This is a genomic window from Thalassotalea montiporae (assembly GCF_053485855.1).
Window position 1 is genome coordinate 1 of the sequence record NZ_JBQRUO010000009.1, and the last position, 57,671, is coordinate 57,671.

Sequence of the window (57,671 nt, forward strand, 5' to 3'; positions counted from 1 at the left end):
CCGCCCTTTCACGGCGGTAACAGGGGTTCGAATCCCCTACGGGATGCCACATTCTGGGAGCTGCCTTCTAGGTCAGGCAGTTGACCAAGTGAGCATTAAACTAATTTAAATTAGAGTAATGCAAACTAAAAAGTTTCTAAGCGGTTGCTATTGAAAGAGAAGGGTACTTTTCTTGAAAGGTAAATAGCAACAAGCGCTGAATTAACAAAGTGTGTTAACACAATTTGTTAAGCGATTTCAGTGTCCCGTTCGTCTAGAGGCCTAGGACACCGCCCTTTCACGGCGGTAACAGGGGTTCGAATCCCCTACGGGATGCCACAAATTAAAAAAACCGACGCAAGTCGGTTTTTTTATATCCAAAATTTGATTCATATCGCTTTATAAATGACATTAGTTAACTGATGTCTTTCTATTATTCTCTTCTTAATAATTTCTCTGATTTTCGTTTAGCGTTTACCAAGTTTTTACCAGAGCAGCCGAGCCTAAAATAACGACCAACTCACCAAAACATAATCGATAAATGTAATTTCTGTCGCCGATTTCCAAATCTGCAGTGAATTCTAACCACATATCGGCCTGTTAACTTTCTAGAAATGGTCAACAAGGCAAACATCACCATGATCATATTTTCTTAACAAAATCTCTATAATGTATTCCATAACTTTGTTAGGGTAAATAAAAAAGGGAATAGGTCTGGGCGAAAATAAATCACTTGTCGGTAATTTTTAAGATCGTTAACGTTAGAAGGGTAATTAATAGAGTAAATACTCTCTTGGGGTGTATGACACGATTTTTACTTTATAGAAGACGTCTCATTAGGTGCTGCTATGAAGGTTGAGATATTTCATAAATTCAATAAGTTAAGCAAAGGAAGGTAGTATGGTTAGTAAAAAAATTCCACGTAATTCAGAAAATGATTACACAGATGAAATGGCGCAAGTTCGTCGTGACTTTATCCATCAAGAAACCGGTGCAGTTATGGAGCACACAGGAAACTACAGTATTAGTACAGATGTGTTACCTGGCAACATTGAGAATTTTATAGGGGTTGTGCAAATGCCTGTTGGTGTTGCTGGCCCAGTGCAAATTGATGGTGAGCACGCACAAGGCGAATTCTTCATTCCACTCGCGACAACTGAAGGAACTTTAGTGGCGAGCTATAGCCGTGGTATGCGTTTGCTTAACGAATGTGGTGGTGTCAAAACCACCGTGGTTGAAGGCTTTATGCAACGAGCACCAGCATTTATTTTTGAAAGTGCACGCGAAGCTCGTGACTTTGGTCAATGGGTTGATGATCACTTTCTAAGTATCAAGGAAGTGGCCGAAACAACAACTTCTGTTGGTAAGCTTGAAAAAATTCAACAATGGTCAATTTCTCGATTCCGTTACTTACGCTTTAATTTCACAACAGGTGACGCTGCAGGCCAAAACATGGTGGGTAAAGCAACCCTAGCTGCTTGTGAATGGATCATTGCTAATGCACCTTTCTCTTGCCGCTACTTATTGTCTGGCAACATGGATACCGATAAAAAGCACTCTCACTTAAATATGCTCCATTCGCGCGGTAAACGAGTTATTGCCGAAATCATGATTAAAGATGAAGTGCTGCAAAAAATTATGAAAGTTAGTACTAAGCAGTTCGCTGATGGCTGTGTCATGGCAAACACTGGCGCAATGATGGCAAATGCAGCATACAATGGCCCACATTCCGCAAATGGTATTGCGTCGTTGTTTATTGCAACGGGTCAGGACGAAGCTAATGTAGTTGAATCACATGCTGGCTTGTTATCACACCAGTTAATGGAAAATGGTGACTTGTATTTATCAGTGACGTTACCTTCGTTAATTGTTGCGACTTTCGGTGGTGGTACTGGCTTACCAACGCAAAACGAATGTTTACAAATGCTTGGCTGTGTGGGCAAAGGTAAGGCAAATAAGTTTGCTGAGATTGTTGCTGCGACAGTACTTGCAGGTGATATTTCACTGAAATCTGCGGTGATTTCTGGTCACTGGGTAAGTAGCCATGATCAGTTAGGTCGCAACCGTTAAATTCTAACAAAATGATTACTTGTTAGAGCTTTTAGCAGCCAATCAGAATACTGAAGAGAAAAGCGGATAGTGATGATTAGTCACTATCCGCTTTTTTTATAAGGACGTTTTTGTATGACGTTTTGATATGGCGTTAGGGCTTTAACCTGACTATTATTATCGCTATATTCTGTTTAGCTTAAGCGATTATCGGCTCAGACTGGCTGTGGCACTTTTACCATTGCTAAACTTTCTTCTGCGAAACCGACACCAGCTTCATTGTAGAAGTTAAACACTTTATCAATACCTAGTGCTTGCAACTCCTCTCGTTCATCATCAAAACGGGCAATGGCAGCAATTTGACCACGGTAGTTAACAGCCTTTAATTGGGTAGTGATGTTAATCACATCTTGCACAGAAGGCACGGCAATCATTACTAGCTCTAGTTGATTCAAATCTAAAGTTTCCCAAAAATCACGAGATTCAGCGTCACCATAGAAGGCTTGTGCGCCTGTCGATTTTAACCAATCAATTTTTCCTCGATCTGCATCTAATCCCCAAACTTTATTGCCCACTTGTTGATCAAGTGCTTGGTATGCACCCATGCCGACACGCCCCATACCTACGACAACAATAGGTGAGTCGCAAGGTTGATCAAATATATCTTCAGGCAATCGCTTAGTGCGCTCTAGTTGAGTTAACGTGGCTTTGTGCTTGGCAAATAAGCGTTCCGAGAATCGGTAGACGACATTGGTTAAGACAAAGGAAATTGAAACAGCGAGTGCTAAAATAACTAACCATTCCTTGCTTAGCCAGCCATTATCAACACTCAACGCCGCAACAATTAAGCCGAATTCACTAAAGTTGGTCAGAAGCATGGCTGATAAAAATGCAGGTCTTGCTTTTAACTTTAAGCTACTAAGCAACACATAGAAGAGTGCAAATTTGATTGGCAACATTATACAAATAAGCAACGCAATGCCGAGCATTTCCCATGTGGGTAGGGCAGTAAAGCCGATCATTAAGAAAAAGCCAATCAAGAATAAATCTTTAAAATTCAATAGGGCTTTATTGATCTCACTAGCTTTCGGGTGGCTTGCTAACAGCATGCCGACAATGAGTGCGCCCAAATCACCTTTAATGCTCACAGCTTCAAATAATTCATAGCTGCCTAGAGCGAGGAAAAACCCTGTTAGCGGAATCAGCTCGCCATGGCCAACCGCGGTGATAATTCGGTTCATGATAGGCTTGATAAGGAACAATGCGACTAAGCCAAGTGCCCATATACTTGGCGTTTTGCCCGTTGCTACCACTAAAAATGCCACAGCGACAACGTCCTGCATCACCAAGATACCAACCGCAAGCTTGCCGTGGCGGGTACGCATTTCCCCTTGTTCTTCAAGTAATTTAACAATGCATACCGTGCTGCTAAAGCTCAGCGCAAATGCTATTAATAGCGCAATTTCCAGTTCCAGTGCGGCGAAGTAGGTAAGGCCGGCAAAGGCGACCAGCTTTATCATCACAACTGTGCTTACTAACCAAAGCGCGGTATGAGAAAGGGCGCCTCCCCAGACTTCGAGTTTGAGAAGATCCTTCACATTAAGTTTTAGACCAATGGTGAATAGCATCAATGTAATGCCTAAATCGGCCAGTGTAGTCAGGTAGTCATCGGCTTCAAAACCCATAAAATGGAGCACAAAGCCAGCCAGCAAGTAGCCAATTGACGGGGGTAGCGAAATTAACTTAGCGCCAAGGCCACAGAAAAAGGCAAATAAAACCCAGATAAATTCCATTAGTTGCTGGCCTTAGTCGTAATGATCTCAGCCAATTGGTTTGCCATTACCTCAACGATTTTGGGCTGGGCTTCAACGTTGGGGTGAATACCGTCGTTTTGCATCAGTTCAGGGTGAACCGCTATCGTATTTAAAAAGAAAGGCAGCAATGGCACATTGGCGTGCTCAGCAACGTCGACAAATACTTGGCCAAACATTTTGTTATAGCGTGGTCCATAATTGGGTGGGATCTTGACGTTCATTAGAAAAACCGTGATGTTTTTTTGCTTTGCCAAGTCGATAATTTGTAACAAATTATTCTTAATTAACTTAGGTGGAAAGCCGCGCAGGCCATCATTGCCGCCCAGTTCTATCAGCAAATAATCGACTTCTTGTTTCGATAGAATTCCCGGTAGGCGAGATAAACCGCCTGCTGTGGTCTCGCCGCTTATGCTAGCATTGATGATCTGGTAGGGAGCATTATTCGTTTTTAGTTGTTGATTTAGCAAATAAACCCAGCCTTGGTTTTGTTTCATTCCGTAACTTGCACTAAGGCTATCACCGAGTAATAAAATACGAGCATTAGCAAGCACACTGAAACTTTGACATAGTAACAGTGACATCATTAATACTTTAAAAGCGCGTTTAAACATGAAGTTAGAATCCGACATTATTTTAAAGGTCAGTGACTTAGCAAAGTCAGTGACATTGGAAAATCATATTTTAGACTTATTATCCGACATAAATCTAGCGGTTAGCGCGGGTGAAACCTTAGCCATCGTTGGTGCGTCAGGCTCAGGTAAAACCACATTACTGTCTTTACTTGCCGGTTTAGACTTACCCAGCAGCGGTCGTATTGAGTTGATGGGCAACACCTTGCATAACATGGACGAAGAAGCGCGCAGCGCAGTAAGGGCGAAGCACGTTGGTTTTATTTTTCAACAGTTTTTGCTGGTTAACAGTTTAACAGCACTTGAAAATGTGATGCTGCCCGCTGAACTAGCGAACTTACCTAACGCTGAGCAACGGGCAAAAGAGTTGCTCGCACAGGTTGATTTAGCTGATCGCGTTAATCACTTTCCTTCACAAATGTCTGGTGGGGAGCAGCAGCGCGTTGCCATCGCTCGTGCTTTCATTACCCAACCAGAAGTTTTATTTGCCGATGAACCAACCGGTAATCTCGACAGTAAAACCGGCCTGCACATCACCGAGTTGCTGTTTGATTTGAATAAACAAAATGGCACCACGTTAATTTTAGTGACACACGATGAGAAGCTTGCTAATCGTTGTCATCGTAAAGTGATTGTTGATAGCGGCCTTATTGTTGAAGACACATTGACCGAAAGCGCCAACAGCTCGGCAACAGAGGCTGTTACTGCCATTGATGAAAACGTAAAGAGAACCGTCAATGAGTAGCGCTAAAACTTGGGTTAACCAATCGCTGCGCTTGCTCAAGCATGAATTAAGACGCGGTGAATTGACGATTATCTTCTTGGCGATAGTGCTTGCGGTGGCGACAGTTTTTTCGCTGTCGGGTTTTTCACATCAAATCCAAGCGGCTATTATCAACAAAAGTTCGACCTTTATTGCTGCTGATCGTGTACTGCAATCTCCTAGACCAATTGCCGAAGATATCTTTGTTAAAAGTAATGAGCTTGGTCTGCGCTCGGCGCTCAAGCTTGAAATGGGTTCTATGGTATTTGCCAATGACACCTTGCAACTCGCCGAAATAGAAGCCGTTGGTGAAGCCTACCCACTCAAAGGTGAGCTGCTAGTACGAGATGCTCAAGGCAAAGTAAATGCGCAGCAAGGGCCGGCAGTAGGCGAAGTTTGGGCAGAGCAAAAGCTGCTGAACGTGTTAGGTGTTGAAATTGGTGACACGATTGAAGTCGGTTTAGCTGAGCTTAAAATTGCTGGCGTTGCCACGCAAATTCCAGATGCTTCTTTTAGTGTTTTTACCTCTGGCCCTGTCGTGCTGATGAATGTTGCTGACATGGCAAAAACAGAGTTAATCCAGCCAGGCAGCCGTTTAACCTACAAAGTGCTATTTGCTGGCACACCAGCGCAAATTGATGATTTTGCAGATTGGATCAAGCCACAAGTGAATGAAACCATGCGCTGGTATGGTATTCAGTCAAGTCGCTCAGCGTTATCGTCATCACTTACTCGTGCTGAGCAATACCTGTCACTCGCTAGCATGCTAGGCATAGTTTTAGCAGCTGTTGCTGTCGCGGTCGCCAGTCGTCGATACGGCCAGCGTCATCAACCTATGGTTGCGGTATTTAAGGCCATGGGCGCTAGCCAAAACCATATTACCAAACTTTACTGCTTGCATTGGGGGTTGCTAAGTGCTTTATCTATTGCCGTTGGCTTAGCAATTGGCTATGGCTTACAGCAAGTTGGCCTAAATGCTATGAAAGGTTATTTGGAAGTGGAAGTAGAGGTCTCTATGTTGCGACCTCTATTTATCGCTATTGCAACAGGACTACTGTGTGCGATTGCTTTCGCCATTGCGCCACTGATGCAACTTGTGTCGGTGAAGCCTTTAGCGGTTATTCGCGGCTTCAAGCATAACACTTTCCACTGGGTTCAATTAGTACCAGCCATTGTTGCTTTGTATTTACTGCTTTACTTGTTTAGTCAAAATGCACTGATGAGCATAGTTTTGCTCGCTGGTGGCGTTGTTGTCTCTATTGTTTTACTGCTGATGGGGCAAGTGCTGGTTAACCTTGGCCGCAGTGCGGGCAGCAAATCAGGTAAAGCGCTACATTTAGCCTTTGCTAATTTAAAGCGTCGTGCAAAAGAAAACAGTGTGCAGTTGGTGAGTTTTACCATTGCGATTAAATTGTTATTACTTATCGTTGTGGTGCGCACCGATCTTATTAACGAGTGGCAGGCGCAACTTCCTAACGATACCGCAAACCGCTTTTTGGTGAATATCAGCCAGCCGCAAGTGGATCTTGTTAATCAGTTTATGGCGGAGCAACAAATTCCTGGCAGTGGTTTATATCCTGTTGTCCGTGGCAGATTAACAGCCATTAACGAAGACTCGGTGACTAAACAAGTTACCAAGGAAGATGATCCTGATGCTGAGCAGCAACGTCGCGGCGTGGGTAGAGAGCTTAATTTAACTTGGCGAATTGAATTGCCGCCCAGCAATGTGTTGATTGACGGTCAATGGTTTAGTCCTGATGATAAAAAGCCACAAGTATCGATTGAGCAGGGCGTAGCAGAGCGCCTAGATGTTAAAGTTGGTGACACCTTAACGTTCCAATTGGGCAGCGAAGAATTTAGCGCTGAAGTCACCAGTGTGCGTGAGGTAGACTGGCAATCACTGCAACCTAACTTCTTTATGATTTTTAATCAGTATGTGTTGCAAGACTTCCCAGCGACGTATATTTCTTCTCACTATGTTGCCCCTGAACAGGAGCAGGCTTTTAATCGTTTCTTAGCAGACTACCCAACGATTTCTATGATAGACGTTGGCGCACTGATCAAACAGTTGCGCACTGTGATTGATCAGGTATCGATTGCAGTTGAGTTTATTTTAGTCATGGTGGTGATTGCGGGCTCGCTTGTGTTGGTTGCACAAGTACAAGCCAGTATGGAAGAGCGTGAGCGAGAAATTGCCATTCTGAGAACTTTAGGGGCAAAAGGTAGCTTGCTGCGAAACAGTGTTTTGCTTGAATTTGTCTGCTTGGGTGTGGTTGCTGGTTTAATGGCCGGAATTGCAATGGAAGCCGCCGTTTATGTGATTCAAACTCAAGTGTTTGATATGTCGCCGAGCTTTCACTTTAGCTACTGGGGTGTTGGCATCACCGCAGGGGCCGCGTTTGTTGGGGCGGTTGGCATGTTAAGCTGTTGGCGCTTGCTCAATATGTCGAGTGTTACCTTGATACGCCGCACTATGTAGCCGGTACGCTGTTATATCCGCAGGCCAAGCACTGGTGCATTAGTAGTTAAAAACCTTATTCCGTGCGTTGTCACTAGTAAAAGTGAACCATTATGGAATAAGGTTTTTTAATGCCTGCGATAATTGCGGAAACTCAAATGTATAGCCTGCTTCGAGTAGCTTTTTCGGAACAACATGTTGTCCGTAAATGAGCAATTCTGCGACTTCACCAAACATTAAGTTCACCACAAAAGCAGGCATACACATAACTCTAGGTCTGTGATAAGCCGAAGCTAATTCATCACTGAATATTTTATTACTGGCGGGATTTGGTGCTGTAAAATTCACCTCGCCTTCAATTGAGGAAGCTGTCAGTAAAAAGTTCATTGCCTTGGTCATATCATCAATATGAATCCATGACATGACTTGTTCCCCATTACCGATGACCGCACCTAAGCCAAACTTAAATGGAGGTGCCATTTGCGCAAGTGCTCCACCTTCAGGGCTTAATACAATGCCAGTGCGTAACAAGCATACTCTAGCCTTGGTATTTGCTTTTGATGCTGCACTTTCCCAACTTTGACAAAGCTGGTGGCTAAATTCATCATACGGAGTGGCAAATGATTCATCAATATCTAGCTCAGTTTGTCTGCCGTAATAGCCTATGGCTGAACCAGAAAGCAACGTACTAGGCGGGTTTTGGCTTTTATTAATTAAGCTAACTAGCTGCTGAGTCACTTGAACTCGACTTTGGATAAGTTGCTGTTTCTGGTAAGAATTCCAGCGTTTACCAAAAATAGGCTCTCCTTGCAGATTAATAACGGCATCAAATTCATCTAAATTTTCAAAACCGTCGAGCGTACCAATATAGATTACATTTTTGATAGGCGAACCCTTATCGGGGTGTCGTGTTAGCACGGTAAAGCTGTGTTCGTTAACAAAGCGCTTGATAAATGCTTTCCCGATTAAGCCTGTGCCACCGGTGATTAATATTTTCATAATGACTCTAGTTGATTTATATCTACTAAAACTTATCTATATATGTAGTTACGTGATGGCTAGTTGTCGAGTTCTGCTAAACAAATAAAATCATTGCTTTTTATCTGGCTAACTTACAATATGTTCGCCATAAAGAGTAGACTTCTGAGAGCAATATGGGAATAAGTGAAACCTCAACAGGGATCTTAAAAGGGTTAGTGGTCATTGCGACAGTATTTATCGTGCTTGCTGGCTTAAAAACCGCCACCAATATACTCGTACCTTTTCTATTGTCAGTTTTTATTGCGGTTATCTGTAACCCTCTGATTGCCAAAGCGAGTGAGTACAAGATTCCGAAAGCGCTGTCAGTCACTTTGGTTATTGTGCTGTTTCTTGCTATCGCGTTGTCAATTGCAGGACTGGTGGGTAACTCACTGAATGAATTGTCACAACAGTTGCCCCAGTATCGTACTCAACTAAATGAAGAATTTGCTTGGGTGACAAATAAGCTAGCCGAGTACAATATTGCGATATCATCCGCTGTATTAATTGAGTATTTTGATCCCGCAGCAGCAATGGGCTTAGCGGCAGATATGCTGAGCGGCCTAGGTGGCGTAATGGCGAATTTATTTTTGATCATTATCACTGTTGTGTTTATGTTGTTTGAAGCGTCCTCTTTACCGAAAAAGCTGCATTACGCATTGGATGACCCAGAGATGCGCTTAAGTCAAATTGACCGCTTTTTACAATCGGTCAATCATTATTTAGCGATTAAAACGGTGGTTAGTATTGGAACTGGTGTTGCGGTATCACTGATGCTTTGGGTTATCGGCTTAGACTTTTTCTTACTGTGGGGCGTGTTAGCCTTTTTGCTAAACTACATTCCTAATATCGGTTCTATTATTGCGGCAGTTCCTGCAATGTCATTGGCGATATTGCAACTAGGGCCAGCGGCTGCTGGCGGTATAGGGCTAGGTTATATGGTAATTAATACCGTGATGGGCAATATGATTGAACCACGTTTTATGGGACGCGGCCTCGGGCTTTCAACCTTAGTGGTGTTTTTGTCGTTAATTTTCTGGGGCTGGCTATTTGGTACTGTTGGCATGCTACTTTCGGTACCGTTGACCATGGTTATCAAGATTGGCTTGGAAAGCTCCGAAGAAGGTCGCTGGTTTGCCATTATGCTCTCTAGCGATGATGATGTAGAGAAGTATCATACAGCGAAATAGCTACTTTTAGTTTAAAGGTTAAATAAAAAAGCGCATTTCAGAATAGCTGAAATGCGCTTTTTTTGTTTAGTAAACAGAAAGTTATTTTTCAGTATTTAATTGACTAAGATCGGCAATGCGAGAGCGGCTTAATCGGATATAGCATTCTTTGTATGCGCTACCTGCTGTTGTTGCAGGGGAAATTGCCAGGTATTGCCAGCGACAATTGTTTTCTCGGTACTTGATAAAATCACTATTCGCACGTTTAAACATGTTTAGCGCAGACTTACGCCCGGTTTTTGCTGCAATGTCTTCAAGGATAAATATTTGGTTGTTTATCCACGTCTGTAATTCACGATCAACGGCTGATTTTACTCTATCTAAACATCGAGAATAATCAATATTGTCGGCCTTGGAGGCGTCACAATCGCTAATAGACTTAGCATGCGTCACTGACATCATCCCTGTTGATACTGCCAGAAAAATAGCAAAAAACGCTTTCTTCATGGGATTTTTCTTAACCTTCTGACTAATTATTTATCAGTAATACCTTTAGAATAAGCTTAGGCTGGTAGTACTTTTTTATAGGGTTTTACAACAACTTTGGCATAAACACCGGCGTCAATATAAGGGTCAGCATCTGCCCATGTTTGTGCGTCAGTTAGCGAGTTGAACTTAGCAACAACCAGTGAGCCCGTAAAACCCGCTTCACCAGGGTCTTCACTGTCGATGGCTGGGCAAGGACCTGCGACCAGCAGGCGACCTTCGTCTTGTAAGGTTTTTAAACGCTCTAAATGAGCGCCTCTTACTGGCATGCGAAGTGGTAGGCTATCAGCGACATCTTCGCTGTAGATCATGTAGTACATCATAAATATAATTACTCTTTTTCTTTCGCCGTTGAATCGGCGTCATCTTGGGGAAGGTGTTTGTGAACGGCAATAATAGTGCCGATGGCAAATGCAAAGGTAAGCCCCATCAAACCAAATACTTTGAAATTAACCCAAACCTCTTGGCTGAAGTTAAACGCTACATACGCATTTAACGCACCGCAAAATGCGAAGAATCCAGCCCAGCTCAGATTCAGCTTGGCCCAAATTTTCTCAGGCAACTCAAGCGCTTCTGCCATTAATTGTTTAATTAGGTTCTTCTTAAACACATAGTTGCTGATTAGCAATGCGATCGCGAAAAAGCCATTAATGATAGTAACTTTCCATTTGAGAAAAGTGTCATCCTGTAAAAAGATAGTCAATCCACCAAAGCCGGCAATTAAGCCAAAGATAATCCAGTTTTTGGCTGGAACTTTTTGTTTTGTCAGAATGAAATACATAATGTGCAGCAAAGCACCAACGATAAGAACCCCTGTTGCTGCATAAATGTCGTAAAACTTATAAACAACAAAGAACAGAATTAAAGGAACATATTCAAACAAAGCTTGCATATTAAAAAGCTATTAACATAATTTGCCATCATTCTACCTAAAGCAAAATCCTTAGCCAATGAATTCTCTGATTGGTGATATGCTTTTTCGATACAAGACTACTGCTGGCGTTATATCTGTACTAATTGCTCGATAGTCGTTCTAGGTGCTAGCGTTGTTAGGTCTTATCGCTTCTCGGCACCAGCTACCTCAATCACTCATCCCAAGTACCTAGATGCTACTCAGGCGTAATTAATGTTAATTTAGCGTCGCTACCGTCAGCCAATACCGCGATATCCCCCTTGCTTGTGACAAAAACATCTCTTAATCGTCCTGTGATATCAGGAAATACGTGAGTTTGGGTAAAGTCTCCATTCGCTAAATTAACAGCATAGAGTTTTTTATCGACTAAGGTGGTGATCAAAGCGTGTCGTTGCAGTGAAGTAAAACTGCTATGTTGTGAGCCATAATAGGCCATACCTGAAGGGGCGATGGAAGGCGTCCAGTCCACACTTGGCAGTTTCATGCCGGGGTATTTTGTAAAAGGGGAAATACGAGCTTGTGAATAGTCTTTGCCATAGGTTATCACTGGCCAGCCATAATTTTCCCCAGCCGTTAAATAATTGAGTTCATCTCCGCCTGCTGGGCCATGTTCGTGACTAACAATCTGTTGACTGTCGTAATCATAAATCAAGCCGTGTGTATTGCGATGCCCTAGGGTATACACCGCGTGTGCTTTATTATTCTCGTGTTGGCTAAATGGATTATCATCAGGAATACTACCGTCAAGCTTTATACGCAGCACTTTGCCAAGTTGACTAGTTTTTACTTGGGCTTGTTCTCGGTAGTCGAAACCGTCGCCGCTCGAAAATAGCAGTGTGTTGTCAGGCAATATTAGTGCTCGACCCGCATAATGTTGCGGCGTACCTTTGTCTGTTGCCACCTGATAAATAATAGTCGGCGTTGAAAATTGCTCACCATCAAATTTTGCTTTGGCAATAACCAGTCGGTTTGCATTTAATTTACCTTGCGCATAGGTGAATAGTACTTCTTTCGATACGCTAAAGTCAGGTGCAAGCACAACATCAAGCAGGCCACCTTGACCTGCAACGTACAAACCGTCGAGGGCTAATTTTACTCTAGATTGCTGCCCATTTTTGGCGATAACAACATGACCATCGCGCTCAGTGATTAGCCAAGTTTTGTTGGGTAACTGAACCATACTCCAAGGCGATTTTAAGTCGCTAGCAATGGTAGTGACTTTGTAGTCGTCAGGCATTATTAGGTTTACAGAAGGCGCGTTAAGTTCAGTATTTGCAAGCAGCGAAAATGAAGTAAGCAAGGAGGCAGAGCTTAACAGCAATTGTTTAGTGCTTAAGCCTTTGGTAGGGTAAGAAAAAAAACGTGCCTGATGTGACGCTTTACGTCGAATTAGTCGAGCTAGCCGAGATTGAGATGCCCATGCAATTTTTAACACGAGTTCTACCTTCCTTTTTAGTTTCTTGGTTACTTACGTTTTCTCTTGCTAGCTTGTTTCATAGCCAATATGTTGTCAATCAATTAGTTAACATTGGGATAGAGGTAAAATTTGCCGATCGCTTACAGTTAACACAGGAAGATTGGTTAGGGCTATTGCCAACGTATGGTGCGATTATCGCCATCGCCTTTTTAATTGCCTTTCCGGTAACTGCTTGGCTCGCCAGAAAATGGGACAAATTTCGAACTCAGTTATATATAGCTGGTGGTATTACCGCTTTTTTTATCGTTCTGGTCGCTATTGAATCGATAATGAATATCAACATTATCGCAGGTGCTAGAGGTTGGGGCTTTTATGCACAGTTATTGGCGGGCGCTATTGGCGGCTGGACTTTCGCAAAAATTAGCCCTGTGCTGAGCACTTCAAAAATTAACCTCTAAAGGTTTGATGCTTTGTACACCTGCTTTTTATTCTGGCATTTTTACAATGCTTAGATGGCAAGTTTCATATGCTAGCTCTACACAACCGCACAGCTAGCTAGGCTAGTCTTTTTCTTTGTTGGTTAGCGTGGATTAAAATACCGAGCTAACTCTAATTATTTGAATAATTGGGTTTAAAGTTGCGGGGTTGAGAGCACTTGGCTGTATTAAAAGAACCAATTAGTTTAGCACACTAAACAGGGCTAAATACGTTAGGCGTTGCCAATTAAAGTAGAAGCTTCAATATATAGCTCTGGATCTGATTCTTGGAAATACTCAACCCGTTTAATTGCTTGTGGCAGTCCTAGATCAGCGGCACTGATGAGCCAAGCTAAACCAAGCGTCTGGTCTTCATCAACGCCTTCCGCTAAGAAGTAAGCTCTGCCGATAGCGCCACGCGATTTAACGCATCCAAATTTCGCGGCTTCCTTAAATAAAGCGATAGCTTGCTCAAATTCTTGGTTGTCACGGTTAGCCATTGCTTCGTTGTAGAGCTTATCGGCAAGTGCTTCATCAGGCTCTGCTGACTCGACAAGTTCAATGGGCTCTCGGTCATCAAGCATATGATCTGGTTCAAGAACGTTAGTTGATAATGCTTCCTGATGCTCACTGTTTGTTTCTTCGGTTATTACATTGGCAGAGTTATCGAGCAAAGAATCCGGTGATTCATTAGTAAAGTCATCAGCTATTTCATCAGTAGTGTTAGCGGATAGCTTGACTGGCTCTATCGCCGAGCTAGGCTGTTGTTCAGGCTCAAATTCAGCTGTTGGTTGGGCTTGTTGGATAGCTTCTCTTGGACGCTGAACATTTGTATGACGTTGAGCTTCTAATGAAGAAGTCAACTCGATTGGCGCTTCTTCTTCATCGTTGTCAAAAATCGCTTTAATGTCGATATCGCGTTTTTTCTGCTCCAAAAAGGTTGTCATTACCGCGTCGTACCTAGCATTGAGCTGCTCAATGGTATGTTGCTGTTGAGAAACCTGTTGCTTAAAGTAATTTACGTCGGCCTGAAGTTGAGCAATTGTTGCTTGGCTTTGAATTTGTTGCTCTTTGTGCAGATGTTTTAAGCTCTCAAGATGATCTTGATGGTTGGCATCAATTCTTTCCTGTTGCTTTTCATTATAAGCTTCAAATTTATTTAACACCGAGTTGACGGTATGTTCGTAATTCGCTTTCATTTTTTCGAACCAGCGAAACACTTGGCTAGGTGCTTTGAAGTTATCAGACATAAATAGTTATTAGGTTATGCAATGACGTTATAGCTACCTTAATGATTTGTATTTTTGAAATCAATTTACCAGCCTAAAATAGCGAAGATTATTGTCCTTTAGCACATTCTTTAAACATAAATTGCAAAAATGCTTAAAAAACAATAAGGCTTTTCTTTTTGCTATTTTTGCCGCCTAGTTTTAACGGTTAAATGGCTGATAAAAATCAAGTTTGAAAGGCAATTGGCTTGATTGTGCCATTTCTTGGCCTATATTTTTAACGAGAAGGCTGTACTTATCTGTATGTAGGCGCTTTTAAGATAAGTAGTGGCGCTATTATGAGCAAAGGAATGCGAGATTACGATTTATCCTTTGTTTTTGCTGATTTATTAAAAAAAACGCTATATGATGCGCAACGCGAATATTTGTGTTGCTATGTGCAAACCAAGTAAACAAGGTTTATGGTCGAAAGATAAATAAACGCTAGTTGTAGTCTTTACTTAATCAAGGAAACACATGTTCAAATTACCTGCTGAATTAACCATAGCCAAAGCAGAAGAATTTAAACAACTGCTAATGGAATATGCCGAAAACCACGACGACATCGTAATTGATGATTCCGCAGTGGAAAAAATTGACACCATTGGCGTTCAGCTTATTCTATCTATGGTGACCTACTTAACCTCTATTCACAAAAGCATCGAATGGCAGTGCACGGCGTCTGTCATCAAAGAAAGTATTGAAAAGCTGGGCATTAAAGACTCCATTTTACTTCAATACGTTAATGCTTAATGCCCCGATAAATAAAAAGGAAAGAAGAACATGGCCAAAGTGCTAGTAGTAGATGATTCTAATTCAATTCGTGACATGGTGAGTTTTACGTTAAAAGCGGCGGGATATGAAACAGTAGAAGCAGCAAACGGTCAAGAAGGTCTGACGAAAGCGCAATCTGCAAACATTGATTTAGTGATCACTGACGTTAATATGCCGATTATGGACGGCATTACTTTATGCCAAGAATTAAGAAAATTACCTGCGTTTAAATTCACACCAATTTTAATGTTAACCACCGAAAGTTCAGTTGACATGAAACAACGCGGTAAAGCTGCGGGTGCAACTGGTTGGTTAGTTAAACCATTTAACCCTGAAAAATTATTAGCAACCATTAAACGCGTCATTCGGTAACGTGATATGAGCTTAGATCTCTCGCAATTCATTCCAACTTTCTTAGAAGAAAGTTTCGAAGGTTTGGAGTTAATGGAATCAAGCCTGCTTAATCTAGAGCACGGTGACGATGAAACCATTAACTCTATTTTCCGTGCTGCTCACTCAATTAAAGGTGGCGCAGGCACATTCGGCTTTGGTCACGTAACGGATTTTACTCACTTAGTTGAAACTTTGTTGGATGAGATGCGCGATGGTCGACGCGAAATAAATAACGAAGAAGTTGAAGTACTGCTAGCGTCTGTTGATTGTATTCGACTGATGATTGAAGCAATTCAAAATGATGACGACTACGACCCTTCATCAATCGAAGAAACCTCAGAACGATTGTCATTTTTGCTTGCCAATGGCGAAGATACTGACGGTAGTGGTAATAGCGTTGCTGCTGACGAGCCAATGTTACTTGGCAAAATTTGGCAGATCACCTTTATTCCGGAGCATCATTTAGTTCAGACGGGTAACGACCCATTACTGCTGTTTAATGCGCTAGAAGACTTAGGTGAGCTGATTGTTTTAGCAAAAACAGAACAATTACCTTCAATCACCGAAATTGATGTTGAAGAACTCTATATTCACTGGCAACTCACGCTAATGTCAGATAATGCAAGCGAAGCGGATATTCGCGAAGTATTTGAGTGGGTAGAAGATGAGTGTGAGCTGGACATCAACTTACTTTCCGACGATACACCTACGCCGTCAGCATCAGTTGACGAGCAGCCAGCTAATAAAGCACCAAATATTAATATTAGTGCTGAAGACAGTGAAACCCTCGATGAGCTATCTCCGCACTTGAATGATGCGGATGCTGCGTTAGAACAAGCGGCAACTAAAGCCTTGGCCGAACATGCAGTGGCTTCTGAGAATAAGGTAGCAGAGCAAGCACAACCTGCTAAAGCCAGTCAGGCTGCACAAGTCGCAAAACCCGTAGCTAAGACACCGGCTCCTAAAACACAAGCTAAAGGCAAGGGCGATACTGGCTCTATTCGCGTAGGGGTTGATAAGGTCGATAGCTTAATTAATCTCGTTGGTGAGCTAGTGATTACGCAAAGTATGCTGTCAGAATTAGGCAATGACTTTGATCTTTCAAAGGTAGAAAAACTCACTGCTGGGCTTGAGCAGCTGTTACAGAATACCAAAGAGTTGCAAGAAAGCGTGATGCGTATTCGTATGCTGCCAATAAGCTTCGCTTTCAATCGCTTCCCTCGTTTGATTCATGATTTAGCTAAGAAAACTGGCAAAGACATCGAGTTAATTATCAATGGTGAGAATACCGAACTCGATAAAACCGTGATGGAGCAAATCGGTGATCCGCTCGTACATTTGGTGCGCAATGCAGTTGACCACGGTATTGAGCCTGCTGAAAAACGTCTGGCAGCTGGTAAATCAGCACAGGGTACAATTTGGCTAGACGCCTATCACCAAGGTGGCAGTATCGTTATCGAAATTAAAGATGACGGTGGCGGTATCAATCGTGAAGCGGTATTCAATAAGGCGCTCGAAAAAGGCTTAATTGATGCCAATGCCTCGTTAACTGACCAACAAGTCTTTGATCTTATTTTTGAGCCGGGCTTTTCAACGGCTCAAGCGGTAAGTGATATTTCTGGCCGTGGTGTTGGTATGGATGTCGTTAAGAAAAACATTCAAGCATTAGGTGGTCGTATACAAGTTGATTCGGTGCCTGGTGAGGGCAGTACGTTTAAAGTTTACTTACCGCTTACCTTGGCAATTCTTGATGGTCAATTGGTTAAAGTTGGCGACGAAGTTTTCGTCGTACCACTGATTACCATCGTCGAATCGCTGCAAGCAAAAGCCGATTTAATTAACCGCGTATCTGGCGACATGGTGCTTTATCGCTTGCGTGAAGATAATGTCCCTGTGATTCCAATTTTTGAGTTGTTTAATTTACCAGCCGAACATCAAACCGTGGATAACGCTTTGATGGTGGTGGTAGAAGCCGATGGTCAAAAAGTTGGTCTAATGGTTGATGATTTGTTAGCACAACAGCAAGTAGTGATAAAAAGCCTTAAAGATAACTACCAAGATGTGGCAGGTATTTCTGGGGCGACAATTTTAGGCGACGGCTCCGTTGCTATGATTTTAGACATCCCTGGCATTATCTCAATGGCACAAAAGATCGCTGCTGAAAAGCAAGCAGAGCGAATCGCTAACTATTCAAAAGCGCTTGAAGGAGCAGTGAATTAATGGATATTCAAGCACTCGCGAAAGACATTCCGGTTGAAGGTGAATACTCGCTTGAAGGTATAGATTTTATAACTAATGGTGAGCAGTACCTCACGTTTCTTTTAGAAAATGAGCAATACGCGGTAGATATTCTGTGTGTTGAAGAAATCAGAAGCTGGGAAAAGCCAACGCGTATCCCGAACTCCCCAAGTTATGTCAAAGGGGTGATTAATATGCGTGGTGTTATCGTGCCTATTATAGATCTGCGTTTAAAGTTTGGTATCGGTAAGCCTGAGTACACAGAAACAACAGTTGTGATTGTACTTAGCTATGAATCGGATGAACACAGTCGGACGATTGGCTTCGTGGTTGATGCAGTATCTGATGTATTAAATGCTGAAGAAAACGAAATTAAAAATGCGCCAACGTTGGGCGGTGTTATCCCACATCATTATGTTGATGGCTTAGTCAACGTTGGTGATGGTGTCGTGACTTTGCTGTCAGTTGAAGAGCTTCAACAAATAGAAGCTCATAGTATTGGTTAATCTGACAATGATTGAACTCACAGTAGTGAGACGAAATTGCTTAAGAAAAGGTTGGTAGCAAGTTAATGGAACAAGAATATTTAACTTTTGTGCTAAGTGGCGAAGAGTTTGGTGTCGACATTCTATGCGTTCAAGAAATACGAGTATTATCGACTGTCACTGAACTGCCCAATAAGCCTGATTATCTGAAAGGGGTAATCAATCTGCGTGGCGTTATTATTCCTATTGTCGATTTACGACAACGCTTTGGTTTAGAGCCATTAAGCTATGATGATAAAACCGTCACTATTATTTTGCGTAGTCGCAATCCTGAAAAACCTATGGTTGTTGGCATTATTGTTGATGCGGTTTCCGAAGTTTACAAGTTTGATCCAACCAATGTACGTAAAGCGCCAGCACTTGGCAGCAAACTCGACAGTAGCTTCTTAAAAGGGCTTGCTACCGTAGAAGAAAAACTCATTATTTTATTAGACACAGCAACGCTTCTGAATGAAGACGAGCTATTCAGTGTTGATATGGATGAAACCCCAGTCCTGACAATGTCATAACGGCAACGTAGTAATTCTTTATTGGTGTATGCCAACGAAAGAAGTTGCATGTCTGAATTATCAGGCGGGTAATAAAAGCGTTAACCTAGGCAGGGAAGATGACTCCAAAGCAAATATCAACTGTGCAAGCAGTTTGGGCAAAAGTGCCAGCAGAGCAAAAAATGCTCGGTCTAAGCACTTTTGTCTCGAGTGTACAGCAAAGTAACTCGCTAGATTGGCTAGTGGCTTACCTCGGACTTAATAACACCGATGAAGTCAGTATACCTGCCGATTTACTCAATGACTTTGAACAGTTAATCAATAATCTAACAAATCCACTTGAGCTTGAGCTCGTTATAAAAAAAATAGCGAGTGTTCATCAAGTTCATGGTTTCGACCAGCAAGCGTTCAATTCGATTGTAGAATTAGTGTTTGTCAGTATCGAAACCGCATTACACAAACCATTAAGCGTTGCAGCGAAAAGAGCTTCGACTGCTGTTGCTAAATCCATATTTAAAGCAATAGTTCAAGTAAGTGAAGAGCAACAACAAATCGTGAAGATAGTGCAAAAAGAGGCATCTATGGATACGTCAACCAAAGCAAGTAATGATTTAGCGGTACGACTACAAGGAGCACTTGATCAGTCGTCAACTGCTTTTATGATGATCGACCGTGACTTCATTGTTACTTATATCAATGAAGCTACCATGCAATTGCTAACCAAGCATGAGCAAGTTTTTCAGCAAAAGTGGCCTGCATTTGTTGCTGATAGAGAGAAGGTAATAGGTAGCTGCATTGATGTTTTTCATGTCAAGCCTGAGCACCAACGAGCATTGCTTTCCGATCCTAGTAATTTACCTTGGAAAACTGATATTCAAATAGAGCACTTAACTATTGAGCTAAATGTCACGGCAATTAATGATGCTGACGGCGAATACATAGGTAATTCGTTAGAGTGGCAAGATGTTACTGATGCACGTGCCCAGGAAAATAAAGCTGTGCAACTACAAGGTGCCGTTGACCAGTCTCGCACGCCAAGCATGTTTATCGACCGTGAATTTAATATCACCTACGCAAACAAAGCAACATTGGAACTCTTGAAGCTTCATGAAGCCACCTTCGCTAAAAAGTGGCCTGGTTTTAGCGCAGATGAATCAGCGTTGATCGGGTCTTGCATAGATGGCTTTCATGTTAAGCCTGAACATCAGCGTAAATTACTATGTGATCCATCAAATTTGCCATGGAAAACAGATATTCATATTGAACATTTGACGTTTGAACTCAATGTTACGGCGATAAATGATGTCAGCGGCAATTATATAGGCAATGCACTTGAGTGGCACGATGTTACCGATGCCCGTACAAAAGCACTAGAGGTAGGACGTTTAATGTCTGCGGTTGAAGGCATGACAACCAACCTGATGATGGCGGACTTACAAGGTAATATTGTTTACGCCAACCCTTCGGTTATCAAAATGTTAGCGCGCAGAGAAGATGATTTACGTAAAGTTTTTCCATCTTTTAGTGCTAGTAATATTGTCGGAACAAACTTCGATATTTTTCATAAGAACCCAGCTCATCAGCAAAATTTGCTGGGAGACATGAAAAACATGCCGTATACCACTGAGATTTCAGTCTCAGGGTTAGTGTTTGAATTGATTGCTATTGCACTAAAAGACGAGCAGGGCAATCACGTCGGCAATGCGGTGCAGTGGCTTGATTTAACTGAGCAAAAAGATGCGCAAGGGCAAGTTGAAGGCTTAATTAATGCCGCAATTCAAGGCCAACTTGATACTCGAATTGCAACGGATAACTATGAAGGTTTTATGCGTAACCTTGGCGATAGTATCAACGGCTTAATGGATACAATTATTCAGCCAATCAACGAAGCTAAGAATGTTGCACAAGCGCTGGCGAGAGGTAACTTAACGCAATCGATGGACGGTAGCTACGACGGTGAATTTTTAGCACTTGCCGATGCAATGAATGAATCAATCAGAAACCTAAGCAATATGGTTAATGAGATTCGCTCAGCGTCGACCAATGTTTTTGATTCTGCCCGTGAGCTTGCTGAAGGCAATAACGAGTTAAGTCACCGTACTGAGTCGCAAGCTTCTAGCTTAGAGCAAACAGCATCGGCAATGGAGCAGTTAACTAGTACCGTTCAGCAAAACGCAGAAAATACATCTAATGCATCTAAGCTTTCTGCATCGGTTGTTGAAAAAGCAAAAAGCGGTGGCGCTGTTGTCAGCAATGCGATAACGGCGATGACGGATATTAACAAATCGAGTAAAAAGATAGCCGATATTATCAGTGTGATTGACGAAATTGCCTTTCAAACGAATTTACTTGCATTAAATGCCGCAGTTGAAGCCGCTAGGGCTGGTGAACAAGGCCGAGGCTTTGCAGTGGTTGCAGCCGAAGTAAGAAACTTAGCGCAACGCTCTGCTGGCGCTGCGAAAGAAATTAAAGGCTTGATTAACGACAGTGTTGAGGCTGTCGGCTTAGGTACTAAGCTCGTCGATGAAACTGGTCAAACATTTGAGCAACTTGTCAGCGCAATAGAAGAAGTTGGCAGCATGCTAGCTGACATTGACAATGCAGGTAAAGAGCAATCAGCTGGTATTGGCGAAGTAAGTGCAGCGGTTAGTCAAATGGATGAAATGACACAACAAAACGCTGCACTCGTTGAAGAAGCGGCGTCTGCCAGTAAATCAATGGAAGAACAGTCACAAGGGCTTTTAGAGCAGGTGGCTTATTTTGACAATGGCGAACAAGAGCAGGTTGCTCAAAGCACCGTAACTCGAGAGGTAACGAGAAAGCCTCAACTTCGCGCACCTAAACCAACTCGTCAAGCAAGAGCCAAAACGATTGCTGACGACGAATGGGAAGAGTTTTAGGTTTAACTAGATGAAGGATGTAAGAGAAGATTCTTACCAACTAAGTAGTAAGAATTTTAAATTTATTTGCGATTATGTTTATGACTCCGCTGGCATTGTGCTGGGTGAGGCTAAGCGTGAGATGCTCTATCGTCGCTTAACCCGAGTTATTCGTGAACGAAAACTACCAAGCTTTGACGCTTACTGTGATTTACTGAGGTCTCAACCAGAGCAAGAGCGAACGTATTTTATTAATGCTATCACCACGAATTTAACCAGTTTTTATCGTGAGCAGCATCATTTTGACTACCTTGCTAAGCATGAATTTCCTAAATTGCTGAATAAAAATAGAGACTCGAAGCGCATTAGGCTCTGGTCTAGTGCTAGTTCAACGGGGGAAGAGCCGTATAGCTTGGGAATTACTACACATCAAAGCTTTGCACCGGTGCTAAGTCAATGGGACATCAAAATTCTCGCAACCGACATTGATAGTAATGTACTGGCAACGGCAAAAGAAGGCGTTTACACCGCCAACCGTGTTGAAGGTATCTCGCAATCAATTCAACAAAAGTATTTTAAAAAAGGTACTGGTGCAAATGAAACGAAAGTTAGAGTTATCGATGAGGTTCGCTCATTAATTACATTTAAACAGCTGAATTTGTTACACGAATGGCCTGTTAAAGGGCCATTTGATGTGATTTTCTGCCGTAATGTGATTATTTACTTTGATAAAGCAACTCAGCAAGACTTATTTGCTCGTTATTACGAGTTACTAGCTCCCGGTGGTTTATTGATGTTAGGTCACAGTGAAAACCTAGGCGAGTACCAGCGTTATTTTGAAAACGTCGGTAGAACAATTTTTAGAAAGCCTGAATAGATTTTATAGGTCAAATGAGACCATCTTAAATAAATACGCCTTATTAATATTGGCAAATATAGAGAGTAGTAATAGCAAGTATGGTAAATGCACACGAGAAATCGGCGCTTAGATCAGCACTAGCACATTGTGCGTCTGAGTTTAAGCATGTGAACCACTACTGGGACAAACAACGCAATACGGTTGTGGCCAAAATATTACCCGGCGAATTTTACATGACGTCAGACGAGGTACTTATTTCTACCACTCTTGGTTCATGTATTTCAGCGTGCATCTGGGATGAGCAAGCGCAAGTGGGGGGCATGAATCATTTTATGCTACCTGCCACAGATAAGAATGCAGATGAAGTAGACTGGGGTCAGCGCGGCCTTGCTTCAGATGCTACTCGTTATGGCAATTTTGCGATGGAGCACTTGATCAATATGCTGCTTAAACAAGGGGGATTGCGCAGAAACTTAAAAGCCAAAGTATTTGGTGGCGGCAAAGTGTTAAAGAAAATGTCAGATATTGGTGAACGCAACACCGCTTTTGTTTTCGACTATTTAAAAACCGAACGGATAGAAGTTATCAACCATGATGTCGGTTCTATTTATCCAAGAAAAGTAATGTTCGACCCATTAACCGGTCGCGCTTTTGTCAAAAGATTAGATAATTTACACAACGATACGATTGCCCAGCGCGAAAGTGATTACCGCACGCGCATCGACCACGAAGTGGTTGAAGGTGATGTCGAATTGTTTTAAAAGTGAAATCAGTGAATATGAATAAAACTAAGGTGCTCATTGTCGATGATTCGTCGGTAATTCGTGGCTTGTTAACAGAGATTATCAGCTCAGATCCTGAGCTTGAAGTTGTGGGTGAAGCAAAGGACCCATATGTCGCCAGAGAGCAAATAAAAAAGCTTAACCCGGACGTGATAACTTTGGACGTTGAAATGCCTAAGATGGATGGCATCACTTTCTTAAGCAACTTAATGCGCTTGCGCCCTATGCCTGTGATCATGCTGTCAACGCTAACAACGAAAGGCGCAGATATTACGCTTGAAGCATTAGAGCTTGGTGCTGTTGATTTTATTGCCAAGCCAAGTTTTGAGAAGCTTCTGGCTAATCGCTATGCATTTAAGGATCTGCTACTTGAGAAAATCAAATCAGCCGTAAAAGTTGACCAAAAGAGCTTTCAGTTATCATCAGCGATATCATCCGTTAAGTCAGATAAACATACCACTTTGCCGTTTGCAGGCTGTAAACGAGCAAATCATATTGTCGCGATTGGCTCATCAACAGGTGGTACAGATGCCTTGAGACAATTGATCAATCAATTGCCTGTGAATTGTCCGCCAGTGGTCATTGCTCAGCACATCCCGCCAAAATTTAGTGAGCGTTTTGCAACTCGGTTGAATGGCCAAGTTGCGGTCACTGTTCAAGAAGCACGACACGGTCAGAAATTAAAAGAAGGTAATGTGTATGTTGCTCCCGGTGACAAGCACTTGCAGGTGGTACATAAAAATGGTGCGTTGTTTTCTGTGTTAGATGATTCTGAACCTGTTAACCGCCATAAGCCATCTGTTGATGTACTATTTGATTCGCTAGAGCCAATAGCTGCTAATGTCCAAGCTGTTTTGCTGACGGGTATGGGGCAAGATGGCGCTGCGGCGATGGCGAGGCTGAAAAGCCATGGCGCTCGTACCATGATCCAAAACAAAGCCACGAGCTTAATATGGGGAATGCCTGGAGCCGCTTATGCGTTAAATGCCCATACTAGCGAGCACGCGTTACAAGACATCGCCCAAGAAGTTCTTGCATATGCAGCATTAACTCGCGAAGAAATGAAAGGGGCTCTAAATGCTTAACAACCAGAATAGGCAACTTAAGCTACTAATTGCCTTGTGTTTAGTCGCGATCATTAACCAAGTTGCACTGCAACTTCCTTGGCTAACAACAGTTTTCTTGGTGATAGTGACTGGCATACTCATCAATTTATTGAGATCAGAAAGTTCTCAGCAGGCTGGCAGCAGCCAACTAGAAGATACTCAGGATAGCGATGCGACAGATACGTATGATGCCGCCTTGCTTAAAGAGAGCGTCGAGCAAATGTCAGCGCTGATTGATCAAGAAGTAAGTGTTATAGAGCAGGAGCATCAGCGAGTTACTGGTTTAGTTCGTGACGCGATTAGCGGAATTTCATATAGCTTTAAAAGTCTGCAATCGCTGAGTCAAGAGCAGCAACAAATGATCAGTGAAGTGATCGAAACCAATCAAAATATTGGTGATGAAGGCGGAACAACACTGGCTTCGTTTGTTGAAAACTCAAATCAAACACTCGAAGACTTTGTCAGCGTTATTATCAATACGAGTAAGCAGAGTTTAGAAACCATGTCATATACCGATGAAATGGTTAAAAAAATTAGTGGTATATTTGGTTTACTAGAGCAAGTTGAAAATCTAGCTAGCCAAACAAATTTACTCGCGTTGAATGCGGCAATTGAAGCAGCTCGTGCGGGCGAAGCTGGTAGAGGTTTTGCGGTCGTTGCTAACGAAGTTCGTGCACTTTCGGTCAACTCTACTGAGCTAAACAATGATATTCGCGCAGAGATTTCAGGCGCGCAAGAAACCATAGAAAAATTGCGTAGTTCTGTAGAAGTAATGGCGTCAGCAGACATGACCTCAACGCTGCAAGCGAAAGATAACGTCAGTGTCATGATGGAGCATGTTGGACATGTCAACGAACAAACTACCAATATTGTTGAGCGCTTAGCGACGATATCTGCACAGATCGATGAAACGGCGGTAACCGGCGTTCGTTCTTTGCAGTTTGAAGATTTAACTTACCAAACCATTGATTCTTTAACGTTTAATTTGAATAATTTAGCTAAGCTTAAGCAGGTACTGGCTGGAATTTCTACGCTGGAAGATATGAGCCAACAATTAAATGAAGTTAAGCAAGTTTGTGCCGACGCTGTTGCAGCGAGTAAACAAGCTAACCAAGAAAGAACAGTGTCTCAATCGTCAATGGACGAAGGCGATGTCGAATTATTTTAATGAGGAGAGTTGTAAATGTCAGTCAAGAAACATGTAAGTTCAAACCTAAAAGAAATCACCATAGGAATTGATGACAGATTTGATTTTTCATTGCACCAGTTATTTCGTGACAGCTATATTGGCGAAGTCGCCCAAGGTGCCGTATTTACCTTAGACTTATCAAGAACATCGTATATGGATAGCTCGGCTCTAGGTATGATTTTACTACTGAAAGACCACGCAGAAAAATTGTCAGGCGAGGTTATCATTAAACAGCCTAATGAGTCTGTTGCAAAAATTTTGGAGATTGCTCAGTTCCACCGTTTGCTAAAAATCGAGAATTAAGCATATGGCCAGCCCGCAGGAACGTCATTACAAATTGGCATTGGTGGTTGATGATTCAGTCATGCAATGTAAGGTGCTTGGTGTACTTTTAAAAGAAGAAGGCTATCGCGTGTTTACCGCTAACGACGGTGCGCGTGGTGTAGATATGTATATCAAATATCAGCCGGATCTTGTGTTGATGGATATCAACATGCCCGTGATGAACGGATACGAGGCCGCCCGGAAAATAAAGTCATTGTCGAAAAATACCTTGGCACCGTTAATCTTTATTACCAGTATGGATACTGACCAAGCATTTATTGAAAGTATTGAAGCGGGCGGCGACGGGATATTAGTTCGACCTTTTTCACCGGAAGTGTTCAAAGCCAAAATCAAATCGATTCAGCGCATTAGTGACCTTTATGCGCAGGTTAAGTCGCTACAGCAGGCGCAACAACAAGACGCAGAACTAGCTGAGCAGTTGATGTCTGGCGTAATTGAATCGCGTAACTTTGCGCTTGACCGAATTGATATCCTAAAAAAACCTGCTGAGTTATTTAGTGGTGATATTCAATTAACAGCACAATGCCCAAATGGTGACGTTAATGTGTTGTTAGGGGATTTCACTGGTCATGGTTTGCGCTCATCAATTGGCGCGATACCGTTAGCAGAAACGTTTCGAGTGATGACTAAAAAAGGCTTTAGCCTCTTTGAGATCATCGTTCAAATAAACAATCAGCTATATGATTTGCTGCCATCAGATCTGTTCTTAGCCGCTGGCTTTGTCAGTATTTCAAGTAGTGATGCCACGGCTTATGTCTTTAATGCGGGTTTGCCAGACACGTATGTTTATGATCAATTGGGTGAAATTAAGCATAAAATTGCGTCTACACATCCGCCACTTGGGGTTATTCAATCGTTGTTGCCTGGCAGTAAGCTAGATGTCGTATCCGTTGCCCCAACCGACAGCGTATTGTTATTAAGTGACGGTATTATCGAAGCGGGTAACCATGGCGGGGAAATGTACGGCATCGAGCGCTTTGAACAAGCAGCAAAATTAGGTGTTGTTAATCAAACACTCGGTGAAACTGTGCTTAACGATGTTGAACAATTCTGTCAGGGGGCACTGCAAGAAGACGATATCTCACTAATTAGTGTGCCTTGCGGTGATTGGGCAAAATCGGTAGCAGTGAACCCTCCCGCGGCAGTTAAACCAGCACCTTATGGCACCTTTGTTGACTTACCCGACTCTGGTGCATTATGGCAGTGGAATATCGTCTTATCCGGCGAGAAGCTTGCTAAAGTAAACCCTATTCCAATTGCGATGAGTTTTATCCAAGAACTCGAAGGTGGTGGGGAGCAATGGCAAAACCTATTTACCATCTTAACTGAATTGTTTGTTAATGCGTTGGATCATGGCGTATTGGGACTCGATTCATCATTAAAACAAGAAGCAGAAGGTTTTGCGCTGTACTTCCATGAGCGTGAAAAAAGGCTCCAACAATTAACCGATGGGACCGTTGAACTATCGTTGAGCTATTACCAACTAGCCGATTCAGGCCGCATGGATATTGTGATTAAAGATAGCGGCAAAGGGTTTGACCACAAAGAATTTCTAGAGAAAATTTCATCGGCAGAAAATGTTGAAATGGCGTTAAGTGGCCGCGGCATTATCCTAGTGAGCCAACTTTGTGAGCAATTAGACTATCGCAAAGGTGGGAGCGAAGTGACAGCAAGCTACTTGCTGTCATAATAAATAGCGTTAAAAGTACAATTTTATTACATATTATCCAGACAGGAACGCTGCAAATGTAAACCGTTTATAAGTCTGTTGTATAGGCTCATATTTGGTAAGTGCATTTGTCGAAAATTAAGGACTTTTGAATGACAGAATCAAAAAAGACCGTATTGATTATTGATGATGATAGTCAGTATTTAGAGTTGTTGGCAGAATGCCTTGAAACAGTCTTTACCGTTGAAGTTGCAGATAGTTTGAGCTTAGGGGAAGCGAAAATTGAGCAGCATGGCAAATTTGATATTGCTTTAGTTGATGAATATATAGGTCAAGAAGTTGGTTCTGAATGGATAAAAAAATGTGTCGATAGCCAACGCGGTGCTGAGTCATTTGTGCTTTATTCGGGACTCGCTACTGAAGAAGCGATTCTCAAAGGCTTAGAATGCGGCGCTGATGACTTTTTAGCAAAACCCATCTCGCTTATTACGCTCAGTCAAAAGCTCGAAAAGCTGATTAATTATCAAGACAAAATTCATGATTTTGAAAGTGAACTGATGTCAAAAGATCGAGTTATCAATGTCTCGATGGCGCAAGCATCTAAATACGGTGCTTGTATGCAGCTTACCTCTCGTTTAAACCAATGCTTTAGCTTTGAAGAAATTCGCGATCAAGTTTTTTCATTTTTTTACAGCATGAATTTGCATGGCTGTATTGCCTTTTATCCTCTGCAAGAAAAACCGTTGTTTTACAGTTCTAAAAATGGCTTATGTTCGCCCGTAGAAATCGGTGTGATGGAGCTACTTAAAGTAAAGCCGCGTCTTTATCGCTTTGGTACGCGAACGATTTTCAATCATCCGCTAGTCTCAATTTTGGTGCTGAATTTAGAGGAAGGCGCAATCGATACCGATATTTATATCGATGCATTGGCCTCTGTCATCGAATGTATCGGTGCGCGTATGGCATTTATCACCTATAAAAATTCATTGGTTGAAGTGCAGGAACAGATTCAACAAGCTGTCGTGAAAACGAAGAAAATGATCGAAATCTCAAAGCATCATCAACAAGAGGTGATGAATGAAATTGTCCAGAATATGGGCATGAGTTTTCATGTGTTAGATATGAGTGAAGATCAAGAAACTTATCTAACCGACTTAGTGCACAAAGCATTAAAAAAACATACCCAAGATGATGTTAACTTTTTAGAAGTTACACAATTACTTGATCAAGCATTAGGCAGCGTTGATAGCCTGAAGTCGCTTAATCAGCAGCAAACAGTAGTAGAAGATTTTGATGAAGATGATGAGCTATTTTGATGGCTGAAAGCATCTCAGTAACAGAGCTGCCAATTGCGGTTGTAGAGCTTGATAGTGATGGAGATATCACTGCAGCTAATCCTGCATTGGCTAGCTTAGTTGGTCTCAACCCAGAACAATTAGTGGGTAAGCCCTTAGCCACGATATTAAAAGATTACCCCCTTCATTCTGTAAAACGTGCACTAGAGAGTGAGATAGCAAATGAGCTAGACCAAGCCAATCAAGCAACGCAAACTGGATCTCACAAGCAACACCAATCACTGTGGTTACTCGAGGCGGCAAACTCAAGTTTGTCTTATGTCACCGTTAAAGAGCATCAAGTTGGCGATAAACTATGGCTGTTTGTTGTACCTAATATTACGCCGCCCAAAGAAATTAGTGAACCGCTTAGGGAAGACACTAGAACGACACTAGAAGCGCTTGATGAAACCTACTGGGAATGGGATATCGCATCAGATCTAGTGTACTTTTCACCAGAATTGATAGCCATGCTTGGCTATAAACGCCAAGCGCTTTCAGTACCAAGTAGTTTTTGGCAAAAGCATATTAATGAGCAGCAATGGCAAAACATGTTGCAACAAGTCGATCTATTACTTAAAGACCAACAAACAAGTTTTAATACAACCTATCAAGTTACTACCACTAACAATCAGGTGTTATGGGTGAATGCCACGGCAAGGCTGAAACGTGATAGCGACGGCATACCGGAGCGGATGTATGGTGCAGTGCGCAACGTGACGGAAACCAAGTCACTTATACAACAATTGCGCAAGCAAAATAACTACCTTTCACTGGCAGAAAAAATCAGTAATTCAGGGCATTGGCGTTATGATGTTGTTGAACAAAAAATGTTCTGGTCAACTGAGCTATATCGAATATATGGCACTGAGCCGCATGCATTTCGCCCGAATCTAGAGAATGAACTTGTGTTCCATTCGAAAGCTGAACGTGAACAAATTCGCAATGCTTTTAAGCGCAGTATTGAGTGTGCGCAAAGTTTCCGTCATAAATCCACCATATTACAAGCAAGTGGTAAGAAAGCGAAAATCGAAACTATAGGTGAAGTGGAAGTTGATTCAGATGGTAAGGTCGTTGCGCTATTTGGTATTAGTCGAGACATTACTCGTAGTGAAGCGGTATTTGAAAAACTTAAGCTACTCGCGCTCGTTAATTACACCATAAAAGTGCCAATCTTCTTTATTGATGAAGATGACAACGTGGTATACCAAGATATTTCGCCTCAGCAGGGCGGCAGTAATACCGCTTTGTTTGACTATGTGAATTTTAGCATTAGTGAGTATATGTCGCTTAAAAAAACTGCCCGTCAGTATGGCCAGCTCAAGCGAACTCATATCAGCTTTGACGACTACAATAGCGTTTTTGATTTATCCGTCACTTATGAAGCCGATAAAGGGGTCTACATCTGGATTGTTGAAAATGTTACCGATAAATTCAGAAAAGAGCAGCAACAAGCCATTAGCAGTCGCTTAGCCTTACTTGGCAATACATTTGGCAGTGTTTCGCATGATATTAATAACGTGTTAGGTGTCGCCTTAGGCGCAATTGAAATGCTTGAGCTTAAGTTTTCGCAAGGTGAGCAAAATATCTCTCGGTACATTGAGCGTGTGAAGAATGCAATAGACAAGGGAAAAAGTGTTACGGAGCGTTTGTTGGCATTTACTAAAAAGCCGATGGTTAAAGTGGTTAAATTCGATCCACTAAAAGACATACTTGATAACCAATACCTGTTTAGACAAGTGTTAGTCGCCAATATCGAGCTTGAAATTAATTTACCAGACACCCAAGCCTCCATAAACTTTCCGCAAGGGGAGTTCATTAACATTCTGCTTAACCTCGTGATTAACGCACAAGATGCGATTAAGGAACAGGAAAAAGCACTCGCGCAGAATGAAGGTGGGAAAATTCAGTTAACCGCATACTGCAATGCCAAAGGCAGTTTAGAAATACATGTCAAAGATAGCGGCATTGGCATTGTCTCTGAAAACCTTACTAAAATATTTGATCCGTTTTATTCGAGTAAGTCAGTCAGTAAAGGTCATGGTATTGGCTTGGCGAATGTTTATAGCACTATGTATAAACACAATGCGCAAATAAGAGTCTATGGCAAATCAGAACTCGGTGGTGCACATTTTGTGCTTGAGTTTCCGTGTAATTGTGTTGAAAAAGCTAGTGTTGATGTATCTGGTGAAAAAGCCCTTGATTCATCAAGCAGTCACTTTGGTGGTGTTAGTCGCCAACGTATTTTAATTCTGGATGATGAAACGAGTATTGCTGAATTTGTTGCTTTGTTTTTAGAGAGCATTGGTGCAGAAACCGTACATGTCAGCAATAAAGCAGACTTGCTAGAAGCTATTGACCTTAAAGGGCCCTTTGATGTTTTTATGACAGATATGATCTTGCCAGACACTTCCGGACGTGAAGCCACAGCATTGGTACAGCAACGTTATCCGAGGGCGAAAATTTGTTCAATGAGTGGCTATATAGATAACGATGATAAGAGTTGGCCATATCCAGTACTGCGCAAGCCATTCAATTCCGCTGAGCTATCTCAATTTTTTAGCAATTTGAATAACTCCATGTAAAATTTAAAGATAAGCTCAAAGGAAGTAACGAGATGATAACAAACAATGGGAAAACACTCAGGCAGCGAAAGTTTTGGCGATCGCTAAAGTTCAAAGTACCGTTGATCAGTTTTGTTATTGCCTTATTTGTTGCTACCGTAATGAGCTTAACATCATATTTTGAAAGCGGAAAAATCCTCAAACAACACGCAGAGCGAGATTTAGCGGAAAACGCAGAATTTGTTGCTGCTATGGTCAAACGCTATTTCAGCGTAAACTTTGAAGATGCCGTTGCAATCAGTGATGCTCATTTAGTTGAACAACTCGTTGATGACAACACTGCAGCAACCTATGGCATTAGTTTAGCCGATCAGCAGCGTCAGTTTAATGCTGCCTTTGCGTCTTTGCTATCTGCAAAACCAAAGTTTGTCACTATCTCGTTATTATCTAGTGAAGATCAGATGATAGCGGCTCAATATACCGTTGCCGAAAATGTGCAACGAAAAATCATCAAATATGCCATTAACCGCAACAGTACCGAAAGGACAACAAAAGATACCTACTTTCAGCAAATTGAAATAGCTGGCGCAAAGCAGTCGTTGATGGTCTCGGTTAACCCCATGTACCAGGGAGGGCAGCATGTAGCGAGTCTAATTATTGCCTTTAATCTGGCATCACTTGATGAACTATTAACAACGTTTCATAAAGCCGGGGAACATATATATATTGCTGATAGTGAGGCGAATCTCGTCTACCAAAGTGAGCAAAAAACTGATAGCGGAGTCTTAGATAACAAGTGGCAAGAGCACCTGAAATCGCTCGCAATAGACAATGCCGCTGCCGATAGCATACCTCAAAGCCCTGCCTCAATTAGCATTGCTGAACAAGTTGAAGAGCTGGAACCTATGCAACTAAGTACAACAAAGCAAATTGTATTTAATGAGTACGACCAGCCTCTTAAGCTTAACCTGCTTTTTTATCATGACGGTCATCGACTTTCCGCTGAATTTGGCAAATTAGAAGAGCGCGTATTTTTGCTGGGTGTGCTACTAGCTCTGATAGCTTTTGCTTTATCAGTGCTTGGTTCTAGACGGATTATTGAACCGCTGACAAATATGATCACCAGTATAGGCCAATATGAAAGTAAAGGGGAAGTCTTACCTTTGCCTACCACTAAACGAGACGAAACAGGGCGATTGGCGCGTAGTTTTGATCGCTTGCTTCGACACGTAGAGCAGCAAAAAGAGTCGATGAATGATACCTTAGCTGAATCCCAAGAAACGTCCGCCAAGCTCCAGTCTATCCTTAACTCGATAACTGATGCTGTGGTGAACTTCGATGAAAACGCCAATATCGTTGCCTTTAACCGCTCTGCTGAGCGAATGTTTGGTTATCGCGCAACAGATATGATTGGTAAACACCTTACTGAATTATTACCGCACGATACGGCTACGGAATTTGATCAAATTGCCGCTGAATTTAGTGATGTGAGCTCAAGTTGCCGCTCTATGGCTGGCAAAGAACTGCCCGCGATGCGCATAGATGGCGAAGTTTTCCCTGTGCTTTTAGTTGTTTCGCAAGTAGCGATCGACCAAGGCGTTATGTATACCGGCTTAATCCGCGACAATACTTATTACAAATTACTTGAATCAGAGCGTAAATCGGCGTTACGTGATGCTAATGAGCTTGCTTGGCGGCTCGATTTTGCCTTGTCAGCGCCACAAATCGGTGTTTGGGAATATAATCGCCTGACGGGCCGTGTATCGTGGGATAAGCGTATGTATCGCTTATATGGCTATAACCAAAGTGATGGTGTTTTACCGGAACAAATATGGCTAAAAGCGGTGCACCCCAAAGACCGTCAAATTGTTGATAATGCAATAGAACAATCACTATCAACTGGGCAAGACTTTAATGTGACATTTCGCATTAATATGCCGAATGGGCAAGTAAATTATATTGAGTCGCATGCCAAAGCAATCATTGAGCAAACTGCAGAAACCGTCCGTTTGGTGGGCACTAACCGCAACGTAACTGAGCAACGCTTATTACACGACTTGAAGCAACAAGCGCTTGATATGGCGCAAGAGTCATTGCGTTCAAAATCTGAATTTCTTGCCAGTATGAGCCATGAAATTCGAACGCCAATGAATGGTGTAATGGGCATGCTCGGCTTATTAGAGCAAAGCGACTTGTCGGCAAAGCAACGCCATTATGTGCAACTTGCCAATTCTAGTGCTTTCTCTTTACTGAATTTGATCAATGACATTCTAGACTTTTCGAAAGTCGAAGCAGGCAAGCTAGAACTTGAGATTCTAGACTTTGATTTACGCTCACATCTTGGTGATATTGCTGAATCTATGGCGTTAAAGGCACAAGACAAAGGCGTTGAAATTATCTTAGACGTTAGCCAAATAAGCTTGTCTATGGTTAAGGGTGACCCAACTCGCTTGATGCAAATAATCACGAACTTAGTCGGTAATGCAATCAAATTTACCGAACGAGGTGAAGTGGTTATCCGAGCGAAACTGTCGCCGGCACTAGTTGATGAGCAAGAAGTACTCAAATTTGAATGCCAGGTTATTGATACTGGAATTGGCATTGCAGAGGATAAATTAGAAAAACTATTCGACTCTTTTACACAGGTTGATGCGAGTACGACACGCCGTTATGGTGGCACGGGCCTTGGTTTGGCAATCGTCAAGAAATTGTGTCTGCTAATGCAAGGTAGTGTGAGTGTAGAGAGCTCGTTAGGTGTTGGTAGTAAGTTTACCTTTGATTTAATTATGCAACGCAGTGAGCAAACGCCAGTGGCGATTCCCGATATTAGCTTCTCGGGTCATCACGTCTTAGTGATTGATGAAAATGCGACCAATCGAAGTGTGCTTGCCGAGCAGTTATCTGTTTGGGGCGCATCAGTTGTCACTGCCGACAGCGGAGAATCAGCGTTAGAGACCATTGCTAAGCGGCCTTCTGGTTATTTTGAAGTGGCAATTTTAGATCGACAGCTATCCGATATTGACGGCGTGACGCTTGGACAGCGCATAAAATCAGCTGCAAACGCTAAGCACATAAAATTGATAATGATGACGTCGATGAGTGAGCGAGGCGATGCTAATTATTTTGCTGAGCTCGGCTATAGTGCATACTTTCCTAAACCAGCAACCACCAGCGATTTACGTAACGCTATGGCGGTTGTGCTGAGTAAAGGGGCGGATAGCGACTCCGATGGTTCGCCCATCCTAACACATTACAATGTTCACCCCAGCGCCTCGCCTTCTGCACAAGATATGTCGTTTAAATCGATGCGTATTTTGCTCGTAGAAGACAATCGAATTAATCAGGCAGTTGTTCAAGGTATTCTTGGCAATGGCGGTGGGCGAGCGGATATCGCTAACCATGGTAGGGAAGCACTGGAGCAAATGGCTCAATCCCCCTCAAATGCTGCTTACGATATTATCTTGATGGATTGCCAGATGCCTGAAATGGACGGCTACCAAACGACTCAAGCTATTCGACAAGGAAAAGTGGGCAACTTTTATAAAGATATACCGATCATTGCGATGACAGCCAACGCGATGAAAGGGGACAGGGAAAAGTGCTTGGCCGCTGGTATGAACGATTATCTCTCAAAGCCTGTGGATGCAGAAAAGCTCGGTGAAACACTGTGTCACTGGGTTAAAAAGTCAAACAACTATAACCAGAAGGTTGAATTAGTAGCGAATGTAGAGCAAGCGAGCATAATAGATGAAGAGCCAAGCGAATTGAAATTAGCACCTCTTTGGGATAAGCAAGCCTTATTTAAGCGCGTGAGAAATAATGAACAGTTAGTGCGTAATTTAGTAGAGTTGTATATAAATGAAGTGCCAGAACTTTTTGAGCAGCTAATTGAAGCGCTCGCGCAAAGTAACATGACTGAAATTTTGGCTTTTGCCCATAAGCTTAAAGGCTCTTCAAATAACTTAGGTGGCATACAACTAGCTGATATTGCGCTCAAAATAGAGCTTGCAGCGAAAGCCGAAGATATTGAACAGTTAAAAGAGCTCACGCAGGCATTAGATAAAACTTATGTTGAGTTTATCGAGCATCTTAGATCGTTTTTATCGCAGCCAATTGAGGCATGAAAACGCATAATTTTATGACTAAGTAGAGCGGTAAAGTACTTTTTACTCGCCTATTTGCTAAACTTATCTATGATTTTTAATGTGTTAAGTTAAGTTTAGGTCTTATACGAATATACTTTATTCGCTATTATTAGCAGCGAATGGCATTGATTAAGGACTAATTATGTACACAATTTTGGCAGCAGATGATGCCAAAGACACGCTAATGCTACTGGAATTTGACCTACAAGCTGAAGGCTATCAAGTGTTGAAAGCTGAAGATGGCGAAAGCGCATTAGCGACAATTAAGAACAATAACGTTGATATTCTACTGCTTGATTTGTATATGCCAGGCATGTCAGGCATTGAGACGTTGAAAAAGCTCAAAGCCACTCCTGAACAGTCCAACATACCGGTTATTATGTTGTCTGCGTCTGATGATGAAGACAAAATCGTTGAAGCGCTTGAACTAGGTGCTCACGATTATGTGACCAAGCCATATATTGCTAAAGTATTGCTCGCACGAATTCGCAATGCGATAAGACTACGTGAAAAAACACTAACACTAGAAAATTTAGCGAAAACAGACTTTCTTACCAAACTCAATAACAAAGGAAGCTTTGAACAACTGAGCTTAAAAGCCATCAATCAGGGCTCCCGTGCAATGAATAACATGGCAATAGCCATGATAGACATCGATCATTTCAAAGCCGTTAACGACAATTATGGTCATGAAGCGGGCGATATCGTATTAAAACAGTTTGCTCATTTACTTGCTCAAACCTTCAGAGATTACGACATTATTGGCCGTGTAGGTGGTGAAGAATTCGCGGTTTGTATGCCCGAGGTTAATCAGCGCGACGCTGTTAATGCCTGTGAACGTTTTCGAAAAGCAGTAGAGCAAACGCCAATGGAGCTTGGAAACGAACAAATTTTTGTCACGACCAGTATTGGTGTCGCTTGTGCTCAACATATTGAAGTAGGGTATGACTTTAATCAAATGATGCAGACTGCCGACAAATTTCTTTACGACGCCAAACAACTTTCTCGAAATGTGACGTTAAGCCATCCACCTGAGGGGCAAGAAGAAACTGTTCAGCAAACACCTGCGCAAACAATCGCAGTTAATGAAAGCGGCGAGCAGGGCTTTGTTGGCATAGATTATCAAGTTGGCTTAAGTAATGTGCTTGGTGATGATGACTTATTCAAAGAAATACTGAAAATGTTCTTCGATGATCATCATCAAGATGGGGTTAAAATTCAGCAGGCAATAGATACAGATGACCAGGCGAGTATGAAACACTTAGTACACACCCTTAAAGGGGTTGCCTGTTCAGTTGGCGCAATGCAGTTATTTGAACGAGCTAAGCAATTAGATTTTGCTGTTAACGATGGCGATAAGGAAAGTTATCAAGGCTTGTTTGACAATGTTTCGTTTGAATTAGATCGGGTAATTACAGGTATTAAAACAGAGCTAAATATTAGTTAAACGGATACGTCGCAACAACAAACAGTTGCTATGATATACGATAAAAAAAACCAGCTCACCGCTGGTTTTTTTATGCTTGCTGTCATATCAATCTATGGTTAGCTCAATATCGCTAGTGGGCACACAACAGCACGGAAGAATTTCCCCTTCACTAACAAAAGCCAGTGGCTCCCCTTGCGGGTATCGAATTTGCCCTTTATCAAGTTTGACACGGCAAGCACCACAGAATCCATCTCGACAATGGTAATGCACTTCGATGTTAGCTTCTTCTAAACACACCAGCAAATCTGGCTGTTTATCTGTGAATATAACCTCTTGGCCATTGGCGATTACCTTGTGTGGACTATCGTTAGTATCGCTTTCACTCATTTTATAAAACGATAGCCCTATAGCTTTTCAATATCATCGATTTTATTGAAGATCTAAAGGTCAAACTCTTCGAAATCGTCTTCCGCGACAGCAGCATCTACTTGACCAACTAAGTAGCTGGAAATTTCAGACTCTTGCGGTGCTACTTGTACGTTATCACTCACCAAGTATGCGTTCATCCATGGTAGTGGGTTGCTTTTCACGTTAAATGGCGATTCTAGGCCGATAGCGTTCATACGCTGATGACTAATGTATTCAATGTACTGGTTTAGTATTTGAGCGTTTAAGCCGATCATTGAGCCATCTTTAAATAGGTACTCTGCCCATTCTTTTTCTTGCTCAACGACATCAAGGAAAATTTGACGGCCTTCTTCTTTAAGCTCATCAGCGATTTCTTTCATTTCTGGGCAATCTTTACCAGACATCCAGTTGTTAAGAATATGCTGAGTGCCGGTTAAGTGTAATGCTTCATCACGGGCAATCAGTTTGATGATTTTTGCATTACCTTCGAGTAACTCACGTTCTGCAAAGGCAAAAGAACAGGCAAAACTGACATAAAAACGAATGGCTTCTAATGCATTGACCGAGCAAATAGCAAGGAACAAGCGCTCTTTCAATTTACGCGTGCTCACTTCAACCATTTCCCCTTCAACTTCATATGTGCCTTCGCCTTGTGATTGAAGTAATTGCGTTGTCAAAATCACGTCATCAAAGTACTTAGCGATACTGGTTGCACGATTTAAAATCGCTGGATTGACCACAATATCGTCAAATACTTCACCAGGCTCAGTAAATAGATTACGCAGAATATGGGTGTATGAGCGAGAGTGGATGGTCTCACTAAATGCCCAAGTTTCAATCCAAGTTTCTAACTCTGGCAATGAAACTAGTGGCAATAGAACAGCGTTAACTGAACGCGCTGCCATACTATCTAGCAAGGTTTGATACTTTAAATTCGAAATGAAAATATGCTTTTCAGATGGCGTTAAGCCTTGCCAATCAGCGCGGTCTTTTGAAACGTCAACTTCCTCTGGACGCCAGAAGAAGGAAAGTTGCTTTTCGATTAGCTTTTCAAAAGCCATGTATTTTTGTTGGTCGTAACGAGCAACGTTAACACTATTACCCAAAAACATCGGTTCAAGCAGGGCGTTTGTTGGGGTTTGATTAAAAGTTGTATAAGTCATTAATAACTCCAAATGTCGTACTTAGCTGACATTTTTGAATGTGCATCTTGATTGCTATTGTTCTAATTTACTGTTTTTATCTTGCGTATTCGCATGTTTAAAACTGACGCTTCAACACACGAACAAGCCGCATGTCATATTATGCAGCTAGCAACTAGGCTATTTGCATTGACCATGCGGCTTTGTATTACGGAACGTGTAAAGTTAAATCTTACACGCGCCGCCTTCACAGCCGTCATCTTGCTGGCTGTCGTCTGCACCATCACGAGTATTGTGGTAGTACAAGGTTTTAACACCGAGTTTGTATGCCGTAAGTAAATCTTTGATGATCTGCTTAACAGGTACTTTGCCGCCTTCGTAACGCGATGGATCGTAATTCGTGTTGGCGGAAATCGTTTGGTCGATAAACTTCTGCATAATACCAACAAGCTCTAAATAGCCATCGTTGCTCGGAATGTTCCAAAGCAACTCGTAGCTATCTTTTAAACGTTTGTACTCAGGTACAACTTGTTTTAACACGCCGTCTTTACTTGCTTTAATACTGATTAAGCCACGTGGTGGTTCAATACCATTAGTCGCATTTGAGATTTGCGATGAAGTTTCAGACGGCATCAAAGCTGATACTGTTGAGTTACGAACGCCGTGTTCTTTGATGCTTTCGCGTAACCATTCCCAATCAAGGTGAAGCTGTTCGCCAGTAACTTTATCGATATCTTTTTTGTACGTATCGATAGGTAGAATGCCTTTACTTAATTTTGTTTCATTAAATAACGGACATGCACCTTGTTCTTTCGCCAATAAGTTAGACGCTTTTAGCAAATAATACTGAATGGCTTCGAAAGTGCGGTGCGTTAGGTTATTAGCGCTACCGTTTGAATAGAAAACACCGTTTTTCGCTAAGTAGTAGGCGTAGTTAATAACACCTATACCCAAGGTACGACGACCCATAGTTGCACTGTGTGCAGCAGGAACTGGGTAGTCTTGATAGTCTAACAGGCTATCAAGTGCACGAACGGCTAAATCTGCAAGGCCTTCTAATTCGTCTAAGCTTTCAATGGCTCCTAGGTTAAATGCCGATAGGGTACAAAGTGCAATTTCACCATTAGGGTCATTTACATCTGCCATTGGCTTAGTTGGTAAAGCAATTTCTAAACATAAATTACTTTGGCGAATAGGCGCTTGTGCAGGGTCGAATGGACTGTGTGTATTACAGTGGTCAACATTCTGCAGATAGATACGACCTGTGCTCGCGCGCTCTTGTGCAAACAAACCAAACAGTTCTATCGCTTTAATACGTTTCTTACGAATTGACTCGTCTTGCTCGTATTTTACGTAAAGCTCTTCAAATTTGTCTTGGTCTTCAAAGAACGCGTCGTATAAGCCTGGTACGTCACTTGGGCTAAATAGCGTGATTGATTCACCTTTGATCAAACGCTGGTACATCAGCTTGTTGAACTGTACACCGTAGTCTAAGTGGCGAACTCGGTTCTCTTCTACACCGCGGTTGTTTTTAAGCACTAATAAGCTTTCTACTTCGAGATGCCATAGCGGGTAGAATAGGGTCGCTGCGCCACCACGTACACCACCTTGAGAACAGCTTTTTACTGCCGTTTGAAAGTGTTTGTAAAAAGGAATACAACCAGTATGGAAGGCTTCACCACTTCGAATTTCGCTACCTAGTGCACGAATTCTACCGGCGTTAATGCCAATACCAGCGCGTTGCGATACATATTTTACAATTGCGCTAGACGTTGCGTTAATTGAGTCTAAGCTGTCGTCACACTCAATCAATACACATGATGAGAATTGACGTGTTGGCGTACGTACACCAGCCATAATTGGTGTAGGTAATGAAATTTTAAAGGTCGAAATAGCGTCGTAGAAGCCTTCGATGTAACGCAAGCGGCTATCAGCTGGATACTTAGCGAATAGGCAAGCAGCTACTAAAATATAGAGGAACTGAGCACTTTCATAAATTTCACCCGTCACGCGGTTTTGAACCAGGTACTTACCTTCAAGTTGCTTTACGGCAGCGTAGCTGAAATTAAGATCACGACGGTGGTCGATGTAGCTTTCCATTTGCTCAAATTCAGCTTGCGTATAATCAGCCAATAAATGCTGGTCATACTTACCACTTTCAACCATGTTAACAACATGATCGTATAGTTTTGGTGGTTCAAATTGACCATAAGCCTTTTTACGCAAGTGGAAAATTGCTAATCGTGCTGCAAGATACTGGTAGTCAGGTGATTCTTCAGAGATCAAATCCGCAGCTGCTTTGATGATAGTCTCATGAATGTCAGATGTTTTAATTCCATCATAAAACTGAATGTGAGACTTTAATTCAACTTGCGAGACAGAAACGTCATCAAGGCCTTCTGCAGCCCAAGCAATTACTTTGTGAATTTTTTCCAGATCAATGGCTTCTTTATTACCATTTCGTTTAGTTACAAAAAGATTACTATTCATGAAAGACCTTGAGTGTGTTTTATTCTTCTTATTTTTTGAGCAGATACTGTTGCGTAATTACTCAAATCTAGTAAACCACTAGGACTAGTGGTTATTTGAATAATCAATACACAATATATTGGGTTATTTAAAAAATATGATCACAAGATAATGAGGTTTGACGGTTATTGCAAGGGCAAAAAATTAGAGTGATTATTTAATAATCTAGCCTAAAATTGACTGGTTAGTAATGACTAACGTAGTAGTACGTTTTAATTTTGCTTTAATAAAAACGCAATGGTTTTTTTGCACTTTTTTGCCGTCATAGAATGATTTATTACATTAAATTCCGCTTTTTATTTCTAATTTGAATATATGTTTTGATCTCTATATATATCAATGGCTTAGCCATTTGGTGATTTTGTGAACAGAAATTCCATCTTGTTAATTTCACTTGGATGAGCACAGTGAATATCTGCCTGCCATGTCGTTAGGTCAGTATCGCTAGCGATGTATCCCCAGCCAGCAATAATGGTGCACATATTAGCTGCGTTACCTGCTTCGATATCGCGTGGCGCATCGCCAACATATAAACACTCATTTGGTGTTACTCGAATCTCATTGGCAGCTTGTAGTAGTGGTGCAGGGTGAGGTTTACGCTGTGCTAATGAATCTCCACCAAGCACAGAGGCGGCTGACTTTAGTTCAGGGAAATGAGGCAAAAGCACATGCGTTAGGCCAATGGGTTTATTGGTGACAATTCCCCAAGGGATTTGGTGTTGCTCAAGCTTTTCAATAAGCGCTGCTACTCCAGGGTATAGGCAGGTATGCTCGGCAATGTGATTCTCGTAGTAATCGAGAAATTCAATACGCAATTGTTCATAATCAAAGTTTTTTAATCCAGCACCAAAGCCCAGCTCTATCAAGCCTTTTGCACCATCTGAAGCAACCGGTCGATAACGCTCGCGTGGAACTTTGGGTAAACCGTGACTGGTTAGCACCGCATTTAATGCCTCGCCAAGGTCATTTGCGGTATCGAGTAGTGTGCCGTCTAAATCAAACAAAACACCTTTGTAATGTGGTACGCCATTTAATGTTGATGACATCGTCATTAGCCAACCTTTTGACAGCAGATAATATAGTTAACGTCTAAACTGCCACCCAGTTTATGATTCTCTGTGATCGGGTTGTAGTGAATGCCAGTAGCGTCAATACATTTCAATCCGCTACTTTCAGCCCAGCCTATTAGTTGCGATGGTCTAATGAATTTGTCGTGATCATGGGTGCCATCAGGCACAATCTTTAAGACCTTTTCAGCTGCTAAGATTGCGAGTAGGTATGATTTAACTGTTTTATTTAATGTAGAAAAGAAAACATAACCGTTTGGTTTTACCATGTCTGTACAAGCTTGGATGATAGAGGCTGGATCGGGCACATGCTCTAGCATTTCCATACAAGTCACCACATCGAAGTGCTCAGGGCATTGCAGCGCTTTTTGCTCCGCTGGAATTTTTTCGTAGTTAACATCTACACCAGATTCCAGTGCATGCAACTTAGCAACATTTAGTGGCTCTTCGCCTAAATCAATGCCAGTAACCTTAGCGCCTAATTTAGCGAGGCTTTCTGACAAGATACCGCCACCACAGCCAACATCAAGTACTTGCTTTTCAAACACTGACTCAACATGCTGCAAAATAAATTGACGTCTGAGTGGGTTAACTTGGTGAAGCGGTTTAAAGTCGCCCGTTAAGTCCCACCATTGGCTAGCAACTTGTTCGAATTTAGCGATTTCTTGAGGGTTTACATTGATTGAGTCTGACATAGGAGGGTTTCTAATTGCTTGAGTCTCTATATTATTTAATTGGGATTTTAAACTAAGCGTTTAGCGAAACCTAGCGCTGAGAAAACAAAAAACTAATAAAGTTGCTCACATCAGTTCAAGTACTAATTCAGGCGACAGTTTGAGTGAAAAAACTGAATATCGTTCAGGCTCGATAGTGACTAAATCTCGCTAAGATTGATTTTTAATCACTAACTACTTAGATTGAAGAAGAGAAAGCTATCGATATTAAATCGAACAATAATTAAAAAATAACAACAATAAACAGCATTAACAGAGCAAAATTATTATGAAGAGCGTTATAGAACAATTAGCCAATTATAAAAGTGTTCATTTAAACAAGAACAATATCAAAAGCCATATTGTTGGCGTCCCGATGATCATATGGTCGATAGCCTTATTGTTAAATACGTTGAGTTTTGAGGTCACAATTTTCGGGCATGAAATAGTTATAGGCTTAGCTATCGTCGCCGCACTTGTTGTATTGCTATACTATTTTGCATTGCATGTGCCGCTAGCCTTGATGATTGCATTGCTCTTTGGACCTTTAGTGATTAGTACACAGTTAGTGGTCGATATGGGGCAACCAGTGCTTATTGCATTGGGCGTCTTTTTCATTGGTTGGGTGATTCAATTTATTGGCCACGCCTATGAGCGAGCTAAACCTGCTTTTATAGACGACATTAATCAGCTGCTGATCGGTCCATTATTTTTAATTGCCGAATTGTATTTTGCGCTTGGCCTAAATAAGGAAATGGCGGATGAAGTTCATCAAAAGGCCGTTGAGAAGCGTAAGTTGTTTGAGCAAGCCAAAGCGGTTTGATTAAAAAGCTGCTTGATCATGTAGCATAATTTGAAAGATGACAGGCAAGCACGATTAGTGGCTTGCCGTCATCTCATGGATTGTGCTGTTATCATTTGATGTGAAGTTCTCGCTGCCAATACGATCACCTAGTCCACTTAATACGGTAACCATACCTTTACACACCGCAAGAATTTGTTTGTTTTGTTTAAAATCGTTGGGTAATACAACTCGCCCATTGTCACGGCGAGGGTAACGACCATAATGATGCTTAAGTTGAACGTCATTATTGTCTAAATACAATACGGTCACTAGCTGCTTATTGTCAGACACGGAATCAGTCATCACTTCTCCTGATTAAAAACTAATCTCATATTACACCCGTTCATCGGTGTGTGTCTTTTTCAGACTGTACTAATTTGTAATCGAAATGTAGTAGGTATAGATGGAGCAGAGAATGTCAGTCCTTGCTAGAAGAAAAACCAGAGGGTTATAACACCTTGTTGCTTAATTTGATTTTGCATCTATTAAATCGATTAATTGTAGAGTTTGATTAATAACTGAGCGATTAATGACGAAGTTAGTATTTTAGTCAATATTAAGTCTTAACTTGGCTTCTAGATAATTTAATTTATCGCTTAGTTATCAATTGCTTATTGGCTCATGTTTGACATGCTCGGCAAAGCTTGAAATTGCTGGCTTTAATATGCAAAACTAACCGCTACAAAGCGTTATGGCATCCCCTTTTTTTGTGGTAGTATGCTGGCCTTAAATTAAAATAATAATTTCGAAAATTTCTGTATTAAATAGGGATACCATCGATTTATGTCCGATCTGGCAAAAGAAATTCTCCCAGTCAATATTGAAGACGAGCTGAAAAGCTCTTACCTCGATTACGCGATGAGTGTAATCGTGGGCCGTGCGTTACCTGATGTACGCGACGGTCTAAAGCCTGTGCACAGACGCGTACTATACGCCATGAACGTACTGGGTAATGATTGGAACAAACCTTACAAAAAATCAGCACGTGTTGTTGGTGATGTAATCGGTAAATACCACCCACACGGTGACACTGCGGTATACGACACAATCGTTCGTTTGGCGCAAGACTTCTCAATGCGCTACATGCTAGTAGACGGCCAAGGTAACTTTGGTTCAGTTGATGGTGATTCAGCGGCGGCAATGCGTTACACCGAAATTCGCATGAATAAAATCTCGCATTCTATTCTTGCTGACTTAGAGAAAGAAACCGTTGATTTTGTGCCTAACTACGATGGCACTGAGCAAATTCCAGAAGTCATGCCAACCCGCATTCCTAACTTGTTAGTGAATGGTACCTCAGGTATTGCCGTTGGTATGGCGACGAATATTCCGCCGCACAACTTAACTGAAGTCATTAACGGTTGTTTAGCCTTAATTGATAACAGTGAGCTAACGATTGATGACTTGCTTGAATACATCCCTGGCCCTGATTTCCCAACCGCGGGCATTATCAGTGGTAAAGCGGGTATTATTGAAGCGTACAAAACCGGTCGCGGTAAAATAAAGATCCGCGCTCGCGCTGAAATTGAAGTTGACGATAAGTCAGGTAAAGAAACTATTGTAGTTCACGAATTACCTTACCAAGTTAACAAAGCGCGTTTGATTGAAAAAATGGCCGAGCTGGTTAAAGAAAAACGCTTGGAAGGTATTTCAGCACTGCGTGATGAGTCTGATAAAGACGGTATGCGTATGGTCATCGAAGTTAAGCGTGGTGACGTGGGTGAGGTTGTTCTAAACAATTTGTACAAGCTAACCCAAATGCAAGTGTCTTTTGGTTTAAATATGGTGGCGTTAACTGACGGCCAGCCGAAACTATTTAACCTAAAAGAAATGCTTGAAGCATTCTTACTTCATCGCCGTGAAGTAGTTACTCGCCGTACGATTTTCGAATTACGCAAAGCACGTGATAGAGCCCATATTTTAGAAGGCTTATCAATTGCACTTGCTAACATCGACCCAGTCATTGAGTTGGTGAAAAGCTCAGCTAACCGCAGAGAAGCTGAAGAAAAACTAGTTTCGCAAGGCTGGGCATTAGGTAATGTTGCTGGCATGCTTGAAGCAGCTGGCTCAGATGCAGCTCGCCCTGAGTGGTTAGAGCCGCAATACGGTATTCGCGATGGTCTTTACTACCTAACACCAGAGCAGGCGAAAGCAATTGTAGATTTACAGTTGTACAAGCTTTCTGGTATGGAACACGAAAAGATTCTAAACGAGTACAAAGAGTTATTAGACTTAATTGCTGAACTACTGCACATTCTTAACTCGCCAGCGCGTTTGATGGAAGTGATCAAAGAAGAGCTAGAAGCGATTCGCGATGAGTTTGGTGATGAGCGCCGCACAGAAATTACCAGTGCTTCTCATGATATTTCACTTGAAGACTTGATTAACGAAGAAGACGTTGTTGTAACGCTTTCTCACGAAGGCTATGTGAAGTATCAAGCACTGACAGATTACGAAGCACAGCGCCGTGGCGGTAAAGGTAAAGCGGCTACTAAGATGAAAGAAGAAGATTTCATCGAGCGCTTATTAGTGGCTAATACCCACGATACTATTTTGTGTTTCTCAAACCGCGGTAAACTTTACTGGTTGAAGGTTTATCAATTGCCACTGGCGAGTCGTACGGCTCGTGGTCGTCCAATTGTTAACTTATTGCCACTTGAGAGCGACGAGCGTATCACGGCTATTTTACCGGTACGTGAATACGAAGAAGATAAATACATTATTATGGCGACTGCGTCTGGTACGGTGAAGAAAACGCCATTAACGGCATACTCTAACCAACGTGCTAACGGTATTATTGCCTTGAACCTACGTGATGATGATACGCTGATTGGTGTTGATATCACTGATGGTTCAAACGATATCATGTTGTTCTCTGACGAAGGTAAAGTAGTTCGCTTTAACGAGAAACAGCGCGATAGCGAAACTGGTGAAGTTAAACGCGATCCAGAAACTGGTGAAGAGCTGTTAGCGCTTCGTCCTATGGGTCGTACCGCGACGGGTGTTCGTGGTATTAACCTTGAAGATGGTCAAAAAGTGGTATCACTTATCGTGCCGAAAAATGGTGGCGCGGTCTTAACCGTTACTGAAAATGGTTACGGTAAGCGTACAGAGCTAGCTGAATACCCGGCGAAGAGCCGTGCAACCAAAGGTGTTGTATCAATCAAAGTGAGTGAGCGTAACGGTAAAGTGGTTGGCGCCGTTCAAGTTGAAGATAACGATGAAATCATGATGATCACTGACAGCGGCACACTAGTACGTACACGCGTTAATGAAGTGAGTGTGATTGGCCGTAACACACAAGGTGTTCGATTAATTCGTACTGCAGAAGATGAGCACGTAGTGGCACTTCAGCGTATAGATGAAATCGAAACCGAAGAGTTAGTTGACGGCGACATTGTTGAAGGTGAAGTGGTTGTAAGCGACGGTGAAACATCGCCTTCGTCTGATGCTTCTGCAGCTGAAAACCTCGATGGCGAGTCGTATAGCGATCCCGACGCCTAACGCCCAAGGTATAAGATAAAGGAAAAATGGGCGGTTTATCCGCCCATTTTTTTTCGCTAAATAAAATGATAGTTAAAACAGTTAGAAGGAAGTGTTGAGATGTCTGCAACCTATAATTTTTGTGCAGGACCAGCGATGTTACCAACGCCAGTTATGGCAAAGGCACAAGCTGAATTTATCAATTGGCAAGACAATGGTTGCTCGGTGATGGAGCTCAGCCATCGTAGTAAAGTTTTTATGCAGCTTGCTGCCAAGGCTGAAGCTGACCTCAGATCACTAATGAACATTCCTACTAACTATAAAGTGCTATTTATGCATGGTGGTGGTCGTGGTCAATTTTCTGCGGTGCCACATAATTTACTACCTGAGGGCGGAAAAGCGGATTACGTGATTTCAGGCTCTTGGTCAAAAGCTGCAGCCAAAGAAGCCGCTAATTACGGTGAAATTAATACCATTGAAGTTGTCACTAAGACAGAAGACAGTCAAACGGTGCTAGCGCCAGCTGATTGGGTATTGTCTAAAGACGCAGCTTACGTGCATTACTGCCCGAACGAAACGGTTGATGGCATTGAAATCTTCGATATTCCAGAAACAGGAGATATTCCGTTGATCGCCGATATGTCGTCAACAATCATGTCGCGCGAAATCGATGTTAGTCGCTTTGGTTTGATTTACGCTGGTGCGCAAAAAAATATTGGCCCGTCCGGTCTAACTATTGTTATTGTGCGTGAAGACCTATTAGGTAACGCCAGATTAACCACGCCATCTGTGTTTAATTACGAATTCGCTGCTAACAATGATTCAATGTATAACACACCACCAACCTTTGCCTGGTATTTAGCAGGCTTGGTATTTGAGTGGCTAACTGAGCTTGGCGGTGTTGCAGCTATCGAGCAAGTAAATAAAGAAAAAGCTGCTTTACTTTACGACTATATTGATAGCAACGACTTTTATGTTAATAACATTGATAGCCAGTATCGCTCGTTAATGAATGTGCCATTTTGGTTAGCAGATGAATCGCTAAATGATGCTTTCCTAGCAGAGGCTGAGCAAGCGGGTTTATTGGCACTAAAGGGCCATCGCAGTGTTGGCGGTATGCGCGCCAGTATTTATAACGCCATGCCATTGGCAGGCGCAAAAGCATTAGTAGACTTTATGGCGGATTTCGCTGACCGTAATAAATTGAAGTAAATAGAGTCACTAAATCAAAGTGATTAAAGAGATTGAAGGAAGTTCTATAGTGGAACAATTAACACTACAACCGATCAACAAAATTGACGGTGAAGTATTTTTACCGGGCTCTAAGAGTCTTTCAAACCGTGCCTTATTGATTGCCGCTTTGGCCAAAGGCACGACGAAGATTACTAACTTATTAGTGAGTGAAGATATTGAGCATATGCTCAATGCACTCACGAGCTTAGGCATTGAATACCAATTAAGCGATTGCGGCACTGAATGCATCGTGGCTGGTAACGGTGGCTTTTTCAAAGCGGAAGCGCCACTTGAGCTATACCTAGGTAACGCGGGCACGGCGATGCGTCCACTATGTGCAGCATTAGCGGCGAGTGAAGGTGAATTCGTATTAACGGGTGAGCCGCGCATGAAAGAGCGCCCAATTGGCCACTTAGTTGATTCACTCAACCAATTAAATGCCGATATTGAATATCTAGAAAACACAAATTACCCGCCATTAAAAATCAAAGGTAAAACCCTAGGTGGCGATCGTGTAACCATTGACGGTTCAATTTCAAGTCAGTTCTTAACGGCAATTCTGATGATTGCACCGTTATTACCAACTGATACAAATATCGAAATTGAAGGTGAGTTAGTGTCTAAACCTTACATTGATATCACGCTTGATATTATGGCCAAATTCGGTGTTGACGTTGAAAATCAAAACTATCAATCATTCATTGTCAAAGGTCAGCAAAGCTATCAAGCACGTGAACGCTACATGGTCGAAGGTGACGCATCGTCTGCTTCTTATTTTTTAGCGGCGGGTGCGATTAAAGGCGGAGAAATTACCGTACATGGTGTAGGCACCTCAAGTGTTCAAGGTGACAAGCACTTTGCTGATGTGCTCGAAAAAATGGGTGCTGAAGTGATTTGGCAGGAAGAGTCCATCACGGTTAAAGGCAAACCGTTAATGGCAGTTGATATGGACATGAACCACATTCCAGATGCGGCAATGACAATCGCAACAGCTGCTTTATTTGCCAAAGGTACGACGAGTATTCGCAATATCTATAACTGGCGAGTCAAAGAAACCGATCGTTTATCGGCAATGGCGACTGAGCTACGTAAAGTAGGCGCAGTAGTAGAAGAGGGTGAAGATTACATCTCAGTCACGCCGCCGGAGTCGCTAACACACGCTGCTATTGATACCTACAACGATCACCGCGTCGCGATGTGTTTCTCGCTGGTGGCGCTAAGTGACACCCCAGTGACAATTAACGATCCTAAGTGTACGGCGAAAACCTTCCCTGATTACTTTGATAAGTTAGCGCAAGTTTCCAGCTAACCATTTCAGTTCACTTGTTGCCTTTGACGTAGATCAACTTTAGCAGGTTAAGCAAAATAAAAGTTGAACTAGTCAGGCAACAAGCCTTCTAAGTAAAGCTAAAAAATAAATCCGCGCATTAGCGTTATCCAAGAAATATTAAAAAACAAATTTTTGAACGATTTTCGCTATTAATTCCCGTATAATGCGCCCGATTTGCGACATTAGGAGATAAAATGTATGCAAGAAAGCATTCCCGTAATCACGATTGATGGCCCAAGCGGTGCTGGTAAAGGCACTGTTTCACGATTAGTAGCAAACCAATTGGGCTGGCAACTTTTAGACAGTGGCGCGATTTACCGCGTGTTAGCTGTGGCTTTGCTGCATCACAACATTGAAGTTGAAGAAGAAGAGCCGCTAATTCCTATTGCGGCACATTTAGATGTGCAATTTGAAATTACCGAAGATGGCGAAAGCAAAGTCATTCTCGAAGGTGAAGATGTCTCTAATAGCATTCGCACCGAAGAAGTTGGCGCGTTAGCGTCAAAAGTGGCGGCATTTCCACGTATTCGCGAAGCCTTACTACGACGTCAACGTGCATTTCGCGTTGAGCCGGGTTTAGTGGCTGATGGTCGCGATATGGGTACAGTGGTATTTACTGATGCACCAGTAAAAGTATTCCTGACGGCAAGTGCGGAAGAACGTGCCGAGCGACGATTTAAGCAGTTGAAGGAAAAGGGCTTTGATGTTAAAATCGGGCGCCTTTTGGATGACATACGTCAACGTGACGAGCGAGATCAGAACCGTGCGGTCGCTCCGCTTGTTCCAGCAGAAGGTGCGTTAATTATTGATTCTACTGAACTTTCTATTGATGAAGTGGTCAGCAAAATCCTTTCATTTACCAATGAAAAATTAACGCAAACGGAAACCATTTAAACTTTGGGTACGGATACACAAAGTATTTTTAACAACCCCATGAAACACTGATGTTGATTGGATTATTTATACGAGTTCATATACAGGTATGACTGAAAATTTTGCACAACTTTTTGAAGAAAGTTTAAAAGAGATCGAAACGCGCCCTGGTTCAATTATCAAGGGTACTGTTGTAAAAATCGAAAAAGACAACGTTATTGTTGACGCTGGTCTTAAGTCTGAGTCAGTAATTTCTATCGACCAATTCAAAAACTCTGCTGGTGAAGTAGAAATTGAAGTAGGTTCAGAAGTTGACGTTGCTTTAGATGCGACAGATGACGGTTTCGGTGAAACTGTACTTTCTCGTGAAAAAGCAAAACGCCACGAAGCATGGCAAGTGCTTGAAAAAGCTTACGAAGAAAAAGAAACTGTTATCGGTGTTATCAACGGTAAAGTTAAAGGTGGTTTCACTGTTGAAGTAAGCAACATTCGTGCATTCTTACCAGGTTCTCTAGTTGACGTTCGCCCAGTTCGCGATACAGCTCACCTAGAAGGTAAAGACCTAGAATTTAAAGTTATTAAGCTTGATCAGAAGCGTAATAACGTTGTTGTTTCTCGTCGTGCTGTTATCGAATCAGAAAGCAGCGTAGAACGTGACGAGTTACTAGAATCACTACAAGAAGGTCAAGAAGTTAAAGGTATCGTTAAGAACCTTACAGACTACGGTGCATTCGTAGACTTAGGCGGTATCGACGGTCTTCTTCACATCACTGACATGGCTTGGAAGCGTGTTAAGCACCCAAGCGAAATCGTTAACGTTGGTGACGAGATTCAAGTTAAAGTTCTTAAGTTCGACCGTGAGCGTACACGTGTATCTCTAGGTATGAAGCAGTTAGGCGAAGATCCATGGGTAGCAATTGCTAACCGTTACCCAGAAGGTTCTAAGCTTTCTGGCCGCGTAACTAACTTAACTGACTACGGTTGTTTCGTTGAAATCCAAGAAGGCGTTGAAGGTCTTGTTCACGTTTCTGAAATGGATTGGACAAACAAAAACATCCACCCATCTAAAGTTGTTAACTTAGGTGACACAGTTGAAGTACTAGTATTAGAAATTGACGAAGAACGTCGTCGTATTTCTCTAGGTCTTAAGCAATGTGTACCAAACCCTTGGGAAGAGTTCGCTAAGAACTTCAACAAAGGTGACAAAGTTACTGGTAAGATCAAGTCAATCACTGACTTCGGTATCTTCATCGGTCTTGACGGTGGCATCGACGGTCTTGTTCACTTATCTGACATTTCATGGAACGGCGGTGAAGAAGCTGTTCGCGAATACAAGAAAGGTGACGAAATCACTGCTGTTGTACTTCAGGTTGACCCAGAGCGTGAGCGTATCTCTCTAGGTGTTAAGCAAGCTGAAGACGATCCGTTCAATATGTATCTGACAGATAACAAAAAAGGTGCTATTGTAACTGGTAAAGTAGTTGAAGTTGACGCTAAAGGCGCTAAGATTGAATTAGCTGAAGGTGTTGAAGGCTACCTACGTGTTTCTGACATTTCTCGTGACCGCATCGAAGATGCAACAACTGAATTATCAGTAGGCGACGAAGTTGAAACTAAGTTCATGGGTGTTGATCGTAAGAACCGCACAATTAGCTTATCTATCAAAGCGAAAGATCAAGCTGAAGAGCGTCAAGCGATGGACAACTTGAACCAAGCAGACGATGCTGGTTTCACTAACGCTATGGCAGAAGCATTCAAAAACGCTAAAGGTTAATTGCTTTAGCGCTTAAGGTGAGGAGGTGTTGCTATTTACTAGCCACCTCCTTGATTGTTAACTGCATTAGCGTGATGCTGAATGACAACTGGGAGGTCTAATGACCAAGTCAGAACTCATTGAAAAATTAGCGGAAAGTTTAACTCACATTCCAGCTAAAGATGTTGAATCTGCTATCAAAGAAATTCTGGAATTGATGGCGCAATCTTTATCGAAAGGAGAGCGTATTGAGATTCGAGGGTTTGGTAGTTTTTCTCTACACTATCGTGCACCACGTACTGGTCGTAACCCTAAGACTGGTGAAGCAGTAGAGCTTTCCGGTAAATATGTACCGCACTTTAAGCCGGGTAAAGAATTACGTGAACGCGTAAATGCTTCCTTTGCTTAGTTGCGAAAAATTATAAAAAACGGCATGCTTTGGCATGCCGTTTTTTTTGTCTTTGATTTTTAAATATTTCCCAATTCTGATTGATTTAATGGTATTTTCATTACGTTGAATTGGACAATAATCATTGGATGTTAGTTTGAAGTTATATTTCACCATTTTTGTACTGGTTGTATTGCTGCTAGTCGCTTTCGCTTTTGGTAGTCAAAATGATCAGCTAATCACGTTAAACTATTTCATTGCTAAGGCAACGATGCCGGTCGCAATGGCGGTAAGTATATTTGCTGGCTTAGGGTTTCTTTTTGGCTTGGTATTTATGTTTCTTATTAATTTGCTTAAGCCACTCAAGCGTAAACAAAATAAAGGCTAAGAAAACCTATGCTTGAGTTGTTGTTTCTATTGTTGCCTGTTGCCATGGGATATGGATGGTTTATGGGGCGCAATAGCATTAAGCAAAAAGATCAAAATGCTAAGCAAGATTTATCCATTAAATACTCAACAGGTTTGAATTACCTATTATCGAATCAGCAAGATAAAGCTATCGATTATTTGATTGAAGCGCTCAAAGTAGAAGACGATACCGTTGAAGCGCATTTTGCGATGGCAAACCTTTTTCGCAAGCGCGGCGAGCTCGACCGAGCACTTAAAGTACACGAACATCTAGTACGTAATGGCAATTTGCCAACCAAAGCAAAACAGCAAGCCATATTTGAACTAGCGAAAGATTTTTTAACAGCAGGTTTGTACGACCGTGCTGAGCATATGTTTCATAAGTTGCTCAAGGCAAAACCCTATCAGTTAAAGTCTTTAGGTTATTTAATGCAAATTTACCAATCTACTAAGGATTGGCAGCAGGGCATTGCGCTTAAAAAAACTATTTTTAAACTCAAAGACAAACAACTGCTTCATAACCTAGCTAACTTCTATTGCGAACAAGCACTTGAGGCACAAAAACAAGGTGAGTTTATCGCGGTTATTGAGTTATTAGAGCAGGCATTGGTGTGCGATGCTAAATCATGTCGTGCTAATTGGCATTTAGCCGGTGTTTATGAAGAGCATAAGCAATACGAGCAAGCTGCTAAGTGTTATCGTGCTATTTATAAGCAAGACAAAGACTTTTTCCCTGAAGTTATCGAAAAAATGCATAGCTGCTATCAAGCATTGGATGATGAAGAAGCTTTCTACAGCTTTATTAAGCAAGTGTACGATGAAACTGGCACGACGAGCACATTGATTAAATACCTAGAGTTTCTGTCAACGAAATATGGCGCGGATAAAGCCGTGGAGTTTTTATTGGCTGGCTTAAAGCGCAGACCTACCATTCGAGGTTTTAAGCATTTCGTTAAGTTACAACTTGCCAATGAACCGTCTGAAAATCAAAGTGAAAGTTTGGATGTGATCAAGGAGCTTGTCTCCGCCTACTTAAAGATGCGTCCAAGATACAGTTGTCGCTCTTGTGGCTTTAACAGCAGCACACACTATTGGTCGTGTCCATCATGCCATGATTGGGAGCAACTGAAGCCTGTTAGAGGCCTAGAAGGCGAGTAGTTGATGTCCAATTTTATTCGTGAACATCAGCTTATCTTGAAGCAGCCTTTGTTCAAGCTTTTTTATCTATAATCGATTTTCGTTCTTTTTTATATTCTTGGTAAGGCTTTTTTGCCTGATGACAAGCCTGATATTCATCGCCTGATTGGGCGTTATTAATGCACTCACTTTTTTGGTAACCTTGGCCAAGCTCATAAAGCTGTTTATTACTACAACCAAGGGTTAGAAGCGTTAACATTAAGGTAATAGTGATTTTCGACATAGTTATCCTAAGATGCGATGTTAAAAATATTTTGGTTAGTAACTTTTCTTTGCTATTAGGACTGCTCAGTTATGAATTAGTTCGTCGCTTATCTGGAGTAATACTGTAAGCGACGAAGGTATAGATAACTTTATAATAAGCGGTGATTTATTGCTTTTGACTAGTCCTAAATCCATATAACCGCAGTTACCAAGCAATCAACAGTTTACCTTATTCATATTTAATCTCTAGCGACCAAGTGTTCAATATACCTTGATCTTCAGACCATAAATCACGTACTTGTAATATCCAATCGCCTTTAATTTCGCTACCTATTAGGTTGTTAAGTGTTGGCGTTGACTCTGGAGTATAGATAAACTTGACATTGGATCGAGCGTCACTTTCGACATTTTTCAATACGACAATCTCACCAGATGGCGCAACAAGCTGGATCATCAGATCGCCACGATAGCTATGGTTGATATCGACAGCAACAGAAACGCCTGCAATCTCGCCCTGAGCGTCAATACTAATGACATCTTGAATTCCTACACGGCTATTATCTGGTATTGCCAGATTCGGTTTATTTTCTACCTTGATGGTTTGCTCTGTCGGTTTATATGCTATTTCCAATGTCCAGTCATCGAGCCGCCCTTGATCGTCTGCCAGTAAATCCCGAACAGTGAGTTGCCATTGCCCTTGAACTGCTTCTTGCTTAAAAACTGCCAGTGGCGAGTTGCTATCGTTAGAGTTAAGTAAAAGGTTTAGGTTATCTAATTGACCACCTTGACCGCTGTGTAGCATGACAGATGTACCCGCAGGAGATTTCAGCTCTACTTCTAAATCACCACGATAGGTATGAGAAATATTAATGCTGAGCTGTACAGAAATAAGTTTTCCTCGCTTAGGGACGGTGATAGCGTCGATAATACCAGCTTTGTTATTATCTGGTATTAGCAAGTCAGGGTTCGACTTGTGCTTAAACATTACCGTTTCACCAGTCGGAATAATTTGAGCGCCAGTTCGGATTTTTATTTCTCTCGCTAACAGTTGAATATCGGAGATTACTAGCCCAGATTCAGTGCCATCCCATTGCAGCGTTGAAGGATTGGTTTTGGCCGACAGAAACTCACCATCCATATTGGTATCGTAAAGATCGTCGGCATCACCTGCATCTTCATTACGTTCTAGATCACGTCGCCCATCCGCTTGCAATAAAGCGCATTGATAATGGCGACTTTCGGTGCCGTCTTGCCATTCATTTGAGCCATTGCGATCACAGTGGTAAACCGCTAAGCCTTTGGAAGGTAGATGGCGATCTAGGTCTAAGTTTTGGCGGTTTTCCACCAAGAAAAACTCGTTATCGTGCTCAGTATGATAAATATACGCTTTGTTATATTCGCCATGGCTAATTTGGTATTCACCCGGTGAGGCAAGATCTATTTCAGTATCTATCCAACCGGTTAAATAACGTAAGTAGGCGCAAATTGGCGCTGGAACTTTACCGCGACCAAGGTGGTTGCCTGAGCTCATCATGCAATAGCGACCTAAACCACTGCTGTTACGATTGTCACCATCTCGGCTGCCATAGTCATATAAATCGGGAAATCGACATAGCATATGGCCGCTTTCATGGGCAAATGTGCCTATGCTTAAATCGACGGCGCGTCGTCCTAAACTTTGAATCGTATAGAAGTGCGTACGGGTATTATCTTGTTGTAAGTGGATGACCGAATTATGAGGCCATAACCAATTCCGGTATTCTGTGCGGCCAGCATACATAAAACTTAGCGCGTCGACGATGCCATCGCCACGAGAATCATAGTTTGATAAATCTACGCCATGATCCATAATCGCCAAATTCAATGCTTCTTGTACTAACAGATTATTGACATAAAAAGATTTGTTTTTACTGAGCTTGATTGGGCCGATGACATCGTTAGTGTAATCAAGCTTATTAGAAGACATTAGCTGATAATATCGACGTACTGAGCAGAAGTTACCATGCGCAGAGAAGTTAAGGTCATTTAACATCGCATCGACTTGATCACCTGTTATTTGAGTCGTTTCATCCTTAAATTCAACTAATATAGTTAACCCTCGAACATTGCCCGTATTTACCTGACGGCCTGTTAATAGCCCTTGCTTAGGGCCAAAAGTTTGGAATGTTAGATCATTTTCGATAGGTCGTATTTGAGTTAACCTGACATTGTGTTTTTCTTGTTGAACCTCTGCAGCTTCATGTAACTGCCGTTGCATATTTTCTAACGGTTGCTTTCTTATCGGTCGACGGGATGAGGTAAACGTACCTTGATGGACTTGCGCATAGCAAAACAGGCCGAGCTGTTCGTCATAAACGGTTGTGTAACCGTCGAGGGTGGTATAGCGTGCATAAAATTCGTCGCCGTTAACAATAAGCGACACATCTGAATCATTGCGTTGAGGAAAAACTAAAACTTCACCTTTAATTAGACTCATAACAATCTCCCTGAAAGTGTCATCTAATAAATAGTGGCAAACTTAGATTTTGTTAAATATGGACTCTCCAACGACTGTTATTTTCTAGAGTAATAAATCAATATATGACATTAGGGTTTGCCGAGTTGCACAGCACATTTACCATTGTAGTCGTATAACCGATGTTTAACATTTTTTAGATTGAGGGCGCGTTAGTAAACCTGAGCATAAACCTAAGCATAGGCTGCTATTCGCACGGGTAGCGCTGCTCCATCATTCGGATAGATTTTCTGATAATGGTTTTGAGTACATCGGGGTCAATGTCTGCCAGCTTATTGATATATAAACAAGACTTGCCCAGTTTATGTTTACCTAGGCGTGCAAGTTCTTCTGAAAACTCATCA

The 57,671-nt window shown here is 42.0% G+C and carries 47 protein-coding genes and 1 tRNA gene (1 of these 48 running past the window's edge); 31 read left to right on the top strand and 17 right to left on the bottom strand.

Translation table 11 applies throughout. The features are described from left to right. The first annotated feature begins 242 nt into the window (after positions 1 to 242). Both ACSLUR_RS17630 and ACSLUR_RS17635 read left to right on the top strand, forming a co-directional pair. A tRNA-Glu gene (locus ACSLUR_RS17630) sits at positions 243 to 318 on the top strand. A 561-nt stretch (positions 319 to 879) separates the two neighbouring features. Beyond that, entirely contained in the window at positions 880 to 2,049 is a 1,170-nt protein-coding gene (locus ACSLUR_RS17635) for a hydroxymethylglutaryl-CoA reductase (RefSeq protein ID WP_115999973.1), read from the top strand. Positions 2,050 to 2,243: 194 nt separating this feature from the next. On the opposite strand, the gene ACSLUR_RS17640 is transcribed toward ACSLUR_RS17635, so the two are convergent. Both ACSLUR_RS17640 and ACSLUR_RS17645 read right to left on the bottom strand, forming a co-directional pair. Continuing rightward, on the bottom strand, positions 2,244 to 3,821 hold the full coding sequence (locus ACSLUR_RS17640) for a cation:proton antiporter domain-containing protein (RefSeq protein WP_448556623.1): 1,578 nt from the start codon (positions 3,819 to 3,821) through the stop codon (positions 2,244 to 2,246). Next, a complete protein-coding gene (locus tag ACSLUR_RS17645; protein ID WP_448556624.1) occupies positions 3,821 to 4,453 on the bottom strand; it encodes an arylesterase in 633 nt (210 codons plus the stop codon). Before ACSLUR_RS17645 ends, ACSLUR_RS17640 begins: the two co-directional genes overlap by 1 nt. Between ACSLUR_RS17645 and ACSLUR_RS17650 the strand changes: the two genes are divergently transcribed. Both ACSLUR_RS17650 and ACSLUR_RS17655 read left to right on the top strand, forming a co-directional pair. After that, positions 4,452 to 5,216, top strand: coding sequence for an ABC transporter ATP-binding protein (locus ACSLUR_RS17650; protein WP_448556625.1), 765 nt, complete (start codon positions 4,452 to 4,454; stop codon positions 5,214 to 5,216). The two genes, ACSLUR_RS17645 and ACSLUR_RS17650, sit on opposite strands and share 2 nt — an antisense overlap. Continuing rightward, positions 5,209 to 7,713: an ABC transporter permease gene (locus tag ACSLUR_RS17655; RefSeq protein ID WP_448556626.1), complete on the top strand. Its 2,505-nt coding sequence runs from the start codon at positions 5,209 to 5,211 to the stop codon at positions 7,711 to 7,713. The genes ACSLUR_RS17650 and ACSLUR_RS17655 overlap by 8 nt, the downstream gene beginning before the upstream one ends. 90 nt (positions 7,714 to 7,803) lie before the next feature. On the opposite strand, the gene ACSLUR_RS17660 is transcribed toward ACSLUR_RS17655, so the two are convergent. After that, positions 7,804 to 8,691 (bottom strand): TIGR01777 family oxidoreductase, encoded by an 888-nt coding sequence (locus ACSLUR_RS17660; RefSeq protein ID WP_448556627.1) that lies wholly within the window; start codon positions 8,689 to 8,691, stop codon positions 7,804 to 7,806. Positions 8,692 to 8,846: 155 nt separating this feature from the next. Here ACSLUR_RS17660 and ACSLUR_RS17665 point away from each other — a divergent pair, with 155 nt between their 5' ends. Then, positions 8,847 to 9,902, top strand: a complete 1,056-nt coding sequence (locus tag ACSLUR_RS17665; RefSeq protein ID WP_448556628.1) for an AI-2E family transporter — start codon at positions 8,847 to 8,849, stop codon at positions 9,900 to 9,902. Positions 9,903 to 9,983: 81 nt separating this feature from the next. On the opposite strand, the gene ACSLUR_RS17670 is transcribed toward ACSLUR_RS17665, so the two are convergent. The 4 genes from ACSLUR_RS17670 to ACSLUR_RS17685 all read right to left on the bottom strand — a co-directional run bounded on the left by ACSLUR_RS17670 (position 9,984) and on the right by ACSLUR_RS17685 (position 12,775). Beyond that, positions 9,984 to 10,388 (bottom strand): lysozyme inhibitor LprI family protein, encoded by a 405-nt coding sequence (locus tag ACSLUR_RS17670; RefSeq protein WP_448556629.1) that lies wholly within the window; start codon positions 10,386 to 10,388, stop codon positions 9,984 to 9,986. 56 nt (positions 10,389 to 10,444) lie between these two features. Further along, positions 10,445 to 10,747, bottom strand: a complete 303-nt coding sequence (locus ACSLUR_RS17675; protein ID WP_115999981.1) for a YciI family protein — start codon at positions 10,745 to 10,747, stop codon at positions 10,445 to 10,447. Positions 10,748 to 10,758: 11 nt separating this feature from the next. Then, positions 10,759 to 11,319: a septation protein A gene (locus tag ACSLUR_RS17680; RefSeq protein ID WP_448556630.1), complete on the bottom strand. Its 561-nt coding sequence runs from the start codon at positions 11,317 to 11,319 to the stop codon at positions 10,759 to 10,761. Positions 11,320 to 11,536: 217 nt separating this feature from the next. Beyond that, positions 11,537 to 12,775, bottom strand: coding sequence for a PQQ-dependent sugar dehydrogenase (locus ACSLUR_RS17685; RefSeq protein ID WP_448556631.1), 1,239 nt, complete (start codon positions 12,773 to 12,775; stop codon positions 11,537 to 11,539). Between ACSLUR_RS17685 and ACSLUR_RS17690 the strand changes: the two genes are divergently transcribed. Next, positions 12,760 to 13,215: a hypothetical protein gene (locus ACSLUR_RS17690; RefSeq protein WP_448556632.1), complete on the top strand. Its 456-nt coding sequence runs from the start codon at positions 12,760 to 12,762 to the stop codon at positions 13,213 to 13,215. The genes ACSLUR_RS17685 and ACSLUR_RS17690 overlap by 16 nt on opposite strands. A 251-nt stretch (positions 13,216 to 13,466) precedes the next feature. Here ACSLUR_RS17690 and ACSLUR_RS17695 read toward each other — a convergent pair whose 3' ends face one another. Next, positions 13,467 to 14,483: an SEL1-like repeat protein gene (locus ACSLUR_RS17695; RefSeq protein WP_448556633.1), complete on the bottom strand. Its 1,017-nt coding sequence runs from the start codon at positions 14,481 to 14,483 to the stop codon at positions 13,467 to 13,469. 495 nt (positions 14,484 to 14,978) lie between these two features. Between ACSLUR_RS17695 and ACSLUR_RS17700 the strand changes: the two genes are divergently transcribed. The 16 genes from ACSLUR_RS17700 to ACSLUR_RS17775 all read left to right on the top strand — a co-directional run bounded on the left by ACSLUR_RS17700 (position 14,979) and on the right by ACSLUR_RS17775 (position 37,258). Beyond that, entirely contained in the window at positions 14,979 to 15,254 is a 276-nt protein-coding gene (locus ACSLUR_RS17700) for an STAS domain-containing protein (protein ID WP_448556634.1), read from the top strand. Between the two features lie 30 nt (positions 15,255 to 15,284). Beyond that, entirely contained in the window at positions 15,285 to 15,647 is a 363-nt protein-coding gene (locus ACSLUR_RS17705) for a response regulator (protein ID WP_116013781.1), read from the top strand. A 6-nt stretch (positions 15,648 to 15,653) separates the two neighbouring features. Next, complete coding sequence (locus tag ACSLUR_RS17710) at positions 15,654 to 17,888, top strand: chemotaxis protein CheA (protein WP_448556635.1); 2,235 nt, start codon at positions 15,654 to 15,656, stop codon at positions 17,886 to 17,888. Next, entirely contained in the window at positions 17,888 to 18,412 is a 525-nt protein-coding gene (locus ACSLUR_RS17715; RefSeq protein ID WP_115999988.1) for a chemotaxis protein CheW, read from the top strand. Before ACSLUR_RS17710 ends, ACSLUR_RS17715 begins: the two co-directional genes overlap by 1 nt. A gap of 65 nt (positions 18,413 to 18,477) precedes the next feature. Then, the gene (locus tag ACSLUR_RS17720; RefSeq protein WP_448556636.1) at positions 18,478 to 18,960 is read left to right on the top strand and encodes a chemotaxis protein CheW; all 483 of its coding nucleotides are present in this window, start codon (positions 18,478 to 18,480) and stop codon (positions 18,958 to 18,960) included. 98 nt (positions 18,961 to 19,058) lie between these two features. Then, positions 19,059 to 21,839: a methyl-accepting chemotaxis protein gene (locus ACSLUR_RS17725; RefSeq protein ID WP_448556637.1), complete on the top strand. Its 2,781-nt coding sequence runs from the start codon at positions 19,059 to 19,061 to the stop codon at positions 21,837 to 21,839. 10 nt (positions 21,840 to 21,849) lie between these two features. After that, a complete protein-coding gene (locus ACSLUR_RS17730) occupies positions 21,850 to 22,695 on the top strand; it encodes a CheR family methyltransferase (RefSeq protein ID WP_448556638.1) in 846 nt (281 codons plus the stop codon). Positions 22,696 to 22,775: 80 nt separating this feature from the next. Next, entirely contained in the window at positions 22,776 to 23,438 is a 663-nt protein-coding gene (cheD, locus tag ACSLUR_RS17735) for a chemoreceptor glutamine deamidase CheD (protein ID WP_115999992.1), read from the top strand. A gap of 17 nt (positions 23,439 to 23,455) precedes the next feature. After that, on the top strand, positions 23,456 to 24,544 hold the full coding sequence (cheB, locus tag ACSLUR_RS17740; protein ID WP_448556639.1) for a protein-glutamate methylesterase/protein-glutamine glutaminase: 1,089 nt from the start codon (positions 23,456 to 23,458) through the stop codon (positions 24,542 to 24,544). After that, positions 24,537 to 25,733 (top strand): methyl-accepting chemotaxis protein, encoded by a 1,197-nt coding sequence (locus ACSLUR_RS17745; RefSeq protein ID WP_448556640.1) that lies wholly within the window; start codon positions 24,537 to 24,539, stop codon positions 25,731 to 25,733. The genes cheB and ACSLUR_RS17745 overlap by 8 nt, the downstream gene beginning before the upstream one ends. Before the next feature lie 15 nt (positions 25,734 to 25,748). After that, positions 25,749 to 26,057 (top strand): STAS domain-containing protein, encoded by a 309-nt coding sequence (locus ACSLUR_RS17750; protein ID WP_115999995.1) that lies wholly within the window; start codon positions 25,749 to 25,751, stop codon positions 26,055 to 26,057. Between the two features lie 4 nt (positions 26,058 to 26,061). Next, positions 26,062 to 27,789 (top strand): ATP-binding SpoIIE family protein phosphatase, encoded by a 1,728-nt coding sequence (locus ACSLUR_RS17755; protein WP_448556641.1) that lies wholly within the window; start codon positions 26,062 to 26,064, stop codon positions 27,787 to 27,789. A gap of 131 nt (positions 27,790 to 27,920) precedes the next feature. Next, the gene (locus ACSLUR_RS17760; protein WP_115999997.1) at positions 27,921 to 29,084 is read left to right on the top strand and encodes a response regulator; all 1,164 of its coding nucleotides are present in this window, start codon (positions 27,921 to 27,923) and stop codon (positions 29,082 to 29,084) included. Next, a complete protein-coding gene (locus ACSLUR_RS17765) occupies positions 29,084 to 31,687 on the top strand; it encodes a PAS domain-containing protein (protein WP_448556642.1) in 2,604 nt (867 codons plus the stop codon). The genes ACSLUR_RS17760 and ACSLUR_RS17765 overlap by 1 nt, the downstream gene beginning before the upstream one ends. Positions 31,688 to 31,719: 32 nt before the next feature. Further along, positions 31,720 to 35,790, top strand: a complete 4,071-nt coding sequence (locus ACSLUR_RS17770; RefSeq protein ID WP_448556643.1) for a response regulator — start codon at positions 31,720 to 31,722, stop codon at positions 35,788 to 35,790. Between the two features lie 163 nt (positions 35,791 to 35,953). After that, complete coding sequence (locus ACSLUR_RS17775) at positions 35,954 to 37,258, top strand: diguanylate cyclase (RefSeq protein WP_448556644.1); 1,305 nt, start codon at positions 35,954 to 35,956, stop codon at positions 37,256 to 37,258. Positions 37,259 to 37,345: 87 nt separating this feature from the next. Here ACSLUR_RS17775 and yfaE read toward each other — a convergent pair whose 3' ends face one another. From yfaE to ubiG, 5 genes are all read right to left on the bottom strand, one after another. Continuing rightward, positions 37,346 to 37,627 carry a class I ribonucleotide reductase maintenance protein YfaE gene (gene yfaE / locus ACSLUR_RS17780; protein ID WP_448556645.1) on the bottom strand — a complete coding sequence of 94 codons (282 nt, stop codon included), beginning with the start codon at positions 37,625 to 37,627 and terminating at the stop codon, positions 37,346 to 37,348. 53 nt (positions 37,628 to 37,680) lie between these two features. Next, the gene (gene nrdB, locus ACSLUR_RS17785; RefSeq protein ID WP_448556646.1) at positions 37,681 to 38,811 is read right to left on the bottom strand and encodes a class Ia ribonucleoside-diphosphate reductase subunit beta; all 1,131 of its coding nucleotides are present in this window, start codon (positions 38,809 to 38,811) and stop codon (positions 37,681 to 37,683) included. A 204-nt stretch (positions 38,812 to 39,015) separates the two neighbouring features. Next, positions 39,016 to 41,280, bottom strand: coding sequence for a class 1a ribonucleoside-diphosphate reductase subunit alpha (nrdA, locus tag ACSLUR_RS17790; RefSeq protein WP_448556647.1), 2,265 nt, complete (start codon positions 41,278 to 41,280; stop codon positions 39,016 to 39,018). A 383-nt stretch (positions 41,281 to 41,663) separates the two neighbouring features. Then, positions 41,664 to 42,371, bottom strand: a complete 708-nt coding sequence (locus ACSLUR_RS17795; protein ID WP_448556648.1) for an HAD family hydrolase — start codon at positions 42,369 to 42,371, stop codon at positions 41,664 to 41,666. Further along, complete coding sequence (gene ubiG / locus ACSLUR_RS17800; RefSeq protein ID WP_116000005.1) at positions 42,371 to 43,081, bottom strand: bifunctional 2-polyprenyl-6-hydroxyphenol methylase/3-demethylubiquinol 3-O-methyltransferase UbiG; 711 nt, start codon at positions 43,079 to 43,081, stop codon at positions 42,371 to 42,373. Before ubiG ends, ACSLUR_RS17795 begins: the two co-directional genes overlap by 1 nt. Positions 43,082 to 43,388: 307 nt before the next feature. Between ubiG and ACSLUR_RS17805 the strand changes: the two genes are divergently transcribed. Further along, positions 43,389 to 43,922: an Mpo1 family 2-hydroxy fatty acid dioxygenase gene (locus ACSLUR_RS17805; RefSeq protein WP_448556649.1), complete on the top strand. Its 534-nt coding sequence runs from the start codon at positions 43,389 to 43,391 to the stop codon at positions 43,920 to 43,922. Positions 43,923 to 43,976: 54 nt separating this feature from the next. On the opposite strand, the gene ACSLUR_RS17810 is transcribed toward ACSLUR_RS17805, so the two are convergent. Then, positions 43,977 to 44,246, bottom strand: a complete 270-nt coding sequence (locus ACSLUR_RS17810) for a DUF2375 family protein (protein ID WP_448556650.1) — start codon at positions 44,244 to 44,246, stop codon at positions 43,977 to 43,979. 480 nt (positions 44,247 to 44,726) lie between these two features. Between ACSLUR_RS17810 and gyrA the strand changes: the two genes are divergently transcribed. The 8 genes from gyrA to lapB all read left to right on the top strand — a co-directional run bounded on the left by gyrA (position 44,727) and on the right by lapB (position 54,569). Further along, on the top strand, positions 44,727 to 47,447 hold the full coding sequence (gene gyrA / locus ACSLUR_RS17815) for a DNA topoisomerase (ATP-hydrolyzing) subunit A (RefSeq protein WP_448556651.1): 2,721 nt from the start codon (positions 44,727 to 44,729) through the stop codon (positions 47,445 to 47,447). A 99-nt stretch (positions 47,448 to 47,546) separates the two neighbouring features. Continuing rightward, positions 47,547 to 48,638 carry a 3-phosphoserine/phosphohydroxythreonine transaminase gene (gene serC / locus ACSLUR_RS17820; protein WP_448556652.1) on the top strand — a complete coding sequence of 364 codons (1,092 nt, stop codon included), beginning with the start codon at positions 47,547 to 47,549 and terminating at the stop codon, positions 48,636 to 48,638. Positions 48,639 to 48,687: 49 nt separating this feature from the next. Next, positions 48,688 to 49,968 carry a 3-phosphoshikimate 1-carboxyvinyltransferase gene (gene aroA / locus ACSLUR_RS17825; RefSeq protein ID WP_448556653.1) on the top strand — a complete coding sequence of 427 codons (1,281 nt, stop codon included), beginning with the start codon at positions 48,688 to 48,690 and terminating at the stop codon, positions 49,966 to 49,968. Between the two features lie 219 nt (positions 49,969 to 50,187). Next, complete coding sequence (cmk, locus tag ACSLUR_RS17830; protein ID WP_448556654.1) at positions 50,188 to 50,883, top strand: (d)CMP kinase; 696 nt, start codon at positions 50,188 to 50,190, stop codon at positions 50,881 to 50,883. Positions 50,884 to 50,971: 88 nt separating this feature from the next. After that, positions 50,972 to 52,636, top strand: coding sequence for a 30S ribosomal protein S1 (gene rpsA / locus ACSLUR_RS17835; protein ID WP_116000012.1), 1,665 nt, complete (start codon positions 50,972 to 50,974; stop codon positions 52,634 to 52,636). Between the two features lie 100 nt (positions 52,637 to 52,736). Next, a complete protein-coding gene (gene ihfB / locus ACSLUR_RS17840) occupies positions 52,737 to 53,024 on the top strand; it encodes an integration host factor subunit beta (protein ID WP_116000013.1) in 288 nt (95 codons plus the stop codon). 136 nt (positions 53,025 to 53,160) lie between these two features. Continuing rightward, positions 53,161 to 53,391: a lipopolysaccharide assembly protein LapA domain-containing protein gene (locus tag ACSLUR_RS17845; protein ID WP_181901466.1), complete on the top strand. Its 231-nt coding sequence runs from the start codon at positions 53,161 to 53,163 to the stop codon at positions 53,389 to 53,391. Between the two features lie 8 nt (positions 53,392 to 53,399). Continuing rightward, positions 53,400 to 54,569: a lipopolysaccharide assembly protein LapB gene (lapB, locus tag ACSLUR_RS17850; RefSeq protein ID WP_448556655.1), complete on the top strand. Its 1,170-nt coding sequence runs from the start codon at positions 53,400 to 53,402 to the stop codon at positions 54,567 to 54,569. A 52-nt stretch (positions 54,570 to 54,621) separates the two neighbouring features. Here the strand turns inward: lapB and ACSLUR_RS17855 are convergent, their stop codons facing one another. The 3 genes from ACSLUR_RS17855 to ACSLUR_RS17865 all read right to left on the bottom strand — a co-directional run. After that, complete coding sequence (locus ACSLUR_RS17855) at positions 54,622 to 54,831, bottom strand: hypothetical protein (RefSeq protein WP_448556656.1); 210 nt, start codon at positions 54,829 to 54,831, stop codon at positions 54,622 to 54,624. Positions 54,832 to 55,041: 210 nt separating this feature from the next. After that, positions 55,042 to 57,288 (bottom strand): M6 family metalloprotease domain-containing protein, encoded by a 2,247-nt coding sequence (locus ACSLUR_RS17860; protein WP_448556657.1) that lies wholly within the window; start codon positions 57,286 to 57,288, stop codon positions 55,042 to 55,044. 226 nt (positions 57,289 to 57,514) lie between these two features. Further along, a protein-coding gene (locus tag ACSLUR_RS17865) for a DUF1801 domain-containing protein (protein WP_448556658.1) crosses the window boundary here: on the bottom strand, positions 57,515 to 57,671 show its final stretch. Its footprint extends 260 nt past the window's final position; the window shows 157 of its 417 coding nt (coding positions 261-417); the start codon falls outside the window, past its right edge — the gene reads right to left on this strand; the stop codon is at positions 57,515 to 57,517.

Coding starts and splice junctions, on each gene's coding strand:
- ACSLUR_RS17680 (WP_448556630.1), bottom strand. CDS start 11,319: ATGCAAGCTTTGTTTGAATATGTTCCTTTAATTCTGTTCTTTGTTGTT.
- ACSLUR_RS17855 (WP_448556656.1), bottom strand. CDS start 54,831: ATGTCGAAAATCACTATTACCTTAATGTTAACGCTTCTAACCCTTGGT.
- ACSLUR_RS17670 (WP_448556629.1), bottom strand. CDS start 10,388: ATGAAGAAAGCGTTTTTTGCTATTTTTCTGGCAGTATCAACAGGGATG.
- lapB (WP_448556655.1), top strand. CDS start 53,400: ATGCTTGAGTTGTTGTTTCTATTGTTGCCTGTTGCCATGGGATATGGA.
- ACSLUR_RS17750 (WP_115999995.1), top strand. CDS start 25,749: ATGTCAGTCAAGAAACATGTAAGTTCAAACCTAAAAGAAATCACCATA.
- ACSLUR_RS17650 (WP_448556625.1), top strand. CDS start 4,452: ATGAAGTTAGAATCCGACATTATTTTAAAGGTCAGTGACTTAGCAAAG.
- ACSLUR_RS17745 (WP_448556640.1), top strand. CDS start 24,537: ATGCTTAACAACCAGAATAGGCAACTTAAGCTACTAATTGCCTTGTGT.
- ihfB (WP_116000013.1), top strand. CDS start 52,737: ATGACCAAGTCAGAACTCATTGAAAAATTAGCGGAAAGTTTAACTCAC.
- ACSLUR_RS17760 (WP_115999997.1), top strand. CDS start 27,921: ATGACAGAATCAAAAAAGACCGTATTGATTATTGATGATGATAGTCAG.
- ACSLUR_RS17720 (WP_448556636.1), top strand. CDS start 18,478: ATGGAACAAGAATATTTAACTTTTGTGCTAAGTGGCGAAGAGTTTGGT.
- nrdB (WP_448556646.1), bottom strand. CDS start 38,811: ATGACTTATACAACTTTTAATCAAACCCCAACAAACGCCCTGCTTGAA.
- cheD (WP_115999992.1), top strand. CDS start 22,776: ATGGTAAATGCACACGAGAAATCGGCGCTTAGATCAGCACTAGCACAT.
- ACSLUR_RS17665 (WP_448556628.1), top strand. CDS start 8,847: ATGGGAATAAGTGAAACCTCAACAGGGATCTTAAAAGGGTTAGTGGTC.
- ACSLUR_RS17715 (WP_115999988.1), top strand. CDS start 17,888: ATGGATATTCAAGCACTCGCGAAAGACATTCCGGTTGAAGGTGAATAC.
- ACSLUR_RS17725 (WP_448556637.1), top strand. CDS start 19,059: ATGACTCCAAAGCAAATATCAACTGTGCAAGCAGTTTGGGCAAAAGTG.
- cheB (WP_448556639.1), top strand. CDS start 23,456: ATGAATAAAACTAAGGTGCTCATTGTCGATGATTCGTCGGTAATTCGT.
- ACSLUR_RS17860 (WP_448556657.1), bottom strand. CDS start 57,288: ATGAGTCTAATTAAAGGTGAAGTTTTAGTTTTTCCTCAACGCAATGAT.
- ACSLUR_RS17635 (WP_115999973.1), top strand. CDS start 880: ATGGTTAGTAAAAAAATTCCACGTAATTCAGAAAATGATTACACAGAT.
- ACSLUR_RS17695 (WP_448556633.1), bottom strand. CDS start 14,483: ATGTCTGATAACTTCAAAGCACCTAGCCAAGTGTTTCGCTGGTTCGAA.
- ACSLUR_RS17660 (WP_448556627.1), bottom strand. CDS start 8,691: ATGAAAATATTAATCACCGGTGGCACAGGCTTAATCGGGAAAGCATTT.
- ACSLUR_RS17690 (WP_448556632.1), top strand. CDS start 12,760: ATGCAATTTTTAACACGAGTTCTACCTTCCTTTTTAGTTTCTTGGTTA.
- gyrA (WP_448556651.1), top strand. CDS start 44,727: ATGTCCGATCTGGCAAAAGAAATTCTCCCAGTCAATATTGAAGACGAG.
- ACSLUR_RS17645 (WP_448556624.1), bottom strand. CDS start 4,453: ATGTTTAAACGCGCTTTTAAAGTATTAATGATGTCACTGTTACTATGT.
- ACSLUR_RS17730 (WP_448556638.1), top strand. CDS start 21,850: ATGAAGGATGTAAGAGAAGATTCTTACCAACTAAGTAGTAAGAATTTT.
- cmk (WP_448556654.1), top strand. CDS start 50,188: ATGCAAGAAAGCATTCCCGTAATCACGATTGATGGCCCAAGCGGTGCT.
- ACSLUR_RS17775 (WP_448556644.1), top strand. CDS start 35,954: ATGTACACAATTTTGGCAGCAGATGATGCCAAAGACACGCTAATGCTA.
- serC (WP_448556652.1), top strand. CDS start 47,547: ATGTCTGCAACCTATAATTTTTGTGCAGGACCAGCGATGTTACCAACG.
- ACSLUR_RS17755 (WP_448556641.1), top strand. CDS start 26,062: ATGGCCAGCCCGCAGGAACGTCATTACAAATTGGCATTGGTGGTTGAT.
- ACSLUR_RS17770 (WP_448556643.1), top strand. CDS start 31,720: ATGATAACAAACAATGGGAAAACACTCAGGCAGCGAAAGTTTTGGCGA.
- nrdA (WP_448556647.1), bottom strand. CDS start 41,280: ATGAATAGTAATCTTTTTGTAACTAAACGAAATGGTAATAAAGAAGCC.
- rpsA (WP_116000012.1), top strand. CDS start 50,972: ATGACTGAAAATTTTGCACAACTTTTTGAAGAAAGTTTAAAAGAGATC.
- ACSLUR_RS17640 (WP_448556623.1), bottom strand. CDS start 3,821: ATGGAATTTATCTGGGTTTTATTTGCCTTTTTCTGTGGCCTTGGCGCT.
- ubiG (WP_116000005.1), bottom strand. CDS start 43,081: ATGTCAGACTCAATCAATGTAAACCCTCAAGAAATCGCTAAATTCGAA.
- ACSLUR_RS17700 (WP_448556634.1), top strand. CDS start 14,979: ATGTTCAAATTACCTGCTGAATTAACCATAGCCAAAGCAGAAGAATTT.
- yfaE (WP_448556645.1), bottom strand. CDS start 37,627: ATGAGTGAAAGCGATACTAACGATAGTCCACACAAGGTAATCGCCAAT.
- ACSLUR_RS17655 (WP_448556626.1), top strand. CDS start 5,209: ATGAGTAGCGCTAAAACTTGGGTTAACCAATCGCTGCGCTTGCTCAAG.
- ACSLUR_RS17675 (WP_115999981.1), bottom strand. CDS start 10,747: ATGTACTACATGATCTACAGCGAAGATGTCGCTGATAGCCTACCACTT.
- ACSLUR_RS17805 (WP_448556649.1), top strand. CDS start 43,389: ATGAAGAGCGTTATAGAACAATTAGCCAATTATAAAAGTGTTCATTTA.
- ACSLUR_RS17810 (WP_448556650.1), bottom strand. CDS start 44,246: ATGACTGATTCCGTGTCTGACAATAAGCAGCTAGTGACCGTATTGTAT.
- ACSLUR_RS17710 (WP_448556635.1), top strand. CDS start 15,654: ATGAGCTTAGATCTCTCGCAATTCATTCCAACTTTCTTAGAAGAAAGT.
- ACSLUR_RS17705 (WP_116013781.1), top strand. CDS start 15,285: ATGGCCAAAGTGCTAGTAGTAGATGATTCTAATTCAATTCGTGACATG.
- ACSLUR_RS17795 (WP_448556648.1), bottom strand. CDS start 42,371: ATGACGATGTCATCAACATTAAATGGCGTACCACATTACAAAGGTGTT.
- ACSLUR_RS17765 (WP_448556642.1), top strand. CDS start 29,084: ATGGCTGAAAGCATCTCAGTAACAGAGCTGCCAATTGCGGTTGTAGAG.